62 protein-coding genes, 5 pseudogenes and 1 riboswitch (1 of these 68 running past the window's edge) are annotated in these 57671 nt (G+C 27.2%); of the genes and pseudogenes, 13 read left to right on the forward strand and 54 right to left on the reverse strand.

The window, feature by feature from the left end; all coding sequences use genetic code 11:
• The 3 genes from EJL03_RS03780 to EJL03_RS03790 form a co-directional block, all read right to left on the reverse strand.
• A protein-coding gene (locus tag EJL03_RS03780) for a sensor histidine kinase (protein WP_125152642.1) crosses the window boundary here: on the reverse strand, positions 1 to 636 show its 5' end (the start). Its footprint begins 804 nt before the window's first position; 636 of the gene's 1440 nt are visible here — the first part of the coding sequence; it begins with the start codon at positions 634 to 636; its stop codon lies beyond the left edge, outside the window.
• A 5-nt stretch (positions 637 to 641) separates the two neighbouring features.
• Positions 642 to 1325: a response regulator transcription factor gene (locus EJL03_RS03785; RefSeq protein ID WP_125152643.1), complete on the reverse strand. Its 684-nt coding sequence runs from the start codon at positions 1323 to 1325 to the stop codon at positions 642 to 644.
• 67 nt (positions 1326 to 1392) lie between these two features.
• Complete coding sequence (locus tag EJL03_RS03790) at positions 1393 to 2412, reverse strand: tetratricopeptide repeat protein (protein ID WP_125152644.1); 1020 nt, start codon at positions 2410 to 2412, stop codon at positions 1393 to 1395.
• Positions 2413 to 2739: 327 nt separating this feature from the next.
• Here EJL03_RS03790 and EJL03_RS03795 point away from each other — a divergent pair, with 327 nt between their 5' ends.
• Complete coding sequence (locus EJL03_RS03795) at positions 2740 to 3039, forward strand: H-type lectin domain-containing protein (protein ID WP_125152645.1); 300 nt, start codon at positions 2740 to 2742, stop codon at positions 3037 to 3039.
• A 358-nt stretch (positions 3040 to 3397) separates the two neighbouring features.
• Here EJL03_RS03795 and EJL03_RS16770 read toward each other — a convergent pair whose 3' ends face one another.
• From EJL03_RS16770 to EJL03_RS03805, 4 genes and pseudogenes are all read right to left on the reverse strand, one after another.
• On the reverse strand, positions 3398 to 3568 hold the full coding sequence (locus EJL03_RS16770; protein WP_243108636.1) for a hypothetical protein: 171 nt from the start codon (positions 3566 to 3568) through the stop codon (positions 3398 to 3400).
• Positions 3552 to 3671: an ATP-binding cassette domain-containing protein gene (locus EJL03_RS16775; RefSeq protein WP_243108637.1), complete on the reverse strand. Its 120-nt coding sequence runs from the start codon at positions 3669 to 3671 to the stop codon at positions 3552 to 3554. The genes EJL03_RS16770 and EJL03_RS16775 overlap by 17 nt, the downstream gene beginning before the upstream one ends.
• Before the next feature lie 38 nt (positions 3672 to 3709).
• Positions 3710 to 3949: pseudogene (locus EJL03_RS16780) on the reverse strand (ABC transporter ATP-binding protein); the annotation flags it as partial.
• A gap of 576 nt (positions 3950 to 4525) precedes the next feature.
• Positions 4526 to 5503, reverse strand: coding sequence for a helix-turn-helix domain-containing protein (locus EJL03_RS03805; protein WP_423243333.1), 978 nt, complete (start codon positions 5501 to 5503; stop codon positions 4526 to 4528).
• A gap of 260 nt (positions 5504 to 5763) precedes the next feature.
• Here EJL03_RS03805 and EJL03_RS16785 point away from each other — a divergent pair, with 260 nt between their 5' ends.
• Complete coding sequence (locus tag EJL03_RS16785; protein WP_423243336.1) at positions 5764 to 5895, forward strand: helix-turn-helix transcriptional regulator; 132 nt, start codon at positions 5764 to 5766, stop codon at positions 5893 to 5895.
• Complete coding sequence (locus EJL03_RS03810; RefSeq protein WP_125152647.1) at positions 5873 to 6307, forward strand: DUF2178 domain-containing protein; 435 nt, start codon at positions 5873 to 5875, stop codon at positions 6305 to 6307. The genes EJL03_RS16785 and EJL03_RS03810 overlap by 23 nt, the downstream gene beginning before the upstream one ends.
• An 80-nt stretch (positions 6308 to 6387) precedes the next feature.
• Here EJL03_RS03810 and EJL03_RS03815 read toward each other — a convergent pair whose 3' ends face one another.
• From EJL03_RS03815 to EJL03_RS03825, 3 genes and pseudogenes are all read right to left on the reverse strand, one after another.
• Positions 6388 to 7356, reverse strand: a complete 969-nt coding sequence (locus tag EJL03_RS03815) for a carbohydrate kinase family protein (RefSeq protein WP_125152648.1) — start codon at positions 7354 to 7356, stop codon at positions 6388 to 6390.
• A 22-nt stretch (positions 7357 to 7378) separates the two neighbouring features.
• Complete coding sequence (locus tag EJL03_RS03820) at positions 7379 to 7927, reverse strand: TetR/AcrR family transcriptional regulator (RefSeq protein WP_125152649.1); 549 nt, start codon at positions 7925 to 7927, stop codon at positions 7379 to 7381.
• A 39-nt stretch (positions 7928 to 7966) separates the two neighbouring features.
• Positions 7967 to 8152: pseudogene (locus tag EJL03_RS03825) on the reverse strand (MFS transporter); the annotation flags it as partial.
• A 176-nt stretch (positions 8153 to 8328) separates the two neighbouring features.
• Between EJL03_RS03825 and EJL03_RS03830 the strand changes: the two are divergent.
• On the forward strand, positions 8329 to 8721 hold the full coding sequence (locus EJL03_RS03830; protein ID WP_125152650.1) for a hypothetical protein: 393 nt from the start codon (positions 8329 to 8331) through the stop codon (positions 8719 to 8721).
• A gap of 62 nt (positions 8722 to 8783) precedes the next feature.
• On the opposite strand, the gene EJL03_RS03835 is transcribed toward EJL03_RS03830, so the two are convergent.
• The gene (locus tag EJL03_RS03835; protein WP_125152651.1) at positions 8784 to 10349 is read right to left on the reverse strand and encodes a MutS-related protein; all 1566 of its coding nucleotides are present in this window, start codon (positions 10347 to 10349) and stop codon (positions 8784 to 8786) included.
• Between the two features lie 233 nt (positions 10350 to 10582).
• Between EJL03_RS03835 and EJL03_RS15955 the strand changes: the two genes are divergently transcribed.
• A complete protein-coding gene (locus EJL03_RS15955; RefSeq protein WP_164508994.1) occupies positions 10583 to 10720 on the forward strand; it encodes a hypothetical protein in 138 nt (45 codons plus the stop codon).
• A gap of 254 nt (positions 10721 to 10974) precedes the next feature.
• On the forward strand, positions 10975 to 11322 hold the full coding sequence (locus tag EJL03_RS03840; protein ID WP_125152652.1) for a hypothetical protein: 348 nt from the start codon (positions 10975 to 10977) through the stop codon (positions 11320 to 11322).
• 75 nt (positions 11323 to 11397) lie between these two features.
• On the opposite strand, the gene EJL03_RS03845 is transcribed toward EJL03_RS03840, so the two are convergent.
• The 7 genes and pseudogenes from EJL03_RS03845 to EJL03_RS03875 all read right to left on the reverse strand — a co-directional run bounded on the left by EJL03_RS03845 (position 11398) and on the right by EJL03_RS03875 (position 18368).
• Positions 11398 to 11601, reverse strand: a complete 204-nt coding sequence (locus tag EJL03_RS03845; protein ID WP_243108638.1) for a hypothetical protein — start codon at positions 11599 to 11601, stop codon at positions 11398 to 11400.
• 97 nt (positions 11602 to 11698) lie between these two features.
• Positions 11699 to 12283, reverse strand: a complete 585-nt coding sequence (locus EJL03_RS03850; protein ID WP_125152917.1) for a protein kinase — start codon at positions 12281 to 12283, stop codon at positions 11699 to 11701.
• Between the two features lie 78 nt (positions 12284 to 12361).
• Positions 12362 to 13321 (reverse strand): aromatic acid exporter family protein, encoded by a 960-nt coding sequence (locus EJL03_RS03855; RefSeq protein WP_125152654.1) that lies wholly within the window; start codon positions 13319 to 13321, stop codon positions 12362 to 12364.
• 78 nt (positions 13322 to 13399) lie between these two features.
• A pseudogene (locus tag EJL03_RS03860) lies at positions 13400 to 14807 on the reverse strand (amino acid permease).
• Between the two features lie 149 nt (positions 14808 to 14956).
• A riboswitch (Lysine riboswitch) is annotated at positions 14957 to 15134 on the reverse strand.
• 48 nt (positions 15135 to 15182) lie between these two features.
• Positions 15183 to 15689 (reverse strand): lytic transglycosylase domain-containing protein, encoded by a 507-nt coding sequence (locus tag EJL03_RS03865; RefSeq protein WP_125152655.1) that lies wholly within the window; start codon positions 15687 to 15689, stop codon positions 15183 to 15185.
• Between the two features lie 11 nt (positions 15690 to 15700).
• Positions 15701 to 17617 (reverse strand): ABC transporter permease, encoded by a 1917-nt coding sequence (locus EJL03_RS03870; RefSeq protein ID WP_125152656.1) that lies wholly within the window; start codon positions 17615 to 17617, stop codon positions 15701 to 15703.
• On the reverse strand, positions 17604 to 18368 hold the full coding sequence (locus EJL03_RS03875; protein WP_125152657.1) for an ABC transporter ATP-binding protein: 765 nt from the start codon (positions 18366 to 18368) through the stop codon (positions 17604 to 17606). The genes EJL03_RS03870 and EJL03_RS03875 overlap by 14 nt, the downstream gene beginning before the upstream one ends.
• Before the next feature lie 253 nt (positions 18369 to 18621).
• Between EJL03_RS03875 and EJL03_RS03880 the strand changes: the two genes are divergently transcribed.
• The 5 genes from EJL03_RS03880 (at position 18622) to EJL03_RS03900 (ending at position 24253) form a co-directional block, all read left to right on the forward strand.
• Complete coding sequence (locus EJL03_RS03880) at positions 18622 to 20178, forward strand: ABC-F family ATP-binding cassette domain-containing protein (protein WP_125152658.1); 1557 nt, start codon at positions 18622 to 18624, stop codon at positions 20176 to 20178.
• A 154-nt stretch (positions 20179 to 20332) separates the two neighbouring features.
• Positions 20333 to 21004 (forward strand): response regulator transcription factor, encoded by a 672-nt coding sequence (locus EJL03_RS03885; RefSeq protein ID WP_125152659.1) that lies wholly within the window; start codon positions 20333 to 20335, stop codon positions 21002 to 21004.
• Complete coding sequence (locus EJL03_RS03890) at positions 20992 to 22080, forward strand: sensor histidine kinase (RefSeq protein WP_125152660.1); 1089 nt, start codon at positions 20992 to 20994, stop codon at positions 22078 to 22080. Before EJL03_RS03885 ends, EJL03_RS03890 begins: the two co-directional genes overlap by 13 nt.
• Before the next feature lie 95 nt (positions 22081 to 22175).
• Entirely contained in the window at positions 22176 to 23588 is a 1413-nt protein-coding gene (locus EJL03_RS03895) for an ABC transporter permease (protein WP_125152661.1), read from the forward strand.
• A 5-nt stretch (positions 23589 to 23593) separates the two neighbouring features.
• On the forward strand, positions 23594 to 24253 hold the full coding sequence (locus EJL03_RS03900) for an ABC transporter ATP-binding protein (RefSeq protein WP_125152662.1): 660 nt from the start codon (positions 23594 to 23596) through the stop codon (positions 24251 to 24253).
• Between the two features lie 77 nt (positions 24254 to 24330).
• Here the strand turns inward: EJL03_RS03900 and EJL03_RS03905 are convergent, their stop codons facing one another.
• Positions 24331 to 24759, reverse strand: a complete 429-nt coding sequence (locus EJL03_RS03905) for an ABC transporter permease (protein WP_125152663.1) — start codon at positions 24757 to 24759, stop codon at positions 24331 to 24333.
• Between the two features lie 82 nt (positions 24760 to 24841).
• On the opposite strand from EJL03_RS03905, the gene EJL03_RS16790 reads away from it, so the two are divergent.
• Positions 24842 to 25096, forward strand: coding sequence for a site-specific integrase (locus tag EJL03_RS16790; RefSeq protein ID WP_125152664.1), 255 nt, complete (start codon positions 24842 to 24844; stop codon positions 25094 to 25096).
• Between the two features lie 373 nt (positions 25097 to 25469).
• Here the strand turns inward: EJL03_RS16790 and wgkD are convergent, their stop codons facing one another.
• From wgkD to EJL03_RS03925, 3 genes are read right to left on the reverse strand one after another with little or no spacing between them, the layout of a single operon-like run.
• Positions 25470 to 26834: a tryglysin-associated MATE efflux transporter WgkD gene (gene wgkD / locus EJL03_RS03915; protein WP_125152665.1), complete on the reverse strand. Its 1365-nt coding sequence runs from the start codon at positions 26832 to 26834 to the stop codon at positions 25470 to 25472.
• On the reverse strand, positions 26818 to 27147 hold the full coding sequence (gene wgkC, locus EJL03_RS03920; RefSeq protein ID WP_125152666.1) for a PqqD family peptide maturation chaperone WgkC: 330 nt from the start codon (positions 27145 to 27147) through the stop codon (positions 26818 to 26820). The genes wgkD and wgkC overlap by 17 nt, the downstream gene beginning before the upstream one ends.
• Before the next feature lie 2 nt (positions 27148 to 27149).
• Entirely contained in the window at positions 27150 to 28253 is a 1104-nt protein-coding gene (locus tag EJL03_RS03925; protein ID WP_125152667.1) for a radical SAM/SPASM domain-containing protein, read from the reverse strand.
• Between the two features lie 566 nt (positions 28254 to 28819).
• Between EJL03_RS03925 and EJL03_RS03930 the strand changes: the two are divergent.
• Positions 28820 to 29389: pseudogene (locus EJL03_RS03930) on the forward strand (ABC transporter ATP-binding protein); the annotation flags it as partial.
• 75 nt (positions 29390 to 29464) lie between these two features.
• On the opposite strand, the gene EJL03_RS03935 reads toward EJL03_RS03930, so the two are convergent.
• The 32 genes and pseudogenes from EJL03_RS03935 to EJL03_RS04070 all read right to left on the reverse strand — a co-directional run bounded on the left by EJL03_RS03935 (position 29465) and on the right by EJL03_RS04070 (position 57611).
• Complete coding sequence (locus EJL03_RS03935) at positions 29465 to 30634, reverse strand: ABC transporter permease (protein ID WP_125152669.1); 1170 nt, start codon at positions 30632 to 30634, stop codon at positions 29465 to 29467.
• An 11-nt stretch (positions 30635 to 30645) separates the two neighbouring features.
• Positions 30646 to 31308: an ABC transporter ATP-binding protein gene (locus tag EJL03_RS03940; protein WP_125152670.1), complete on the reverse strand. Its 663-nt coding sequence runs from the start codon at positions 31306 to 31308 to the stop codon at positions 30646 to 30648.
• A 15-nt stretch (positions 31309 to 31323) separates the two neighbouring features.
• Positions 31324 to 32277, reverse strand: a complete 954-nt coding sequence (locus EJL03_RS03945; protein ID WP_125152671.1) for an efflux RND transporter periplasmic adaptor subunit — start codon at positions 32275 to 32277, stop codon at positions 31324 to 31326.
• An 86-nt stretch (positions 32278 to 32363) separates the two neighbouring features.
• Positions 32364 to 33593: a sensor histidine kinase gene (locus tag EJL03_RS03950; RefSeq protein ID WP_125152672.1), complete on the reverse strand. Its 1230-nt coding sequence runs from the start codon at positions 33591 to 33593 to the stop codon at positions 32364 to 32366.
• 1 nt (position 33594) lies between these two features.
• A complete protein-coding gene (locus EJL03_RS03955; RefSeq protein WP_125152673.1) occupies positions 33595 to 34272 on the reverse strand; it encodes a response regulator transcription factor in 678 nt (225 codons plus the stop codon).
• A 196-nt stretch (positions 34273 to 34468) separates the two neighbouring features.
• Complete coding sequence (locus EJL03_RS15960; RefSeq protein ID WP_164508987.1) at positions 34469 to 34615, reverse strand: hypothetical protein; 147 nt, start codon at positions 34613 to 34615, stop codon at positions 34469 to 34471.
• A gap of 17 nt (positions 34616 to 34632) precedes the next feature.
• Positions 34633 to 34770, reverse strand: a complete 138-nt coding sequence (locus EJL03_RS15965) for a CPC_1213 family protein (protein ID WP_164508995.1) — start codon at positions 34768 to 34770, stop codon at positions 34633 to 34635.
• Between the two features lie 75 nt (positions 34771 to 34845).
• Positions 34846 to 35136, reverse strand: a complete 291-nt coding sequence (locus EJL03_RS03960; RefSeq protein WP_125152674.1) for a hypothetical protein — start codon at positions 35134 to 35136, stop codon at positions 34846 to 34848.
• A 54-nt stretch (positions 35137 to 35190) separates the two neighbouring features.
• A complete protein-coding gene (locus EJL03_RS15970; RefSeq protein WP_164508996.1) occupies positions 35191 to 35343 on the reverse strand; it encodes a hypothetical protein in 153 nt (50 codons plus the stop codon).
• A gap of 330 nt (positions 35344 to 35673) precedes the next feature.
• Positions 35674 to 35946, reverse strand: a complete 273-nt coding sequence (locus EJL03_RS03965; protein WP_125152675.1) for a hypothetical protein — start codon at positions 35944 to 35946, stop codon at positions 35674 to 35676.
• 51 nt (positions 35947 to 35997) lie between these two features.
• A complete protein-coding gene (ndk, locus tag EJL03_RS03970; RefSeq protein WP_125152676.1) occupies positions 35998 to 36402 on the reverse strand; it encodes a nucleoside-diphosphate kinase in 405 nt (134 codons plus the stop codon).
• Between the two features lie 156 nt (positions 36403 to 36558).
• Entirely contained in the window at positions 36559 to 36753 is a 195-nt protein-coding gene (locus tag EJL03_RS03975) for a hypothetical protein (protein WP_125152677.1), read from the reverse strand.
• Positions 36754 to 37015: 262 nt separating this feature from the next.
• The gene (locus EJL03_RS03980; protein ID WP_125152678.1) at positions 37016 to 38956 is read right to left on the reverse strand and encodes a glycosyl hydrolase family 18 protein; all 1941 of its coding nucleotides are present in this window, start codon (positions 38954 to 38956) and stop codon (positions 37016 to 37018) included.
• 165 nt (positions 38957 to 39121) lie between these two features.
• A complete protein-coding gene (locus tag EJL03_RS03985; RefSeq protein WP_125152679.1) occupies positions 39122 to 39625 on the reverse strand; it encodes a M48 family metallopeptidase in 504 nt (167 codons plus the stop codon).
• A 123-nt stretch (positions 39626 to 39748) separates the two neighbouring features.
• Positions 39749 to 41542, reverse strand: a complete 1794-nt coding sequence (gene aspS, locus EJL03_RS03990) for an aspartate--tRNA ligase (RefSeq protein WP_125152680.1) — start codon at positions 41540 to 41542, stop codon at positions 39749 to 39751.
• A gap of 124 nt (positions 41543 to 41666) precedes the next feature.
• Positions 41667 to 43085 carry a coproporphyrinogen III oxidase gene (locus tag EJL03_RS03995; protein WP_125152681.1) on the reverse strand — a complete coding sequence of 473 codons (1419 nt, stop codon included), beginning with the start codon at positions 43083 to 43085 and terminating at the stop codon, positions 41667 to 41669.
• A 28-nt stretch (positions 43086 to 43113) separates the two neighbouring features.
• Entirely contained in the window at positions 43114 to 43719 is a 606-nt protein-coding gene (locus tag EJL03_RS04000; protein WP_125152682.1) for an MBL fold metallo-hydrolase, read from the reverse strand.
• Between the two features lie 24 nt (positions 43720 to 43743).
• Positions 43744 to 44193 (reverse strand): D-aminoacyl-tRNA deacylase, encoded by a 450-nt coding sequence (dtd, locus tag EJL03_RS04005; protein WP_125152683.1) that lies wholly within the window; start codon positions 44191 to 44193, stop codon positions 43744 to 43746.
• 10 nt (positions 44194 to 44203) lie between these two features.
• Positions 44204 to 46387: a RelA/SpoT family protein gene (locus EJL03_RS04010; RefSeq protein WP_125152684.1), complete on the reverse strand. Its 2184-nt coding sequence runs from the start codon at positions 46385 to 46387 to the stop codon at positions 44204 to 44206.
• Positions 46388 to 46487: 100 nt separating this feature from the next.
• Positions 46488 to 47006, reverse strand: a complete 519-nt coding sequence (locus tag EJL03_RS04015) for an adenine phosphoribosyltransferase (RefSeq protein WP_125152685.1) — start codon at positions 47004 to 47006, stop codon at positions 46488 to 46490.
• Between the two features lie 103 nt (positions 47007 to 47109).
• Complete coding sequence (locus tag EJL03_RS04020; RefSeq protein WP_125152686.1) at positions 47110 to 47982, reverse strand: DHH family phosphoesterase; 873 nt, start codon at positions 47980 to 47982, stop codon at positions 47110 to 47112.
• A gap of 129 nt (positions 47983 to 48111) precedes the next feature.
• Positions 48112 to 48981, reverse strand: coding sequence for a protein translocase subunit SecF (gene secF / locus EJL03_RS16700; protein ID WP_423243337.1), 870 nt, complete (start codon positions 48979 to 48981; stop codon positions 48112 to 48114).
• 24 nt (positions 48982 to 49005) lie between these two features.
• A pseudogene (gene secD / locus EJL03_RS16705) lies at positions 49006 to 50268 on the reverse strand (protein translocase subunit SecD); the annotation flags it as partial.
• A gap of 159 nt (positions 50269 to 50427) precedes the next feature.
• Positions 50428 to 51792 carry a thioether cross-link-forming SCIFF peptide maturase gene (gene scfB / locus EJL03_RS04030; RefSeq protein WP_125152688.1) on the reverse strand — a complete coding sequence of 455 codons (1365 nt, stop codon included), beginning with the start codon at positions 51790 to 51792 and terminating at the stop codon, positions 50428 to 50430.
• 58 nt (positions 51793 to 51850) lie between these two features.
• The gene (gene scfA, locus EJL03_RS04035) at positions 51851 to 51988 is read right to left on the reverse strand and encodes a six-cysteine ranthipeptide SCIFF (RefSeq protein WP_073004644.1); all 138 of its coding nucleotides are present in this window, start codon (positions 51986 to 51988) and stop codon (positions 51851 to 51853) included.
• Positions 51989 to 52057: 69 nt separating this feature from the next.
• A complete protein-coding gene (locus tag EJL03_RS04040) occupies positions 52058 to 52423 on the reverse strand; it encodes a TIGR04086 family membrane protein (RefSeq protein WP_125152689.1) in 366 nt (121 codons plus the stop codon).
• A 78-nt stretch (positions 52424 to 52501) separates the two neighbouring features.
• The gene (gene yajC / locus EJL03_RS04045; RefSeq protein WP_206427335.1) at positions 52502 to 52939 is read right to left on the reverse strand and encodes a preprotein translocase subunit YajC; all 438 of its coding nucleotides are present in this window, start codon (positions 52937 to 52939) and stop codon (positions 52502 to 52504) included.
• A 102-nt stretch (positions 52940 to 53041) separates the two neighbouring features.
• Positions 53042 to 54172, reverse strand: a complete 1131-nt coding sequence (gene tgt, locus EJL03_RS04050) for a tRNA guanosine(34) transglycosylase Tgt (RefSeq protein WP_125152690.1) — start codon at positions 54170 to 54172, stop codon at positions 53042 to 53044.
• 33 nt (positions 54173 to 54205) lie between these two features.
• On the reverse strand, positions 54206 to 55231 hold the full coding sequence (gene queA / locus EJL03_RS04055) for a tRNA preQ1(34) S-adenosylmethionine ribosyltransferase-isomerase QueA (protein WP_125152691.1): 1026 nt from the start codon (positions 55229 to 55231) through the stop codon (positions 54206 to 54208).
• Between the two features lie 39 nt (positions 55232 to 55270).
• Positions 55271 to 56308 (reverse strand): Holliday junction branch migration DNA helicase RuvB, encoded by a 1038-nt coding sequence (ruvB, locus tag EJL03_RS04060; protein ID WP_125152692.1) that lies wholly within the window; start codon positions 56306 to 56308, stop codon positions 55271 to 55273.
• Between the two features lie 15 nt (positions 56309 to 56323).
• Complete coding sequence (ruvA, locus tag EJL03_RS04065) at positions 56324 to 56917, reverse strand: Holliday junction branch migration protein RuvA (protein ID WP_125152693.1); 594 nt, start codon at positions 56915 to 56917, stop codon at positions 56324 to 56326.
• A gap of 91 nt (positions 56918 to 57008) precedes the next feature.
• Positions 57009 to 57611, reverse strand: a complete 603-nt coding sequence (locus EJL03_RS04070) for a hypothetical protein (RefSeq protein WP_243108640.1) — start codon at positions 57609 to 57611, stop codon at positions 57009 to 57011.
• Positions 57612 to 57671 lie beyond the last annotated feature (60 nt).

The raw sequence follows: 57671 nt of genomic DNA on the forward strand, positions 1-57671 counted from the left end.
GTATTCCCCATTTCCCAATCTTTTTATTGCGTCAGTTAATTTACTAATGGGTTCAGTAATTTTTGTTGTTCTTAAAAATAAGAATATAAATATAACTATAAATATTCCAATTTCTATAATATTTATTATATTAATAGTTCTTTTATAGGTAGCATACTCCCAGTCATATTCCTTTATTATATTTATAATTCCTATATATCTGTCTTCAATATATATAGGGTAAGTTAGAATAGCAGTTACTTCATCCCCTTTATATTTTAAATCTGCTACTGCTTTACCTTCCGTAGCCATTTCACTACTTTTTTTTGTAACGTTTCTATACTCTTTTTCAATGTTACCCTCTACTAATTTAAAATTCATATCCTTTATATCACATTTACACTTATAATTTAATGATATATATCTTATAATATAATTTCCTTCTTCCACTAATGATTCCCTTTTATCTTTAGAGCTATTAGTCAATAGCTTGTATCTTATATACTCATGGGTACTATTCATTACCTGTTTTAATGAATTATTTATAGTTTTTTCCATATTAGAATTTAAAACATTAGTTATTGTTACATTCATAACTACTACTGAAACTATTAATATAAAAGTCAATCCAAGTATTAATTTATATCTTATTTTCATAAAGTTTACCTCATTACATAGCCTATTCCAAAAACCGTATCTATAATAGATAATGCATTTTTTTTATTCAATTTGCTTCTTAATCTCCTAACATGAACATCTACAGTTCTTAAGTCTCCCTCATAATCTACACCCCAAACCTGATCTAATATCTGCTCACGGGAAAAAACCTTATTTCTATTTATTATAAAAAACTCCAGTAATTCATATTCCTGTGGTTTAAGTTTAATTTCTTCATTGTCTTTAAAGACCATTCTTGCCTCTAGATTAACTTTAATAAATTTATTTATTTCTATAAATGATTCCTCTGATTTGTCTTTGTATTTATTAACCCTTCTAATTGCAACCTTTACCCTGGTTAATACCTCCTTTATATTAAAAGGTTTAGTAATGTAATCATCAGCACCTAACTCAAGTCCCAAAACTTTATCAACTATATCATTACGTGCAGTTAACATAATTATTGGTATAGTAAATTTACTATTTATATACTTGCATAAATCAAAACCACTTTCATCTGGTAAATTTATATCTAATAATATTAAGTGAGGATTGAAAGTATCTAATACATTTTTTGCATCCTTTCCAGAAAATACTCCTTTTACTATATATCCATCAGCCCTTAATGCAGACACTAAAATATCATTTATAGATAATTCATCCTCTACAACTAAAACCTTAAATTCCATTAAAAAATCTCCTTATTCATAATATTACTTATAATTTATATTTTGTCCAAATAATATTATACATCTATTAAGGAATAAATTGCTGTTCTATTTTAACTACAACATCATTTTCTAAATATATGTGGCATAAAAATCCTTTATATCTTGGTCTATCTCCCATATCCATAGTTTTAAATTTTTCATAGCTTACCTTTTGTTGATCTATAGTATCCATATTAACAAAAAATCCACAAACAGATAACTGTGCGTTTTTAGATATTTCATAAGTTTTCAAGCTTTTATCCTTATTTCTAATATAATATCCATTAGGTATTCTCCCATTAGAATCTTTATTTTCAAAAATAGATAGATCTACGCCATCTTTTATAGCTTCTTTTTCTGCAATTCTATCATTAGCATCCTTATTTAAGAAAAATTCTATTTCATCAAATTTTAAATATCTTTTACCATTCTCTTCAAATACCCTGCTAATACCACCAATTTTCTTTACTTTTTCAATGTTTAAAACTAATAAATTTAATTGGACAGCTCTATCATATTTATCTATTTTACCTTCATACTTTATATTTCCTAACTTACTTGTATCTACTGTATTAATATTCCAAGTTACATTTACTTCTTTATCTTCATTATTTATTTTTGCTTTAATTTTATTTGGTAATTTATATTCATCATTTTGATATACAGAATCAGATAATTTAGTAACCTGAAATTTATATTTTATTTCTTTTAATAGCTTTGTCATATTATCACTATCTACACCATTACTTATAGCTAATTTTATTATGCTATATGCATCATCTACTCTTTGTTTTTCCATATATCTGTTTTTTATTTCTATATATGCCCCCTTATTTGATTTGTCCATAGAAATTGCTTTTTCAAAACTACTTTTAGCATCATCATATTTCCTATTCTCTAATAAGTTAATTCCATCAGTAATTAATTTTTTTGTCTCATTTTCTTGCATTGTCACTTCTTGTTTTACATTATCTGCTAAAATGCTGCTTTTCTGTTTATCACTACAACCCATAACATTTAACATAGTCATTATCCCTAATACTAAAATTACTTTTTTTTTCTGCATATTTTATCTCTCCTTATAATTAGTATATATAAATATTACCACTATGTTTTTGCCAAATTTAATAAACTTATTGCCAAATTATTAACATAAACAATTTAATTATAAAATTTTTATATTATAATTTTTAGTAGTGTCAATATAAATTCTGTTACCTAACCCTATTTTCTAACTACAGTTAATCTTCCCTTTTTAAATCTTTTCTGTTTTACCTTTCCATATTTAACTACACATAAAAAATCTATCACATAATTTACATTTAAACATATATTAATATTAGAAGTAAATCATTAGTATCTACTTCTAATATTGATATAGGGGAGAAGAATTTTGAAGATTAGAAATGGACAAGCTTATTATGATAAAACTATTGGTGGTTGGAATCTTTTGACTGGCGATGGCATTAGGGATTATTATACTACAATTAGCTTTAAGGAATCCTTCACAAAAATCCCAAATATAATGCTTGCACTAAGTGGCGTTGATATTATAAACAAGCATAATTCTCGTATTAAAGTATATGTTGATAATGTAACCACCCACGATTTCACAATTTGTATCCACACTTGGGGCGATACAGAAATCTATGGTGCCGGCGTTTGTTGGATAGCTTACTCTGACGAAAATTAATTTTAATGATAATAAAAGGAACAGAATTTATTTTCTGTTCCTTTTTATACTTATCCAATATACTATGCTTTTATAATCATCTGAATTTTTCATATACAACACTATCTTTCATAATTTACATTGAAAATTTTAATAATTAAGATATAATTCCTACTCTACTCATAGGACATTATTTATAGTATGCTAAAATTTTATAAATGTTAATATAAGTATTAAAATAGGAAATTGCCTTTCTATACCTATTAAGTCTAGTAATAATATTCACTGTAGTCTCTGCCACTGATGGGACTACTAAAAGCTGTACAAACATAATTAATATAGATCAACTCTTAGATTTTTCCATTTTATTATAGATATTTTAATATCTTTTTTTATTTAAAATAAGTTTTGCATGATTACCATATTCTTCTACAGCACCTTCATTTAAAATAATAATTTGCTCTGCATCTTTTATAGTGTTTAATCTATGTGCTATAACTATAACGGTTTTATCTAAAGTAAGTTTTTTAATATTAATTATCAGTGTCAAGTGATGCTGTAACCTCATCCAGTAATACAATAGGAGCATCTTTAAGTATTGCTCTAGCTATAGATATTCTTTGTTTTTCTCCTCCTGATAACGTTAATCCCACTTCACCTACTATAGTATAATATTTACTTTCTAACTTTTCTATAAACTCATGACAATTAGCAATTTTAGTTGCTTTACTACCTCTTCTCTAGTGGCATTATCTTTCCCAAATTTTATATTATTATATATAGTATCATTTAAAAGATATACATCTTCACATACCATACTTATATATTTTAACAATGAATCTGGTTTTAAATATTTTATATTTTCACCACCAACTTTTATAATTCCTTTATTTATATCCCAAAATCTAGCTATAAGGCTTATAACTGTTGTTTTCCCAAAACCTTAGGTCCTACCAATGCAGTCATTGTATCTTCTTTTGCCTTAAAGCTTAAATTATTAATAGCATTTTCTCCTTCTTCATATTAAAAACTTACATTTTCAAACTTAATATCATAATTTAAAAAATTTGCTTCTTCATACATATAACTCATTTCTGGTTGATTATAAGTATAAATTAATTTTTGTGATGCTATTTTAAATATCTAAATTGTCCATATTATGCACCAAAAACTCTTATTATATTAGTAATTACCATATTTATTATTATAAATGTTAAAAATCCTTTTTTATCTATACTTCCTAATCCGAATTTAGTTGTAGCTATAATTAATAATATAGAAAACTTATATCAACTATGATCTGAAATATTAGTACAAAAGGTACATAGGAATAAATAAAGCTTTCAAGTTTTTCTATTTCTACATTTATTGTTTTTTTATTCATATTTATCCCCCCTTAAATAATAAAATTATATTACTTAATTTACAGTGTACATGATAATAATTATCAAATTCAACTCCAAAAAAATAAAAATTAATCTTATTTTTATTTTTGAAGCATTTTATATTATCTCACTTTATATATCTTTCTATATTTAAATGGTGTTATTTTGTTATATTTTTTGAATGCACTTGCAAATTTACTTGGATTTTCGTACCCTATTTCATTTGCCACCTCTAAGATAGACATATTTGTACTTTCTAAAAAATATTTAGCTTTATCAGTCCTCATTTTTTTTATATATTCATATACTGTACATTTAGTTGCATTTTTAAACTCTTCTTGCAATTTATATATAGTTATATTTAACCTATCTGCCAATTCTTTAACGGAGGGAGGAGTTTTAAGATTACTATCAATAATTTCCATAGCCTTTAATGCAATATCATTTTCTTTTACTTGTGCATTTTCAAAAGATTTTTCCTGAAAAAAAGTTACCATAAATTCTATAGTTTTATACTTTAGCTTTATATAATCTAAAACAGTATCTAGACTTATACTTTCTATTTCCTCTACTACCTTCTTTATTGGTTGGCTAGCTTTCTCACTTATTAATATCTCTCCTTTAAAGATATAACTTGTATATTTTTCCCAATTAAGTAATATCTTATCTTCCCATATCGGATTTATAGCATTTTTAATTGCATCAAAATTCATATGAACAGATATAATCTTACAGTTATTATGTTTAAATTTAAAATACTCTACATCATTTAGTGTTCTATAAATAAAAATATCTCCTTTATTAAGAACAAAGACTTTATTATATGGTAATGCTGTTACTTTTGTACTACCCTTTAAACAATACCCCAACTCTAAAATATCATCATCATATGTTCTATTATCAAAACTCATTTCAGTATTATTAATATTAAGGGTTGAAACTTCTAATCCATCCTCTATCTTCATTCTAGAAAAATTTCCAACTCCAAATTGTTTCCCAATGATATATTTTTTACCTAATAATTCATCAAAGGTCTTACAATCCAATTTTTCCTCAATATCTTTATAATACATATCTATAATAAAGTTATTAATTTTCAAGATTCCATTCCCCTTTAATTTTCATATTATAACTATGTAATTGATTTTCATTATCAATATATTTATAGTATACTAACACTTCTAATTATTTTTGTCTATATTTATTTTAATATTATGAATAGTTATGAACATTTTTCAATTGAACCATTAACATTAATTAAAATACTATATAGGATTATCTAAAACTTAGTTCTTTTCTTGACTACAAATCTAATTTTAACTATAATACGAAGTATGCTTCATATTATAAAAGTAGGTGAATAATTGAAAAAGGCAAATATAATCCATCAATTATGTTAGCTTATAAAATTGCTTTTATCTTTAATACCACTATTGAAGATTTATATTGTTTGGAGGAGAATATAAAAATTGAAAAAAAAAATAAAAAATAAGAATGGTTTTTTAAGCGGTATAATATTTTTATCGCTAGCAATCGTATCTTTCATCCTTCTTATGGAGAATTACAGTAATATGGTATTTGTAAAAACTATAAAAAATAGTCTATTAAGTATTTTTTGCCTTATTTTAGGGGTAAGTGAGCTATATAAAAGTTTAGTTATTCTGCCTAGCGAGGATGAACAAATTAATGATGAACGAGAAAAAATGATTTCACTTAAAGCAAAAAATAGCGCTTTTAAAATCACCTTAGGATTTTGCATAACTGTATGCATAGTGCTAGCAATTGCTATAAAAATTACAAATTACACAGACTTTATAGGCGTCTTTATTGGTATATTTATTGTTAGCACTATTATGTTTTTATCAGTAATAGGTGCCTACTTTTATCATGATAAACACAATTGAAGGTATATTTTAAAATAAACCTTTAATTGTGTTTATTACATTATATTTACCTTAAAATAATTGGATTTAATTAAAACTTTTTATGAACTTTTAGTTTTGTATATAAAATCTTTAACTTCATTTAAAGAAGGCAAGGAAGGTATTGCTCCCTTTTTTGTGGTGGTTAAAGCTCCTACTGTATTTGCAAAATATATAATATTTTCTAACTGCTCTTTTGACATATTTTTAATGCACTCTAAATTCTTGTTTCTTAATTTATAATGTATAGCTCCTAAAAAAGCATCCCCTGCCCCAGTTGTATCTACTGTATTAACAGCACATCCCGGAACACTACCATATAAATCTCCTCTACGATAAAAAGCACCTTCATCACCTAATGTAACCAAAACTAAAGCAGCACCGTCTTTTGATAGTAACTTCGAACCCTTTACTAAATCTATTTCTCCTGTTAGGAAAATCATTTCTTCTTTTGACACTTTTATAATGTCAGCGATTCTAATCCCTTTTTTTATTTGTTCCATTGCCTCACTTTCATTACTCCATAAAAGATCTCTATAATTTGGGTCATAACTTATAATTTTACCATTTTCCTTTGCAAATGATACAGTATTAAAAACAGCTAATCTTGCAGGTTCTCTCGTTAAAGACACAGATCCAAAATGAAATATATTACAACTATTTACTAAGTCTTTATTTATCTCATTTATCTTAAGCATAACATCTGCTGAAAACTTACGATAAAAGCTAAAAAGCCTCTCACCTTCTTCATTAAGCTGAACAAATGCTAAAGTTGTATTTTCATCTTCTGAGATAACTACACCTTTTGTACAAATTCCAATATTGTCTAAAGTATTTTTAAGAAATTCTCCAAAAATATCTTTACCTACTTTACCAATAAAAGCAGTTTTCCCTCCAAGTATACTATTTGCTGCTACTACATTGGCTGGTGCCCCTCCTGCATTCCTAGAGAATAATTGTTCCCCATACTCATTTACACCATTACAAGTAAAATCAATAAGTAATTCTCCAATAGCTACCACATCAAACACAAACTTTTCCCCCTTACATTAATTATTTTAAAATTCCATATAAAATTACACTAATCACTTGTTTCATAGACTCTTTTATTGTAATATTATTATGATTTTTAAAATTAAAATCCAAAAATAAGTCACTTGATTTTTCTAATATTTTACTTACAATATTAATATTTATATTGTTTTTTATGATGCCTTTTTCCATTCCATATTGCAACATTTTATTACCCCTATCTATTTTGAATCTTTTTAGTTGTTGAACTTTTTCCCATTGGTCAGGATAAAACTTATATACTTCATCCAATACTTTTATAGGAAGTTTATACTTATGGTAAGAGTAAATTATATTATATAATTTTTCTTCTAGACTTCCTTCATTATTTATAATACATAAAGTACTTTCTTTATCACCATCTATTACTTCTTTAAAGTATTCATTAATTATATCGTCTTTACTATTAAAATATTTATAAATAGTCTTTTTACTAATTTTAAGATCTATTGCAATACTATCTACAGTAAACTTTCTTAATCCATAAAGTTGTATATTTTTAGAAGCTGACTCTACTATTTTACTTTTCAATTTTCTCTCTCCTAGTTAAACACTTCTTTAATGTAAAAATTTTAAAATAGCCTGCATTAATCCAAATATACCCAAAGATAAGCCTATCAAAACTGGTGTATTATATTTTAAAGTTTCACCGTATATGGACATAAAAGGTATAACCATAGTCATCTGTCTTATTCCTAATGCACTACCTAGTACGCAAATAAAAAACAATTCTTTTCTAGAGAACAAATCTTTCATATTAGTACTCCTCTCCAATTACCAATGGAAACTATTTTAGTTTATATGGTTTATTTTTTAGTATAATAATACTTTTTATGTATTTTATCAATTTATAAAATTTCATAATAGATTTACATTACTACTTCAATAATATATTATTAAACTATAATATCTAACAAATGTGAGGAATGTATATGGGAAACTATTATAAAAATGGAGTTACATATTATAAGACTATTAATGAATATATTATTGATATAAATGAAGTAATTGATAATATAATATATAATAACAAAAAAATATCTTTTGCTTTAGTAGCACAAAATGCTAATATTACCCCTTTAGTTATAAAACAATATCCTGAACTTAGAAGTTATATATTAAAAAAAATAGATTATTACAAAAATATAAAAAATATTAATATTAAAATAGATAATGCAGTTGAAAGGCTATGTAAGTCTAATAAAAAATTAACCTTCATGGCTATTGTAAAAAGCTGTAGATTTCCCTTAGATTCTATATACAAAAATAAGTATATAAAAGGTAGAATTCTAAGTGTAATGCTAGAAAATATAAAAAAAAAATAGGATTGTAACCAAACAAACTACAATCCAATTTTTGCCTAATTATATATTAAAATTTATGTTACTTAAATAAATCCTTTAATAGTTTCTGCTCTATCATAAGCCTTTTTTGTTATTTCTTTAGGATAACCAATATACTCTAAAAGCCTTATAGCGTTTCTTGTTTGGGATACCCCTATCTTTAACTTATAATCAAAACTTAATCCATTCTTACTATCAACATCTTCACTAAAGTAATAGAATTCATAACTATCTTTTAAAATATCTACTAGTTCTCTATCGTGAGTAGCTACAATAGATATAGTTTTCCTATTATTTAAATAAGATAATATTTCCGCGGACATAGCTATCCTCTCTGTAGGATTTGTTCCCCTAAATATCTCATCTATTGGACAAAATACAGGTAGCTCTTTTTGTAAAGCCTTTACTATTCTAAGAATCCCTTCGGCTTCTGCCATATAGTAACTTTTACCTTTTGATAAATCATCATTAGGACTAATAGATGAAACTATATTAAAAAATGAACCCTCATACCCTTTAGATAACACAAAATAAAAAGTTTGTGCAAGTAGTATATTTATTCCTAGCATTCTAAGAAAGGTTGATTTCCCTGACATATTTGTTCCAGTTAAAACAATACCTTTATCCTTTATAAAAATAGTATTTGCTACTGGCTCTTCTAAAAGTGGATGTACACCATCTTGAATTTTTAGCATTACTTCTCTAGTAAACTTAGGATATGTATAATTCTGATTTAAACTATTTTGATATCCTGAAATAGATAAAATGGCCTCTATTTCTCCTAAAGAATAAAATATATTCATTATGTATTTTTTCTTTCCTTTTAACACTCCAGATATTTTATAATAAGAACATTCTTCTACTAAAAACAGTAATGATACCGCCTCAAAAAATCCTTGCCACATATTTACAAAACCTATTAAAAATGTACTTCTATCAATATCTTTTACATACTGAAGATTCTCCTTTATATTATTTACATGTTCTAAAAGCTCCTTATTTTTTATATTAGATACTTTTTTAGAAACTTTTATAATTTCCCTTAAATATATTATTCCACGAGATTTAATATTATCTCTTTCCAAATAATTTACCGTCATATTTAATGCCGCAGATGCTAATATAAGTGATACATAACCATTATCTACAAATATTGTTAATATTACAGCTAAAATTGGAAATATTTTACCCAATACTGTATAGATATAATATTTTATTTTATTTACTATTAATTCACTTTCTATCATATCTAAAAAAGTATTTTTTCTATCATTTCCTAATCCCAAAAATATACATAAAAGTTTTTCCCTTAAATCTATATCTTTTTTAAATAATTGAATTAATCTATTCCTATGTTTAAGCTTATTTTCATCACTCAAAGGATTTCTTAACATATAATATAAAACCGACTCCCCTAAAGTACTGGAAGTTCTATCTAACTTTTCATATACTCTATCCATATCCATATCAGACCAAGTCTCATCATCAATGGTATATTCTTCTTTAGGTTGCATATCAAAATATCTTCTTATATTAGGTAATTTTCTTTTCTTATCTTCATCTCCCTTATACTGTCTTCGTACAACACTTAATATCATCTGTTTATTCAATTGTGTTCCCCTTTCAACTTTAAAATTTTATTACCAGATAATATTTTACCATGTATTTTACTTATCTATCTTAATAGTTTCTTAAAATTATTAAATTCATATATTAGTCCAATCGTACAAAAATGTAATCTTATAATGTAAAAATGTAATCTTAATAAATGGTTAAGTTTTTACTTATATTTTATAATTTAAATACAAAATTAATTTAAAAAACTTTTAGGGAGGAAAAAACCATGAAAAATTTAAAAAATTTATTTAAAAAAATTTCCCTTAAAAATTTAAAAGTTTCTAAAACAAGTATAGGTAATTTAAAAAACTGTACTAAAGAAACTATTGAATTAAGCTCTATGTTAAAAGGACTAATGTTTTAATAATTACAAACTTAAACTACTATGGAGGATATTAAATGACCTTAGAAGAAACTTATTTATTGAAACCATACTTTTAAATTCCATATATACTATTACAAATAAAGTATATATGGAATTTTTTATTTTATAAATTTATATTTTATTTAGAATATTGAATTAATTTCTTTGTAATTTATGTTAATATTTGGTAATATAGTTATATGAGATATTCTCTTTAAATTTTTATATTTTAGCTTTTAAAGGGAGGTTATTAAATGAATATTTTGTATTCGTATAATACTAAAAGTATTAAAAAACATTCCAAATTAGCAATTGCATCCTTAATTTTGTCTTTTATTACTATTTTAATTACAGTGTGGAGTATTTCTCCTAATTACACTGAAGTATTAGGTAGTAGTCTTGTAAGCATATTCTCTGCATCATTTTGGTGGTTAAAAACTCAAAAAACTTTATTTGATATAGTCGGCCTGTTACAATTGTTATCGATGTTTACAGCCATTGTAATATCTATAAACGAACTTTATAAGGTAAATACAAAAAAAATTATACCCATTATCTCATTAACATTAATGTCACTACTAATTTTATTGTCAACAAAATAAACATATTTTATCCTTTATACTTAAAAAGTGAGGAGATGAATATCCTCTACCCATCCCCTTGCTTTTTTCCTTTATCTAATATTCTCTTTGATCTCCTTTTAATAAATTTTCTATTTGAGTACCCAATTCATGACCTTTTTTATAAGATGAAAAATGTTGAAATGGTACTTCATCTTTATGTTCATCTTTTCCTAAAAGACTATCTATTAATCCTTTTTTAGCTGCAGGCAAATCACCTACATGAATATCCTTTATATCATTTAAATTAAACTGGTCCACTGTTTTATCCTCCTTAAAAACTTTTTTCATTTATAGGATATCCATATATATATTAAATAATGTATTTAGTGTTACTTTATAAGATTACAACTATAAACTACTTAATACCACTTTCTAAGTATTGTTTCATCCGTCCGCTCCACAACTCATACACTTCATTGTATTCTTCATAAACTACCTCTAAGAATTCATTTAGTACTCCTAAATTATTTAAACCTTTCATTAAATGCCTGGGATAAATCACATTTTTTGAATAATTATTTTTGGGATCTATTACCATAATTTTAAAATTACTATCTATATATAGATCCTTACATCTAATATCTATTTTCTTAAATTTAAGTCTTTTAAATTCCTTCATAAGTTTAATTATACTAACTCCTATTTCTTTTCTAAATCCCCTCCTCTTTATATAATGATCTAATCTTTCTCCACCAACATAATCTCTTACAATATAGTAATCCCCTTGTTCATAGGTTTTAGGGAAATACTTACTTTTCCCTGTTTTTTTTAATATACTATACTCTTTATCACACACCTGTTTTTCTTTAAAAATTTTAATTACCTTCTTATTAGGTAATGAATAAACTATTCCATTATGCCCACTACCTAATACTTCAGCTGTTTTTAACATTTTCTCACATCTTTTGTCTAGATCAATGTAATAATAATTATTATCCATACTCATAATTTTATATCACCTACAAGCTATACTATAATTATTGTATGATAATATATATAAAAAGTTTCTTTAATTAATTTATTCTATATAATAATTTTGTCTAAACTTCTTTTTTATTTTTAAAAATTGTTCCATATCATTTAAAAATTGAAAAAGCAATGCTCTATTTTCAAATTCTTCTCTAGTCACAGGTAATGGCATTTTTCTAAATGTTTCTTTTAACATATATAAATCTTCAATCAATTTTTCTGCTGTATTTTTCTCATATAAATGTTTTGCTACTTTTTCAGTAAAATTAGCTATCATTATGGTTTGATCATAGGTTATGAAAAAATATTTAAAATGCTCTTGCATTCTTTTAATAGTATCAAATTGTTGTATTCTCATCTCCATATATTCTACATAGTACTTTGAGTCTTCAAAATAATTATTAAAATTTGTATAGGCACGCTTTTTACCCTTAATTAATTTTCTATCTAATTTATTAATTAAGTCATCTTTCTCTATTAAAGATTTTTGGTTTTTCATTTCCTCTGACATTTTAATTAAAACTCTCTTCATAGTATCTTCAATATAAATTTGGTCTTCTTTTATCTGCTCTTCTATACTAGTCATATAAAGATTCAATACCAATGCTATACTTACTCCTACAACCATAAGTCCCAACTCGTTTAATATCCAAACTATATTTACTGATTTTTCACTTAACAAGTGAGATACAAGAACAGAACTTACTACTATCCCTTCCTCAACATTTAGTTTTACAGTTAATGGAATAAATATTATTAAAAAAATTCCAAACGCAACTTCATTAAATCCTAATATTTTAAATAACACACAGGCAAGTATTAATGCTACTATGCATGAAATAACTCTTTTAATGGCAATTTTAACTGATTGTTTTTTAGTACTTTGTACACTTAAGATAGCTATTATTCCCGCAGATACCGCATACTGTAATCCAATTTGTTTAGCTATTATTATTGCAAGTGATGCACCTATCCCTGTTTTTAATGTCCTATATCCTATAAGCTTCATATTGTACCTCCCTTGTATATATTATAACGTAATTTAAGGGCTATTATTTAAAATAGCCCCTTAATAAATTACTTAGTATCAACCTACATTTTCGCTTTGTACAATATCTAGTATTTCTTGATTAATTGTATTATATAAATCAACCTCCATAATATTCACTAATTTTGTATTATGCCTCCTTTTATGAATTATCCATAATAACAAAAATATTGGTAATCCTATATATGAAGAAATAACTCCACTCCAATCAATTTTATCCGCTTGAAAATAAGTTAAGCCCTGTCCTAAAATTACAATAGTACATAATATAAAAGCTATAATAGGTCCAAAATGAAATAATTTAGCCTTATATCTTAAATTTGTTAAGTCACGTCCCTGAGCTATATAAGCCTTACGAAAACGATAATGACATACTGCTATTCCAAGCCAAGAAACAAACCCTGCAAGACCCGAAACTGCTATAAGCCAAACATATACTGTGATCTCTGCATAAAGCCCTGTTAAAAAACATGCTGAAGCAACTATTGTAGTTAATATTAAAGCATTTATTGGTACTCCTCTTGAATTAACCTTTGCAAGAAATTTAGGAGCCTTTCCTTCTTTAGCCATAGCATATAACGTTCTGCTTGAAGCATACATTCCCGAATTTCCACAAGATAAAACTGAAGTTAATATAACAGCATTCATTAAAAAGGCCGCTGCTGCAATGCCTGCTTTTTCAAATACCATAGTAAAAGGACTAGTATTTACCCCTGCTTCCATATAAGGAATTATTGCACCTACTACAAATATAGTTCCTAAATAAAATACTATAATTCTCCAAAATATAGTATTAACTGCTTTGGGGATATTTTTCTCTGGGTCTTCACTTTCACCTGCCGCTATACCTACAAGTTCAGTTCCTTGAAATGAAAAACCCGCTATTAAAAACACCATAAAAATAGACTTAGCCCCCTACAAATGGTGCTTCATTAATAACAAAATTTTTAAATCCTATAGCCTCTCCTCCAAATATTCCAAGTATTGTAGCTATACCTATTATTAAAAATATTATTACTGTAATAACTTTAATTCCCGCAAAAATATATTCCGATTCCCCATATGCCTTTGCAGACAATAAATTAAGTCCAACTATTAAAAAAAGAAATAATACACTCCAAAGAATGCCTGGTACTTTAGGAAACCAAAACTCCATAATTAATGACCCTGCCACCATCTCTGTCGCAACGGTTATTGCCCAATTATATCAATAATTCCACCCAAGAGCAAAACCTAAAGACTCATCCACAAATTTTGATGCATAAGTCTCAAAAGATCCTGCTACTGGCATAAATGTTGCCATTTCCCCTAGGCTAGTTATTAAAAAATAAACCATAATTCCTATACAACCGTATGCAATTAATGCCCCTCCAGGTCCTGCTTGTCTAATAGTAGCTCCTAGTGCTAAAAAAATTCCTGTTCCAATAGCTCCACCCATAGCTATCATATTTAAATGCCTTGCTTTTTAACTTCTTTTTAACTCTTGGGAATTATGATTTTTCTTATCCATACTATTCCTCCTGAAAGTTTGAATTTTATAAAAAAAGTACTCTAAGCTTACACTCAGAGTACAAAATATCTATTATTAAAATAGCAATGAATGATAGTTCACCACAAATATACACTTGTGACAGTCTTACATATATTTTATGTAATCCCAACTATACAGTATTAAAGCATCTACTGTACGTTTCGGCAAAATTTCCTTTCTCCATTGCTTAATTGTGCTTACCTCCGCAATGTTACTCTTAAATTTTGCTCCTCTATCCATATTATTAAATTATTAATAAGTAAACAGGTTTATTTTGTAATTCACTATTTTTCATCTTAATTCCGGATGTACTATTTTATATATTTGTGCATTTCTCTTTATTTTATCTCCATAATATTGCTTTGCATAATTTTTTATTTTATCATCTTGACTACTATTCCTTTCTATCCAAGCTGCAGCTAATCCTTTATAATCATTGTCTTTAAAGTGCCTAGATATATACCATGCACCTATTTTTATATTTATATCTATGTCCTCTATATCCTCTTTTTTAAAATTTTTAATCCCCATTTCTTTAGCATATTGTTCAACCTTTGTATCCTTTAAATTGAAAGGACCAACTGCTTCACCTTTTTTATATTCATCATTTATATCAGTAAAATTATTCTCAAAATAAATTACTCCTGCTAAAATTGTTGGGTCTATATTATAATCTTTTGCGTATTTTTCTAACTTATCTTCATAATTCAATTTAAAGACAACATTTCTTGTAAAGAAAGTGCCTGCTATTATTATAAAAAAGAATACTGCTAATAAAGATACAACTACTTTTTTCATCTAAACTCCTCCTATTTTATAATGGTTTTATAATAATATTTTACAGTGAGTAAATAATATAATAAATAAATTATTGTATATGGAATAGCCGTTAATACTATAGGTGTAAAAACCCCTATTCCCATCCATTTACCAAACTTCGATAATGCTACTGTACCATGACATACCCCTACTACAAGTGGTATAAAAAACACAAATGCCATCTGTTTATATATAGATTTCTTAATTTCTGATTTTTTAATTCCTATATTTAATAATATTTTATATCTTGCTTTTTCCTCATTTGCTTCTGAAATCTGTTTGAAAAATATTATACTTGCAGTACAGATTAAAAATACTAATCCTACAAAACTACCTATAAAAAATAAAGTTCCTATTTGTGATACTTCTTCTTTATAAACATTATAATAATCTGCTTTTAATACTTTAAAATTTGGAATACCTTCATTATTTACTCCTTTACTTTCTATATAATCTGATATAATTTCAGTGAATTCTTTTGATAGTTGCCCACTTCTTCTATGATTATCTATCAAATATAGATTGTATATTCTCTCTTCCTTACTTTTTCTCAACTTATTAAATTGATTATCTTTAACAATAACTACATCATCTAAATTCCCTGAATTTATCAAATACATCATTTCCATTTTAACTACATTGTATTTATTATTACTTCCTCTTAATTGTACTTTATCTATATAATCTTTAGTATTAACAAATCTTTTTATAATAAAAACATCATTATTAGAAGATAGTTTCATATCCATATTTAAGTTTCTTGCTTTAAGAATTTTATTAAAATCACTTTCTGACATTATATTTTCACTTTCATACCTACCGTCTTTAGATTTTCCTTCATATACAAGAGGCTTGATTACAATTTTACTTCGTAATTTGTTTAGGTTATTACTAACTAATAAATCATCTATTTTATTAGTCAGTAATTTGTCCTTATTTTCTATAACATAGTCAAAAGGATTCTCCTTGTCTATATTTATAGCAAAATTAGTATAATAACTTATACTAAACCCTAAAGATGTCAATGTAGTAGCAATTAATATAGCTATAGTTGCTAAACTCATTGAATTTCCTTTAATTCTATACATTAGTTGAGAATTAGATATCATATTTAATCCATTATAATATTTTTTCTCATTTCTTTTTTTCTCTTTTAAATAAAATACTAAAAATGAACTAAAGAATAAATATGTTCCTGTTACCACTGTAATTAAAGTTATTAAGGAAACCTTTCCCAAAGAATTTTCAAATTCAAATATATATATTAAATAACCAGTTATTAATAATAGTACAGACAATACTGCTATAATAACAGATGACTTGGGCATCTCCTCTTTTTTACTTTCTGCTTTAAATAAATCTATTAATTCATATTTATATATAATAGTAGCACCATGAAAAGATATAAATAAGAATATTAATAAAAATGTTTTTATAGTTTCATAAACTGCAGTAGCAGTGAAAGTAGCTTTTATTATGCCTTCTGCATCTATACTTTTCATAAATAAATAAATAAAGCCTTTAGATAGGATAGCACTACAACATATTCCTATTAACATAGCTAATATTCCCATTACCATGGTTTCATAGAACATCATAACTCCTATACTCTTCTTTTTTACACCAAGAAGAGAATATATGCCTATCTCCCTTTTCCTTTTTCTTATAAAAAACGAATTTGAATACCAAATAAAAATAAATACAAATAAAGCTATTATATATGATGCTGCTTGAAATCCTTGTCCTACTTTTTTCATTTCCTTGGATACTGTAGTTATTTGTTCATTATATTCAATACTTTTAAATAAGGCGTATATAGTTACTGAAAAAACCATAGATGTAAAATATATAATGTAATTTTTATAACTATTTTTTACATTTTTTAAAGCAATGTTAAATAATTTCATTACCTTCACCACCTAATAATGATGTTGTGTCTAGTATTTCTTTTAAAAAAGTCTTTCTAGAATCTTTTTTATATACTTCTTTGTATAATCTACCATCTTTTATAAAAATTACTCTTTTACAATAAGATGCTGCTAAAGCATCATGAGTAACCATCATTATTGTGGCATTTTCCTTACTATTGCAATTTTCTAATGTTTCAAGTAATTCCATTGATGATTTAGAATCCAAAGCACCTGTAGGCTCATCTGCTAAAATTAATGATGGTTTATTAATTAATGCTCTTGAGGCTGCTACTCTTTGCTTTTGTCCTCCAGATATTTCATAAGGGTATTTATTAAGCAGACCATATATTCCTAATTTTTTTGTTATTTTCTTTACCTTTTCATTAATCTCTTTATAATTCATTTTTGATAAACTTAGAGGTAATGCTATATTTTCTTTTACTGTCAATGTATCTAAAAGATTAAAATCTTGAAATATAAAACCCAATTTTTCCCTTCTGAAATCTGATAGTTTATCTCCTTTCAATAATGTTATATTTTCCCCATCAATTACTATCTCTCCTTCTGTTGCTTTATCTATTGTAGATACCATATTAAGAAGAGTAGATTTCCCAGATCCTGAAGGACCCATAACTCCTATAAATTCCCCCTCATATACTGTCAACTCTATTTTATCTAATGCTCTATACTTATTCTTATTATCTCCGTAAATCTTAACTAACTCATTTACTTTTAATATTTCTTTCATTTGTATCTCCTCCTTACAAACTAAAGTATAAAATAATGAATTATTTTTAGATATCGATTTTTCTTTCACTATTATTACAAGCATGTAATACAATATAGTTGTCTAAAAAAATTTAATCTTAACACACTAAATTATTAAATATTTACCTATTTAAAAGAACTTAAAAGTCATATATAATATCTTTTATATATATACTAAGCAAACTATACTGTATATAAATAAAATTTAAATAGACTAAGGAAGGAATTATAATATGAGTATTTTAACTGTAAAAAATTTAAGCCATGGATTTGGTGATAGAGCTATCTTTAATGATGTTTCATTCAGGCTTTTAAAAGGAGAACATATTGGACTTATAGGAGCTAATGGAGAAGGTAAATCAACTTTCATGAATATAATAACAGGGAAATTAATGCCAGATGAAGGTTCTATTATATGGAGCAATAAGGTTAGAGTAGGATATATGGATCAACATTCTAAACTACAAAAAGGACAAACAATAAAAGATGTACTAAAAGAGGCCTTTAGATACCTTTTTGATATGGAAATAGAAATGAATAAACTCTACGAAGATATGGGTAATATGAATGAGGAAGAAATGAATAAAGCCCTTGAAAAAACAGCATTAATCCAAGATATTCTGGATAATAATGGTTTTTATATTATCGATGGTAAAATAGATGAAGTTGCTACAGGTCTTGGTATTAAAGATGTGGGTTTAAATAAAGATGTATCTGATCTAAGTGGAGGACAGAGAACTAAAGTTTTATTAGCAAAATTACTTCTTGAAAAACCAGATATTTTACTTTTAGATGAACCTACTAACCATTTAGATGAACAACATATTAATTGGTTACAGCGTTATCTTCAAGATTATGAAAATGCCTTTATATTAATATCACATGATATTTCATTTCTAAATAATGTTATAAATCTTATATATCATATGGAAAATCAGGAGTTTAATCGTTATGTTGGAAGTTATGATGATTTTATTAGAATTCACGAAGCAAAAAAACTACAATTAGAGGCTGCCTATAAAAAGCAGCAACAAGAAATAGAAGCTCTAGAAGACTTTATTGCAAGAAATAAGGCAAGAGTTTCTACAAGGAATATGGCAATGTCAAGACAAAAAAGACTTGATAAAATGGATATAATTGAACTTTCTAAAGAGAAACCTAAACCAGAATTTATTTTTAAAAAAGCTAGAACCTCTGGTAAGATTATATTTGAAACCCAAAACCTTGTTATTGGATATGACTATCCCCTTTCAAAACCACTAAACTTAGTTATGGAAAGAGGTCAAAAAATTGCTTTAGTTGGCGCTAATGGTCTTGGAAAATCAACATTACTTAAAAGTCTAATAGGGAAAATCAAACCAATAACTGGAGATATTAAATTAGGTGACTATCAAGAGGTAGGATATTTTGAGCAAGAGCTTCAAGGAGGAAACCATAATTCATGTATAGATGAAATTTGGGATGAATTTCCGTCCTATACTCAGTATGAAGTAAGGTCTGCACTTGCTAAATGTGGATTAACAACCAAGCATATAGAAAGTCAAGTATATGTATTAAGTGGTGGGGAACAAGCCAAAGTAAGATTGTGTAAACTTATAAATAGAGAAACAAATATTCTAATATTAGATGAACCTACAAATCACTTAGATATTGATGCTAAAGAAGAATTAAAAAAGGCTCTAAAAGACTATAGTGGTAGTATATTACTTGTATGCCATGAACCTGAATTTTATTTGGATATAGTTACAGATGTATGGCACTGTGAAGATTGGACAACTAAAATTCCATAAATATATTTATAACCCCTTAGGTATTTAACCAAAGGGGTTATTTAAATTATTAAATTTTGATTAAATTAAAAATTTAATTATTGACACGTAATACCTACTTTGCTAATATCCAATTAAAATAAATATATTATTATAAACTAAAGGATGGTGCTTTATGCGTTTACTTATTATAGAAGATAACATTGAACTTTCAAATTTCACAAAAATTGGATTAGAAAAAATGGGCTTTTATGTAGACGTATCTAATAATGGAATAGATGGGGAAGAAAAGGCTTATGTTAATAGATATGATGCTATATTATTGGATTTAAATCTTCCAGATAAAGACGGATTGGAAATTCTAAAATATTTACGAACTTCAAAAATTAATGTACCTATAATAATTATTACAGCAAGAGATGAAATTAGTGAAAGAGCATTAGGATTAGACTTAGGTGCCGATGACTATATTGTAAAACCCTTTCAATTAATAGAAATCCGATCAAGAATCCATGCCATAATTCGTCGTTTTCATGGAAGAACTAATCCTATTATAGTAATTGGATGTATAACACTAAATCCTCTTACTAGAGTAGTAAACGTAAAAGGGAAAACTTTATCTCTAACCACAAAAGAATTTGACATATTGCAACATTTAGCTGAACTTCATCCTGCTGTTGTATCTAGTGAAGAAATTGCTGAACATATTTACGATGAAAATTTTGACCCTTTTTCATCTGTTTTAAGAGTACACATTGCCAGATTAAAAAAGAAATTAAATGCTGCCTATGGTAAAGATATTTTATTAAACATTAGAGGAAAGGGGTATATATTGTGCGTAGAGTAAATATAAAAATAGGTTTGGTCATAATTATATATTCCATAATATTAACTTTAATATTAACTTTAGGAGTTTATGGATTTAAAAATTCCTATAATAAATCCGCTGAAAAAAAGATTATAGATAATACTATTCTTTACAAAATAGACACTAAAGATTACAAAAATATACTGTCCAGTAATTCACTTAATGTATCTATAAGTAATATTGCACCTGCAAAAGAAATTAGCAATTATTATGAAACTGTTGGCTTTAAAAATCTAACACCTTTTTTAATAAAGTTTTTTATCATTTTAATAATTTCCTCCTTTTTATTATGGGCTATATTAAATTCTATACACAATAAAGAAATAAAAATAATTACTAAAAATCTTAATACATTAGATAAAGACATGGGTTTAAATACGATAAATAATTCTATAACATTCGCTTATAATAACATTAAAAATAAATTTAATGAAAATCTTGATGATTACAAAAGATTAAATTCCTACCTATCTCACGAACAAAAAAATGCTATAGCTATTTTACGCACTAATTTAGAAATAGATGAAAATTATAAATACTTAAAATTTATTGATAATATTTCTCATAGTATCGATGATATTTTAACTTTAAGTGATTCAAAAATCCCAAAAGATATGACAGCTGTAGACGTTTCCTTAGTTTGTGCATCAATTTGTGATACTTACAGCAATATATATAAAAATATAAGTTTTGATTTTGATTATGAAAGTAATACAACTATTTTAGCTAAAGAAAGATGGATTTATCGTGCAATAAGTAATTTAGTAGATAATGCTATAAAATATGGTCAAGGAAATCCCATTGATGTGTATGTAAAAAATAAAAATAATAGTGTTATCATTACCGTTAAAGATAATGGTATAGGGATAGATAAAAAGTCTATAGAACAAATTTTCAATAATAAATATAGAATTAACAAACTAAATAAAGCAGGCTATGGAATAGGATTAAGTTTAGTTTCTCATGTATGTGATTTATGTGAAGGTTTTGTAATGGTTGACAGTGAATTAAATAAAGGCTCCTGCTTCTATTTATCTTTTCTAGAATACAAATAGTTTATTATTCATTAAAGGGAATGTAATTAACATTAAATAAACAATGTATTTGTTATACTAACTCCAAGTTAAAGTTTATATAAGGAGAGTGTAGTATGTATATTATAAAAAACTCATTGAAAAATATTATACGTAATAAGGGCCGTAATATTTTATTAGGTATAATAATGATAGCAATACTTTCTTGTGTGGCTATCTCCATTATTATTAACACAACTTCTGATGACATAATAAATAGTTACAAAAATAAATTTGGATCAGAAGTTTTTATTCAAGCAAATCGTGAAAAAATAGAAGAAAAAATCAATAGTGGAGATACAAAAGTACTTGATGAGGGAATTCCAAATGAAATTTTAGAGAAACTTTCCAAATCTAAATATATTAAAGAAACAGTATTTAGTTCTTCCTATAGGGGTTATAGTGATACCATTAAGGCACTAGATCAACAAAAAAATGAAAAATCAAACGGTTTCACAGAGATGAATATTGTAGATAAAAATAACAAAAAAAACAAAAACTCTAAAATAGCAAATTTAAATATTTTAGGAGGTCTTAATCCATCTGGAAGAGATGAATTTAAAAATGGTACAAGAAAAATTGTAGGTGGCAAAATGCCAATAAACGAAGGAGAATGTATAATTAGCGAAAATTTTGCCAAGCTAAATAATTTAAAAATTGGTGATAAATTCAAAGTTCAAAATCCTAATAATCCGGATAAATATGCTCCTTTAAAATTGACTGTTTCTGGACTATATTATGATGGATCTAAAAATGAAAATGTTGGTTTTAAGCATCCTATGGTTAACAGAAAAAATGAAATTATTACCACATATGACACATTGAAAAAATATAACAATGAGATAAAAGACTTTAATAATTTTATTATTGATGCTAAATATTTCTTGAAAAATCCAGATTTATTAGAGAATTTTAATAAGGAAGCACATGAAAAAGGACTAAACGATTTATATGAAATATCCACAGACAAAGAAAATTATAATAACATTGTTAAACCTATAGAAGGTTTAAAAAATGTATCAAATACATTTATGTTTGTAGTATTAGGCTTTGGGGGAAGCATATTAGTCCTAATTTCAATACTTGGAATACGAGAAAGGAAATACGAAATAGGAGTTCTTAGAGCAATGGGCATGAAAAAAGGGACCGTGGCTTTAGGACTAGTCTTTGAAACCACCTGCATGATAATAATTTCCTTAATTCTAGGATTATCTATTGGTAATTTATTATCCCAGCCTATTTCAAATACTCTACTTCAAGGTCAATTAGAAGCACAAAAACAAGCTTCATCATCTGTAATAGGTGGAGTAGTAAGTATAAATGCAACACCTACAACACCTCCAATAGAAAATTTAACAGTTTATCTAAATTGTGAAGCCATTATATTAATAATAGGTGTAGCCTTATTACTTGGAACAATATCTATAGGAATTGGAATTCTTTATATAATGAGATATGAACCTATGAAAATTTTATCAGAAAGGAATTAAGAAATATGAGTATATTAGAATTAAAAAATGTATGTTATAGATATGAAGATAGAAATAAAGATATACTAAAAAATATAAATATAGCCTTTGAAAAAGGTAAAATATATGGTGTTGTAGGAAAATCTGGAGCAGGAAAAAGCACTCTTTTATCTTTGATTTCTGGATTAGATACATGTAGTTCAGGGGAAATCCTATATAAAGATAAAGATATAAAATCTATAGATAGAGATTTATATAGAGCCAAAGATATTGGTGTAATATTTCAAGGCTATAATCTACTTACCAATGCAACTGCTTTAGAAAATATAATTTTATCTATGAATATAAGTGGAATTAAAAATAAAGAAGAAGATGCTTATGATTTATTAAATAAAGTTGGAATCAATAGCGAAAAAGCTAAAAGAAAAATATTAAAACTATCTGGCGGGGAACAGCAACGAATCGGTATAGCAAGAGCACTTTCACATGACCCAGACATTATAATTGCAGATGAACCCACGGGAAATTTAGATGAAGATGCCGAAAAAAAAATAATGAATATTTTAGTCTCATTAGCACATAAAGAAAATAAATGTGTTATTATCGTAACCCATTCAAAAAATGTTTGTACCTATTTTGATGAAATCTGGGGCATTAATTCAGGTAAATTAGTATTTGTTAAATAACTTTAATTATAATTTAAAAGTCTAATCTATTAAATATTTTTGATAGATTAGACTAAATTTATTATTATGGTAAAACTTTATTCATATCTAAGAGCATCTATAGGTTTTAGTTTAGCTGCTTTATAAGCAGGAAATATTCCAAATATAATTCCTACCAACATAGAAAATGAAAATGCAATACATATAATCTTCATAGAAAAAACTAAGTTAATTCCAAATTTTAAAATTATACCCCCTATTGCTAATCCTGTAATAACACCTATTAAACCACCTATAGAACTTAATACTAAAGCTTCTATTAAAAATTGACTCATTATGTCTCTTCTTTGACCACCTAAGGCTTTTCTTATTCCTATTTCTTTTGTCCTCTCAGTTACTGATACAAGCATTACATTCATTACTCCAATACCTCCAACTATAAGAGAAATGCTTGCAATACCTCCAAGTAATACACTTAAAGTCTTTGTTACAGATCCCATAGTCTCTAGTAATTGCTTTTGACTCATAATAGTGTAATTTTTTTTATTACTTCCATTTGAGTTAATCTTATTTGTAAAATATATTTTTAAACTATTTAATAGTTTTGATATGGAAGATTATTTGTTTCCTAGTAGAAAAAGTGTTCATTTAACTATTAAATCACTACATAAAATCATAAAATCTATTAAAAGAGAATTGAATATAAAAGGGAATTACGGAACCCATACCATTAGAAAGACATTTGCATACCATAAATCCAACTACATTACACACCCTACAGAAAATTTTAAACCATTCGACACCAGCAATGACATAGAACTTGAAAAAGAGCTGCTAAGCAAAAGGCTGAAGATCTCAATATGACCATATCAGATTGTATAAAATGCTGTTGCTTAATCAAACCATCACAACAAAAGTGTGAACTTGAAGTTGATTATAAAATAAAAAATAGTAAGGTAGATGGAGTTAATGAGTAAATATATACTTAAATTAACCGGGATTGATTTAAGTAATGATAGTAGTGATGATATTTTTAAAATTATATTTAAAATGCTATGAGTTATGATTTTTATAGTTGGATATATGATCTATATGTTAATTAGAGAGTTTTCACCTGTATTTATATAAATATTTGATTTAATTTTATAAAAAGTTTTTATTTATAAGAGATGTATTAATAAAAATCACAATTACAATAGTAAATTAGTAATTGTGATTTTTTAGAGTGAAAGTTAAATCAATTTAATTTTATGTTTTGTAGGTTATTATCATACTCTGTGCTAATTATTTTATTATATTTATAATAAAATAATATGGAAAGTACTAGATAATTTATACCTATACCTATATAAATCCCTGAAAGGTTTATTTTAGCAACAAAAACTAAACAAATAATAATTATCATACTAATAATATTTATTATCAAACTTACAATAAACACCCATTGTTCTTTATTAATACCTTGTAAACTATATTTATAAACAGAATGCGGTAAATTAAATATTTGTGCAAATATTGCAAGTATAATATAAGAAGCCGAAAAATCTATTACTGTTATATCGTTAGTAATAAATCCTAAGATTTTTGTTTTAAAAATTATATATATTATCGAAATCACCAAATAAAATAAAAAAGTGAGTAATAAACATAGTAAGGGTATAGTTCTCATTTCTTTTCGCATATTTTTAGTAGAAAATTCTCCTACCAAATTCAATGAAGTTGAAGAGTATGCGTGCATTGGCATTAACAATATATTTATTACAGTAAATAATAAAGTATAAGTAGCAGTTTCTATAACTCCTATTCTCGAAACAATACCAATAATAACGATATTAAAAAGAGTACCTTCTAAAAATTCTTGTCCCATTAGAGGAAGAGATGTTTTTATTAATTGGTTTATATAATATTTTATGTTTTTTATATTAGTTTTTAATTGAAACACATTTGTATCTCTCAATATGTAAATATATATAATGACATTTATAAATAATGAAATAATTGAAGCTATTGCAGCTCCAGTTACCCCCATTTCAGGAAAACCCATTTTACCAAATATAAAAATATAATCTAATACTAAATTACTTAAACTAGCAATTAATGAGCCATAAAAAATATATTTTGTTTTTTTAATTATTTTAAATAATGAGGAAAATACAAATAAGATCATTGTTAATCCTATAGACATTCCATATATAGCTAAATAGTATGAAGCTTCTTCTAATATTTTACCATCAAAGCTGAAAAAGATTTTTAGGATAGGAACTCTAAAAACTAAAATTAAAATGTAAAATATTATGCCAATGAACCCACTTAAAGCTATTGTTATTGTAAATTTATTAAATAATTCTGTATTATTATCATCACTTAATACTTTAATTTTAGAACCTAAAATGTTAAAGGCTATTGCAATCATTCCAAGGATTCCACTTATACTATAAAGTGTTAATGAAACTGTTCCTACAGCTGCATAAGCAAAAACAGAAATTCTTCCTACCATTGCTTGATCTACTAGCCCAATTAATAGATTAGTAATCATATTTATTACTAAAGGTAATGCTATGTTATTAATGTTTTTTATATGTTCTTTAAATTTTGACGTCATTAGGTATCACCTCAGTTGGAAAGCTTAAATTTATTAATATATCATAAATTATATTTAAGCATCTATAACTCTTTAAAAAGTTTATAAGATCATTATAAATACTCTTTTCTGGAATGTTATATTTATTAGTAAAATGATTAATTATTTTATCAAATTTATATTTTTGGGAAATTAAATACAACATTTCTGAACCAATCATATTAATTTTTACAAATTCTAAATCAATAGGGTCAAAACTTATAAAAAATTTACCCTCCTTTCTAAAAATCAATGTTTTTTCTCCTTCTATATAAAATGCAGTTATTTCGTCCATACTTATTCCTCCTCTGATTCATAATAACAACTTTCATCTGAACCATAAATACTACCATATAGATTATATGCGGCAGATCTACAACCTGCACCACACCAGCTTTTATTGCACTTTTTACATTTACCTTGCAAATCATCAAAATTTATATTACGAAGTTTTTTAAACACTTCAGATTTTATCCAAATTTCTCCAAATGAGTTTTCTTTTATATTTCCGGCTTTAAACTCATCTATACCAATCATTAAATCACAACCATAAACATCACCATTTTGTATTATAGAACATGCATTTATACCGGATTGACATGAAATATCTCTCTTGGATGAATTATTAATTATATTATTTTGTCCCCATACAGGTAATAGATCTAATCTATTGTAATATTCTAAAGGAAAGTAATATAACCAAAAAACTTCACTTTCATTTGGAGGAACAATTTTGAAATGAAGTTTTATCTCTTTATTAAACATCATTTTTGATAACTGTAAAAATACTGGATACCACTGTTCTTTAGTAACTAATATATCTCCATCAGAAGCTCGTCCAGTAGGACAGACTACCATTACTTTCATATATGTTATCCCTAACTGTTCATTAAATTTTATACATTCAATTAAATTGTCAACATTATTTTTATTAAGAGTAAATAATGTTGATACAGGCAATTTATATTGTTGTAAATTTTTAATTCCATTTATAGTTTTCTCAAAAGTGTTTTTTCCTCTTATTTTTTCATGAGTTTGTTTATTACTACCATCTAAACTTACACAAATTCTATCAAATTTGTAATTAGATAATTTTTTAGCTATATCATTATCTATTAGTGTAGCATTTGTATTTATAATTTTTGCAAATCTGTATTTTTGAGTTGCTTCTAAAATTTCAAAAAAATCTTTTCTAATAAATGGTTCTCCACCACTTAGAGAAATTCTATGTACATTTAATTTTTCTAACTCATCAAACAAGCGCTTAAAATCATCTAACGTTAGTTCTTGATTACTTATAGCTTCAGGGCCAGAAGATGCATAACAATAATCACACTTAAGATTACATCTATTAGTAATACTTATGTCAACTAATCCTGGTGCTGAAAAAAAATCTCTCATATTCTATTCACTCCTTAAAATCTATAATTAATTTAAAAATAAGCTTTATGTTTTACATAAAGCTTATTTTTAAATTAGTTTTTTTAACTTTAGCTTAGCATTTACCCCATGCAACAAAAGTTTCAACTATTGGCTGTTCGTATTTCATCTACATTCACTCCCCTCTAATAATGATACATATTATATATATATATATTGATATATATCATATCATAAAAATACAAAAAAAAACAAAAAAAGTTTTTTTTGTATAAATAATACTTAAATAACAAAAATATATTGTAGGTATTCACTTACCTATACAACAATTATAAAAGATGCAACTTTTATAATATTTAGGTTCATTACTTTTCTTAAGCTTTATTTTTTAGTAGGCGGAAAGAACCTTCCAGGTATTCTTTGAGGTTCTATCCAACTTCCCTAAACAATCAGGTTCTCAAAATAGTATAAATTCGAAAACAATTGTTTAGCAAAATTGGAAGAGGAATTAATCTTAAATTGAGCTATACATATTAAATTTTGTCCTTGTACCTGCCCTAGGCTAGTACAAAAAGCAGCTACAAAAAGGTAAAATATATGGTGTTGTAGGAAAATCTGGAGCAGGAAAAAGCACTCTTTTATCTTTGATTTCTGGATTAGATACATGTAGTTCAGGGGAAATCCTATATAAAGATAAAGATATAAAATCTATAGATAGAGATTTATATAGAGCCAAAAATATCGGAGTAATATTTCAAAGTTATAATTTACTTACCAATGCAACAGCTTTAGAAAATATAATTTTATCCATGAACATAAGTGGAGTTAAACATAAAGAAAGTGATGCTTATAATATATTAGATAAAGTTTTCATTGATAAAGAAAAGGCTAGACGAAAAATATTGAAACTATCTGGAGGAGAACAGCAACGTATAGGTATTGCTAGAGCACTTTCACATGACCCTGACATTATAATTGCAGATGAACCCACGGGAAATTTAGATGAAGATGCCGAAAAAAAAATAATGAATATTTTAGTCTCATTAGCACATAAAGAAAATAAATGTGTTATTATCGTAACCCATTCAAAAAATGTTTGTACCTATTTTGATGAAATCTGGGGCATTAATTCAGGTAAATTAGTTTTTCTTAAATAGATTTAATCCTAACTCAAAGTCTAATCTATTAATTATTTTTAATAGATTAGACTAAATTATTTATTCAGTAAAGCATCATTCATACCTAAGAGCATCAATTGGTTTTAGTTTTGCTGCTTTATAAGCGGGGAAAATACCAAATACTATCCCCACTACCATAGAAAAAGAAAATGCTATTAATGTAACTTTCATAGAAAAAGCTACGTTAATTCCAAACTTTGATACAATACTTCCTATTCCTAATCCCGTAGTAACACCTACTAAGCCTCCCATAGAACTTAAAACTAAAGCCTCTATTAAAAATTGAGACATTATATCTCCTCTTTGTCCACCTAATGCTTTTCTGATTCCTATTTCCTTTGTTCTCTCAGTTACAGAAACAAGCATTACATTCATCACTCCAATACCTCCAACTATAAGAGAAATGCTTGCAATACCTCCAAGTAATACACTTAAAGTCTTTGTTACAGATCCCATAGTCTCTAGTAATTGTTTTTGGCTGGTAATAGTATAAGTCTTTTTATTACTTCTATTAGAATTGAATTTATTTGTAAAATACATTTCTAAATTATTTGTAACTAAATCCACCATTTTTTCACTTTCAGTCTCTATATATAAACTAGTAATATTGGTAGTTTGGGCTAGTGTTACAGTTGTACTTAATGGTGCAATTAGCATTTCATCAATATTTCCACTCATTGAACTCCCTTGTGATTCTAATACCCCTATAACTTTATAGGATTCACCATTGACCTTTACACTCTGTCCCACAGGATTTAAAAATTGAAATAAATCTGATGCAACATCTGAACCAATGACTAATACCTTACTTCTATTTTCATCATCCACATCAGAAATAAATCTTCCAGAGGCAACATTTAATTGCCTTATGTCAGAAAACTCCCCTCTTACTCCTGTAACATTATATGATTCCGATATCTCATCAAAACTTAATGTGGCATTGATAGATAAAGATGGCGCCAAATTTTTTACTCCTTGTATCTTATTAATTTTACTCAAATCTTCTGTAGTAATTTTGTTATTATTCATCACACTAACATAAATCAAATTGGTACCTAAGGATTGTATTTGTCCCATTATATTCTTTGAAGAGCCATTCCCTATTGCTACCATAACTATTACAGATGAAATTCCTATAATTATTCCTATCATTGTAAGTATAGATCTCATTTTATTACTTATAATATTTTTTATTGATAACTTTAAAGTTTGAAGAAAATTCACCTAAATCACCTCTATTCGTATAACCTTCCATCTATTATTTTTATGACTCTTTCAGCTTCCTTAGCAACTTCATTATCGTGTGTAATTAGTATTATAGTCTGCCCTTCTTTATGTAAATTTTTAATCAACTTAATAATCTCTTTTGATGTCTTCGTATCTAAAGCCCCTGTAGGTTCATCTGCTAGTATTATATCTGGATTTCCAGCCAATGCTCTAGCTATAGCAACTCTTTGCTGTTGTCCACCTGATAGTTCATTAGGTTTATGATTTTCTCTCCCCTTAAGTCCAACACGATTTATATAATCTAACGCAATTGTTCTGCACTCTTTTGCTGCTATACCTCTATAAAAAAGTGGAACTTCTACATTTTCTACTGCCGTTAATTTCCATAATAAATTAAAATTTTGAAATACAAATCCCACTTTCTTATTTCTTATATTAGCTAATTGTACTTCATTAGCTTTTTCTATATTTATACCATCAAAAATAAAAGTACCATAATCTACTGTATCTAGACATCCAATAATATTCATAAGTGTTGACTTTCCTGAGCCAGAAGGGCCCACTATGGATACAAATTCACTTTTATTTACAGAGAAACTAATATCATCCAACACCTTTACTAAATCATCTCCCAAAGTATAATACTTGGATATATTTTTTAATTCTAACATAATTATTTCTCCTCTTTATCTATTTTTTGATACACTTGACCTTTCTTGCTGCATATTTTCATCTTGCTTAACCCTACCATTGTCATTAATTTTACCAAATCCTCCTTGCATTCCACCTTTTGATTCAATTTTATTATTACTATTGGTATTATTTTTTATCATTATCTCATCATCCTCAGAAAGTCCACTGGTTATTTCTACATATGTGTCATTAGATATACCTGTCTCAACCTTTTTAGTTTTTGTTACTCCTTCTTCACTATATATTAAAACATGCTTTGATCCATTAGAAGTTTTTACTGCATTAATTGGAATAAGTAATGTATTTTTTTTAGATTCTACTGTAATTTTAGTTTCTACAGACATACCTATTTTTAAATTTTTTACATCGTCTATAGTTATAGTAACCTGAAAAGTTGTTACACCATTTGAGTATTCTCCTTGCTCACTTATATCTGATACTTTTCCTGAAAACTTTTCTCTATTATAGGCATTAGATACTATACTAACTACCTGACCGTTTTTAATTGATGATAGATCTTTTTCATCTACTTGAATCTTAATAACTAGATTTTTATTATCCTTTATAGTTAAAACCTCTTGCCCTGAATTAACATTACTTTCTGCCTTTACATTTACTGTAGATATAATTCCATCATAGGGAGCTGTTATTACATTTCCCCTTTCAAAAGTAATTAATATATCCCCTTTTTTAACTACACTATTTTCTTTTACTAAAACTTCCTTTACAGTATCTTTATAATCATATTTTATTGCATCAATTCTTGACGTTTGTATACTTCCAGAACCTGAAATTGATTTTTCTATATCTCCCTTGATTGATTTTACTTTAGTATATTCATTAACTTTTTGCTCAACTCTTCTATTATTACAAATATAATTATACGAGATTATACCTCCGCTTATAAGAGTTACTGTAACTATTGCACCTATTACTTCCTTCTTCATTTCTACACTATCCTTCCCTGATATAATTTCATGACTTTATCTTAATTTATTAACCTTAAAATAAACTTAAAGAAAAAAAGTACAGATTAACTGTACTCTTTTTTTATCCTTAATTTAATTATTACTCTGGTACCTTTGGGAATATTAGTTTGAATTTCAATACTTCCATTGTGTTTTTCAACTATCCATTTTGCTATAGATAATCCTAATCCTGAACCACCACTTTCTCTTGTTCTAGCTTTATCTTCCCTATAAAATCTTTCAAATATTTTTTCTTTATTCTCTTGTTTTATTCCTATACCTTCATCCTCAACATAAATTAAACATTTATTATCTTTGTTAAAAACTCTTATATTTATTACTTCTCCATTATCTGTATACTTTAATGCATTATCTAATAAAATAATAAATAGTTGCTGAATCCTTCCCTCATCACAATATAAAGAAACATTTTCTATATCTATATTTACTTTTTTACCTTCCATTTCTCCTAGTTCTTTATAAGGCTGTATAACCTTATCTAATAATTCTTTTAAGTTAACTTCTTTTTTTTCTAATTCTATAGTGTTTGAATCTGATCTGGCTAATGTTAAAAGATCTGAAACCATTTTTGAAACTCTTTTTGTTTCCATTAAAGCCGGTTCTATATCATCATATTTATCAATTATTTTAGCATTAGGTTCCCTAAGAATAATTTCTAGTCTTGAATGTATTATTGCAAGAGGTGTTCTAAGCTCATGGGATGCATTTTCCACAAATAATTTCTGTTTTTTCCAAGATTCAATTATAGACTCCATACTTTTACCTGCTAAATACCAACTTGCACCCATTGATACAAATAAAATTATTATCCCTCCAATAATCAATATATTTAAAAGATTATCCATCATTTGTTCAATAGAATTTACATTTGTTAAAATTTGTACAGTAATTTGTCTACCAGAAAAATTTACTAAAAAAGCCAATGTTCTAAATGAATCACTATGTACTGTTATATTATATATTTCATCCAGCCTATTAGGCCTTAGTTCTCTTTCATTAATTTTATAATATTCCATCATTGGCCCTTTATTTAGAATATCTCCATTATTATTTCTAAAGATTACAGTTATTCGCGGATTAGATTTAATCATAAATGGTTCTATACTTTTAGAAATTTTTTTTAGATTCTTCCTATTTTCCAATAACTCAAAATCTATATTACGATATTGGGTAGATTGTATTGTTTTATAAGTTACAATAGAAAAGATTGAAAATATAGCTACAAATATAGAAATATTAATAATAATTAATTTTATTTTTTTTTTATCTTTCATCCTAATTACCCTCTTCTTCAATCATATAACCTAACCCTCTTATAGTTTTTATGTATTTATCATAATTATATTGTTTTAAAATTTTTCTTAAGTTACTAGCATATACCTCTATAACATTGATGGTAGTATCAGAATCAAACCCCCATATTCTATCAAAAATTTGAGATTTAGTTACTATAGTCCCTCTATTATTTATAAGATATTCTAAGATATCATATTGCTTACCTTTTAAATTAACTTCCTCACCTTTTATATATACTTTCTTATTTTTTACATTTAGCTTCATTTCTTTAAATTTAAGAATATCATTATCCACAAATACTCCTATTCTTCTTACCAATGCAAGTAATCTCATAAGCAATTCTTCTCTATAAAAAGGCTTTACCAAATAATCATCAGCCCCAATTTTAAATCCTTTAATTTTATCTTCTATAGAATCTTTAGCCGTAAGAAATAGTACAGGAGTAAACACTTTTTTTTCTCTTAATTCATTTAAAACCTCATATCCACTTTTATTTGGCAGCATTATATCTAATATAATTACATCATAAATGTTTTGTTCTGCCATATATAAACCATCTTCACCGTCCGTAGCATATTCACACACAAAATAGTCCTTTATAGATTTGATAATTGTTTCAGATAATAGGTAATCATCTTCTATTACTAAAGCTTTCATTTTTATTCACTTCTTTCTATATCTTGTATAAAATATTATTTACCAAAAATATTTTCTTAATATAAGACATTTTACTTTTATCATAAATTCTTTAAGTATACAAGCTTATATTGTACAATTAAAAATATATTAATTTTTATAAAAAAAGCTATTACAAAATAACTTTTTATTTTATAATAGCTTTTTATTAATATGTCTAAAATTTAGATATTATTTCTTTTTGAATTTTTTTTACATCTTTTTCTCTAAGGTTAGTTTTTTTTCTTATTTCTTCATTAGTTTTACCATCTATAATCATTTGCCTTGCCATTTTTTTTAAATCATCCATATTTTCTTCTAACATATATAAATCCCACCTTATTAATCTAATTTTTCATCTTTTAAGTCTCCAAAAATTACTCTTGAACTTTCTTCTTGAGAGTTATGCTTAATCTTCTTTTTTCTGAATTTTCCATCATGTTTTTTATTATTTTTTGTCTTTTTTATAGTATTGTCCATAAAAACAACTCCTTTCATCTTTAGTTTTTCTAAAGAAAGGAGTTTTATTCTAAGCATATAATCTGTGATTAAATTTTATATTGTTAATTTTTTAACAGGTTTAAATATATAAAAACTTTTCCCTGTTACTTTATTATCTACAACTTCAGGATTATCTAAATCATAAAACCTTTCAATAGCATCTATTAGTGAAAGCATCTCCTCTTTACTTATCTCTTTTAATTCATATTTAGATAAACTCTCTACTGCAAGAGTTAGTATTAGGTTTCTCCTATCATATTCACACTTAGTAAACTCTTTGTTATCTAAAACTATATTGTCTATTTGGTTTACCAATTTTTCTAGTGTCAAAGTTTCATTTTCCATATACTCAAAACACCTCCATAACTTTATAAGTATATTAATATACAAGTAATTTCCCTAATTTAAATTTATATTTTTTATGTCTGGTAACGTTATAATCTCACCTTTCTCCACTCTGTGCATAAACTTCAACAATATATTAATTATAATGCCATCTTCCCTTTTACAAATAACATACTCATCTTCAAATCCTTTTACTACTGCCTTCATTATTATTTCCCCTTTTATATTACTTATAACTAAGATTATTATAATCCTACTTTTTCCATATTACAAGAAAGAATTACACTATATATTTAATATTTTGTAAAATTTATCTATATTTTACTTCATTTTAATCGTCTTATTTAACATTTACTAACTTTGTTAAATTTTTATCTCTTACTAAAATATTATACACATAAAAACTATAATATATACATAACTTATGATAACTTCATAAATTATGTTACTAAAAAAGGCATATATTATTAAATATATTTAAATAATATATGCTATTATCTTTACTTTAATCACAAAAATTCTATATATGTATAATAGTTAATTTAAATAATCATCTATATGTATGCTTTTATTTCTAAACTTTTTTGTAAAATCTTTATAATAGTCTTCAAAATTATCATAAGAACAAGTATATTCCTCGTAAATGTTGTCATAATTTTCAATAAAATCTTGATATAAGTCATTTAAGTACTCATCAACTAACTCACCTACTTCTTCCGGAGACATCTGCTCTATATTATATCCATTTATTTGAAGCAAACATAATATTTCCTCTGCTATCTTGATTACTTCATCCTTTTTTAACATCATAATAATCCCCCCTATTGAGTTTTGAATTTTATAAAAGTCCTCATATTAATATTATATTCCAGGGAACCATATATCTATTTCTCTTTTTGCATTTTCTTTACTATCTGATGCATGAACTAAATTTCTTTGTTTACTATAAGCATATTTTCCTCTAATACTTCCACTATCCGCTTGTAGTGGATCAGTTGCTCCATTTATTTTTCTTACAATTCCTATGGCATTTTCTCCTTCTAATAAAATAGTCACTATTTCACCTTCCGTTATATAATCAATGAGAGACTGATAATACTCTCTACCTTTGTGTTCAATATAATGGCTTTCTGCAGTTTCTCTATCTGCTTTTATCAATTTGAAATCAACTATTTTTAAATTCTTCCTCTCATAGTAACTTATTATTTCCCCTACAAGCTTTCTTTTTACTCCATCAGGTTTTATTAACACTAAAGTTCTCTCCATAAGCAATCCCCTCTTTTCTGTAATATTTTAATGTATTAATATAATTATACCTTATATTTACTATATAATAAATAATTACTAATTAAAAAAAATAAGAAAGCACTTAATTACTTCCTTATTTTCTATATTTTTCTAATGAATACTCTTGAAATTAAATTAATTTTCTTCGTAGCTAGTTAATACCTGTTGAAGCTTACGTGCTTGCATAGCTGATTCTTCTGCAAATTCTTTAAACAATACCGCTAGCTCTGGATTATCATCAATTCTTTTTGAATAACACTGGTAGTCTCTAACACTCTCTTGTGCATCTAACAGCTTCTTTTTTATAATGTCCTTTGTCTCTAGTTCCACATATACTCCTCCTTACATACTGTGTTTTATAATACGTTATATTTATATGAACATTACTCTTTACATCCATATATAGGACGAAAAGCTTAATGTATCACACCATTTAATCTTCTTTAGTGATATTTTATACTTTTTTCCAAATTCTATGCATTAATTCCAATTAAAATTTATAAAAAAACCTAACTATATATATAAACTATAGTTAGGTCTCTTTTAAGCTTAATTTAATATAATCATATTTTTACTATCCAGATTATAATCCTTAATAGTCACTATTAGTTACATTTATAACTAAATCATCACTTTTACTACTACCACATTCATTTATAAGCTCTGCACTATACACATACTTGCCATTTTTCCTTCCATATATTTCCAAGCTATACTTTTGAGCTTGTGGCGAATTAGAGGTTAAATTAGCCTCATGAATCAAAAAATTGTTTTCATATATTTTGATTTTATTACCATTTATTCCCCACCACATGTTCATTGTTATATTATAATTTCCATCAAGTGATGAACCATTATCGTAGGTTAAAATAGGCTTCCCTGGTTTTTCCTTATCCGGTGAACTAGGATAATCTGTTACATCCACTTCAAGGGTATTACTTTTAGCTACACCATATTTATTAATTATATCCACTGTATAAATATATTTCCCTTTTTCCTTTTCTTTAAAATTTTTAATTATACTCTTGGGAGATACATTGTTTATATTTTCTTCCAATATTAATTTATTATTTTCATATAATTTAACTCTATCCCCTCTACTATTAGATGGAATATTAATAAGAATATCATAGTTACCATAATTATCATTATTCTTTATAGACAATATTGGTTTTAAAGGTAACTTATCATCTGAGGGTTTTTCACCATTTTGAAAAAATCCCTTATAAATAACATCCGTTAAATCGCTTCCTTTTAATGGTGAATCTCCTGCCAATTCCCAAAAAATTATTCCACCATAATCATTCTTATTTACATAATTAACCTTTTCTTGTAATGATACTTCATCTTCATAAGTATACATTTCTCCCTTAGATTCACTGTACAAATAAGGCACCTTTGAATAAGGATCTCTATACTTTTTAAAAGATGAATCTTTTTCTAAAGTACCTTTAATATAATGATAAGGGTTGCATCCTGCTGCACGTCCACCATCCCATATACCTTTTGCTCCACCTTCTGCAGTAGCAAATAATCCTGGTAATTCCTTTATAGGTCCATCATTTTTTACTCCCATCCAACCACGAGAATAATAAGGTGATCCTACTACAAGTTTGTCCTTTGGTATACCGAAAGATTCAAATATTTTCATTGCTTCATCTACATTATAAAAATTCTTTACTATATCTTCATGATTATCATAAGGGTTTTTATATAAAGGTGATTGGTGTCCTGTTATCTTTTCCCATGCACCATTCATATCATAGGTCATTATGTTGATAAAATCTAAATATTGTGAATATTTTTGTGGCTCTGTTTTTTCTATTTTATCCTTACCGCTTCCAACTGCAGCTGTAAGCTCATAGTATTTATTATCCTCTTTACCTGCATTATTTAAAGCTTCTCTCAAATCTTTTAAAAGAAGTGTAAAAGTATATTTTTCATCTTCATCCGCCCAAGGGGTACCTTGATCATTAGGATTATCTACTTTATCTCCTTCTCTCTTAAATGTAGGGTATTCCCAATCTATATCAGCACCATCTAAATCCCATTGGCGAATAAACTCTACAACGCTATCTGAAAAAACTTTTCTGTTTTGTGAAGTTTTAGCTACACTATTAAACCCAGCTGATTGACTCCATCCCCCTATAGATATTAATACTTTTACATCTGGGTATTTTTTTTTGTATTTTTTTATTTGTCCGAGATTACCATTATATGGTGAATCCCAAGCATCACCAAAATTAATGCCCGTGGCAGCCCATTCATCAAATAGAGCTATTTTATTATTTTTTATAGTTGCAAATGCGTAATTTATATGAGTAACTTTATCCCATGGCACGTCAGATATTTTATAATTATCATGTCCACCATAAACACTCCATTCTGTAAAATAGGCTACAATTCTCTTATTACTTCCTTTTTCTTTTGATTTAACGCTACTTCCTCCAAATGGAATCAAGCTAAAAAACATAAACAGAGATAGAAATATTCCTATCCTCCTTTTTAGCTTCTTCTTTTTACAGTTTGTCATATAAATTTCCTCCCTTATAAATATTTTTTCCTCTAACTTTGGGGAAATATTGGAAAAGAAAGAGGCTTTTACAAAATTTAATTAAAACTAGTGTAAAATACATTCATATAGTCTAGTTTTAACTAATTTTATACTATTCATATATTTACCATTATGCCACAACTATCATAAAAATTCTATATATAATGTATTTATATTGTTTTTTATCCAAAATATTGCTTCATTATATTCAGACATATATTTTTCTACTTCCTTCCAAAACAACTTAGAATGATTCATCTGCTTTATATGACATAATTCATGAATTATAATATAATCCATTATCCACTCAGGTGCTAAAATAATTCTCCAATTAAAATTCAAATTTTTTTTACTTGAACAACTTCCCAAACGTGTTTTTTGTTCCTTAATTCTATAATTATTATACTTAACTCCTACAATTTCACTATATAATTTTAGCTTTTCTCCTATTAACTCTCTCGCTAACTTCCTATACCATATGTAAATGTTATCTATAACAATTTTGTTATATTGTATATTTCCACACCACTTTTTAGGCATATATATTTCTATTTTTTTACCTCTAATAAAAATCTTTACTTTTGTTTCTACATAAAAAAGGATTTCTACTGAGTAATAAATACCTAAAAATAAAATTTTGCTAATCACTTCTCCTCCCCCCCAAATTACATAAACTTAATTACTATTATATAAAACCTAAAAACAATATACTATATATACTTAATTAAAAAATAAGGTAAACGTCTCAAAGTACATTTACCTTATTTAAAACTATTTATCTTCTTCTTTTTTTGTGGTAGCTATTCCTAATTCATTTATTTGCACTTCATCCACTACATTAGGTGCCTCTGTTAATGGACAGAACGCATTTTGATTCTTAGGGAAAGCTATTACATCTTTTATATTTTCAGTTCCTGCTAAAAACATTATCATTCTATCAAAACCATAAGCTAATCCTCCATGTGGTGGTGGTCCAAATTTAAATGCTTCAAGTAAGAATCCAAATCTTTCCCATGCTCTCTCTTTAGTAAATCCTAATACTTCAAACATCTTTTGCTGAAGATTAGTATCATGAATTCTTATACTTCCTCCACCTAACTCTTCTCCATTTAGTACGATATCATAAGCTTTAGCTCTAACTCTACCTGGATCAGTATCTAGATAAGGTATATCCTCATCCATTGGCATTGTAAATGGATGATGTTCCGCTTCCCATCTATCTTCTTCATCATTATATGAAACCAATGGGAATTCAGTAACCCATACAAATCTAAACTCTTTATTATCCTTTAATAACTCTAGCTCTTTAGCTAAATGTAGTCTTAACTGCCCAAGACTTTGGAATACAACTTTATCTTTAGCATCAGATACTATTAATATTAAGTCTCCCACTTTAGCATTCATTTTTTTAACTATGTTATTCATTTCATCTTCTGATAAAAATTTAGCTATAGGTGATTTAATTTCATCTTCCTTGCATGCAATCCATGCTAATCCTTTGGCTTTAAATCCTTTTACAAAATCAGCTAATTTATCTATCTGCTTTCTTCCCATATTAGCACAATTCTCAGCTTTTATAGCACGTACAGAACCTCCATTATTTAATGAATCCTTAAATACCTTAAATTCAGAATTTTGTACAACCTCACTTATATTTTCTATTTCCATTCCAAATCTTAGATCCGGCTTATCACTTCCATACTTCTCCATAGCAATTTTATAAGGCATTCTTTCTATAGGAAGCTTTACATCTACATCTATTATATTTTTAAATACATACTTAATTAATTTTTCATTTAAATCTATTACGTCATCTGTTTCTACAAAAGACATTTCTAAATCTATCTGTGTAAACTCTGGTTGTCTATTGGCTCTTAAATCCTCATCTCTAAAACATTTTACTATTTGGAAATATCTGTCAAAACCTGATACCATAAGTAATTGTTTAAATAATTGTGGGGACTGTGGTAATGCATAAAACATTCCCGGATAATTTCTACTTGGCACAAGATAGTCTCTTGCTCCCTCAGGTGTACTTTTAGTAAGCATTGGAGTTTCAACTTCTAAAAATCCATTTAAATCCATAAAGTCTCTAACAGCTTTTGCAGCCTTATGTCTAACCATTAAAATTCTTTGCATATCTGGTCTTCTTAAATCTAAATACCTATGCTTTAATCTTATATTTTCAGCTGCATCTAAATTCTCTTTTATGTATATAGGCGGTGTCTCTGATTCTGATAATATTTTTATATTTTCGCCCTTTAATTCCACCATACCTGTTGGTATATTTTCATTTGGAGATTGTCTTTTTATAATACTTCCTGTAACTGCAATGCAGTATTCAGATTTAACTGTATCGGCCCTATGAAAAGCTTCTTTATCTATTTCTTCCCCAAATACTACTTGAAGAATTCCAGTTCTATCTCTTAAATCTACAAATATTAATCCCCCTAGATTTCTTTTTCTCTGAACCCATCCCATTACAGTAACTTTGTTGCCTACATGGGATTCCCTAAGTTCACCACACATTATGGTTCTCTTTAGTCCTTTTAATGCTTCTCCCATTTCATTTCCTCCTCTTATCAACTCTAATTGAAAGCCGATAGTAATTTATATAGTAGTGCCTCTATTAAGACACATATATTTACATTGCCAAAAATTATTTGTAAACACTAAAAGCTTATATAAATTAATTATATAACTCTTCTAATGCTTCAATTTTTCTTTTTATCATTTCATCAACTCTTTTATTATACTCTATTACATCTTTAACATTAGGTACTCTTTCCAGCCTATTCTCATCTAAAAATACTACTTTAGAAACAGCATCAGCTCCCATAGCTATGATGGTCTGTTTTTCCTCTATCATTTGAATATTATATATACAATGTTTGTTTTTATGAGAATAACCTATATTTTCCATGTTGCCTTTCATATTTTTTTGTCTATACATATAATATGGCTCCATTAATAAATCTTCAGCAAGCTTCACTGTTTCTTTATACATCTCCATTAGTTCATTGTGATTAGTATGGGTTAGCTCTAGTTTCTTATAAAGATCAGATCCTCTTTTAATTGACATTCCATGAACAGTAATGCTATCTGGATTTAATTTTAGAATTTCTCTACATGTATTTTTAACATGGGTTAATCCTTCCTTTGGAAGCCCCACTATTATATCCATATTTATATTATTAAACCCAAGTTTCCTTGCCATATTATACTTTTCTATAACATCTTTTACTGTATGATTTCTACCAACAAGTTTTAATGTATCATCATTCATTGTTTGTGGATTTATGCTGATTCTATCTACCTTATATCTTTTCATAACTTTAAACTTTTTATAACTTAAACTATCTGGTCTTCCACATTCTACTGTAAATTCCTCTATATTATTGCCATATATAAATTTATTATATATTTTTTTCATAATATATTCAAATTCTTCATCATTTACAGATGTTGGAGTACCTCCACCAAAATATACAGTTTGTACTTTTAACCCCTTTTTCTCTATATATTTAGATATTCCTTCAAATTCTTCTACTAATGATCTTAAGTATGGTTGAACCATTTTCTTGCATTTAGTTATGGGATTTGAAGCAAAAGAACAATATAAACATCTTGTGGGACAAAATGGCATTCCAATATACAAACTTATCTTATTTTTATCCTTATTTACCATTTTAATTTCCATCTTTGCAATTCTTATACAAAGTTTTGCTTTCTCTTTATCAGTAAAATAATTTCTGGTAAAATAATCCACTATTTCTTCTTCACTCTTTCCTTTAATTAGCATTGAAAGAGCTATCTTACTAGGTCTTATACCTACTAAAGTGCCCCATGGAAATATTTTACCAGTTTTTTTATTTAAAAAACTATAAATAGATTTCTTTAAATTTCCCTTTTCATTAATATTTTTATCATTTATATATTCCTCTTTTAAAAATTCATCCTCTATAATTATACCGTTTTTTTCTAAAGATATCTTATAATTATAATTTACATTATTAAAATTTATTTCACTTAATGGATAAAACAAATTAAACATTTGGTAAATTTCATATCTGTAATTAATATTTTTTAACTTTATATTAATTGTCATAGTATCTCCTTTGTGTAGTAACTAAGAATCATAAAAATGGATTATACATTTTTTCATACTTTATAGAAGTTTCTGGACCATGTCCCGGTAAAACTATGGTTCCCTCTGGTAATACCAAAAGCTTTTCTTTTATACTTTTTATAATCATATCAAAGTCTCCACCTTCAAAATCTGTTCTACCTATAGAGCTTTGAAATAAAGTATCTCCCGTAAACAAAACATTATCAATAAGAAAACACATTCCTCCTAGAGTATGTCCTGGAGTCTCTATACATTCTAATTTAAGTGAACCCACCTTAAAATTGTCTCCATCTTTTAATTTAATATCAGCTGTTCCACAATTTTCTAAAGTACCAAACATAGAAGCCCTATTTATTATCATATTCTCATCTTTTTCATTTATATAAACCTTAGCACCTAAAATATTTTTCAAATCCAACACTGCTCCTGTATGATCCATATGTCCATGAGTTATAAATATATGCTTTACCTTTACACCTAAAGTATCTACTTCTTTTTTTAAAATTCTACTCTCATCACCTGGATCTATAATTAAACCCTCACTAGTATTTTCATCAAAAACTATATAACAATTGGCAGCATAAACTCCCACAGGGATTCTTTTTATTTTCATGCAATCAACTCCCATAAAAATATTTTAAAAAGTTTTTTTACTATCTAATAATATAGTAACAGGTCCATCATTTTCTATACTAACTTTCATATCAGCACCAAACTCCCCTGTTTCTACTTTACCTAAAACTTCTTTGCATCTTTTTACAAATTCCTTATATAATACTTTAGCCTCTTTACCACCTAAAGCTTCTATAAAACTTGGTCTTTTTCCTTTTCTGCAGTCTCCATACAATGTAAATTGAGAAATCACTATAAGTTCTCCTCCTACATCTAATAATGACCTATTCATTTTTCCCTGGTCATCTTCAAAAATTCTAAGATTTAGTATCTTATCCTTTAGATAATCTACATCTTTTTCACTATCCTCTTTAGATATACCAAGTAAAACATTTAAACCACTATTTATACTTCCTACAGTTTTCCCATCTACTTCTACCTTTGATGATTTTACTCTTTGAACTACCGCTCTCATACTATCACCTCTAATTCTTAGTTCTATATACCTCAGTTACACCTTTTAATCTCCTAATTTTTTTCATTAATTCTTTAAGGTGTTCTACATTAGATATTTTTAACTTTACATTAATTAAAACATTTTTCCCTGTCTTAGCATTTATAGCATATAAATGAGTTTTAGTCTGAGTTATAATATCCATTATTTCTGCTAATAACCCATCCCTGTTTTCCGCTTTTATTTCAATTTCTGCAATATATGCTCCAGATTTAGCAGTGCTCCAGCTTACTTCAACAATTTTATTATCCGAATCCTTTTTTAATATATCTACATTTTTACAATCACTTCTGTGTATGGAGACTCCTCTTCCCTTAGTAATATATCCTACTATATCATCACCTGGTACTGGATTACAACATTTAGAAAATCTAACTAATAAATTACTAACACCCTTTACTATAACTCCTGTGTCATTAACCCTTTTATTATTCTTCTTTTCATTATTTTTATTATTTTTAATAATTGTAGTGTTAATAATATCCTGTGTTGAAATTAAAGAAATTTTATTACCTCTTTCATACAATTCTTTTATTTTACTAACAATATTTGAGGACATTATATCCCCTACTCCAACAGCAGCATAAATATCATCTAAAGTATTGAAATTATATCTTCTTAAAATACCTGAAAGTATCTCACCTTTAGCAATCTCACCAAAATTATAACCCTGTTTTTTGGCTTCCTTTTCTAGTAACTCTTTTCCTTTACTAGTATTTTCTTCTCTTTTAGCTTTCTTAAACCAAGCCCTTATTTTACTTTTAGCCTGATTACTCTTAGTGATATTTAACCAAGATATATTTGGTCCTTTAGAATTTGGTGATGTTATAATTTCTACAATTTCACCAGTTTTTAAAAGATAGTCTAAAGGAACCATTTTACTGTTTACTTTTGCTCCAACACATTTATTACCAATATCCGTATGAATCTTGTATGCAAAGTCTATAGGAGTAGAATTATTAGGTAAATTTATAACTGCTCCCTTTGGTGTAAATACAAATACCTCATCGGAAAATAAATCTATTTTAAATCCTTCCATAAATTCTGTTGCATCTGAAGTCTCTCTTTGCCATTCTAATATTTCCCTAAGCCAACTCAGTTTTAATTCTAGATTATCCTCGGCTATTTTACCTTCTTTATATTTCCAATGAGCAGCTATTCCATATTCAGCTGTTCTATGCATTTCAAAAGTTCTTATCTGTATTTCAAAAGGCTTACCTTGAGGTCCTATTACCGTAGAATGTAATGATTGATACATATTAGGTTTAGGCATAGCAATATAGTCTTTAAACCTACCAGGAATAGGTTTATACATTGTGTGTACTATTCCAAGTGCAGCATAGCAATCTCTTACTGTATCTACTAATATCCTCACTGCAGTCAAATCAAATATTTGCTCTAAAGTTTTATTTTTATTAATCATCTTTCTATAAATACTATAAAAATGTTTAGGTCTACCTTCTATATCTGACTTTATACCAGCATTACCTAAACTTTCTTTAAGTTGCTTTACTATCGTTTCTATATAGGCTTCTCTTTCAGCTCTTTTTTCAACTATCTTTTTAACAAGATCATAATATTGATTAGTATTTATATATCTAAAAGCTGAATCTTCTAATTCCCATTTTATTTTAGATATACCAAGTCTATGAGCTAGAGGAGCATATATATCAAAAGTTTCTTTTGCTTTTTCTTTCTGCTTTTCAACCGGCATATATTTTAAAGTTCTCATATTATGAAGCCTATCTGCCAACTTTATTAATATAACCCTTACATCCTTTGCCATAGCTAAAAGCATTTTTCTTACATTATCTGCTTGCTGCTCTTCTTTTGTTTTATATTCAATTTTACCAAGTTTAGTTACTCCTTCTACTAAATTAGCTACTTCTTTATTAAACTCTTTAGCTATGTCATCATAGGTATATTCAGTATCTTCAATAACATCATGTAATAATCCTGCTACTATTGTATCTGTATCTAATCCCATTTCCGCTAAAATACACGCTACTTCTACTGGATGTATAATGTATGGCTCACCTGATTCCCTTTTTTGCCTATTATGAGCCTCAAAAGCAAATTGATAAGCTTTTTTAATTAGTTCCTTATCTACACTGCTGCAATTTTTATCAATCTTATTCATCAATTTTTCCAGCATACTTTACTCCCCTAAAATCAATGGCTGGTTAAATAAACCAGCCATTATTTTTTTACTAACATTATATAATATTTTGTAGAAACTTGCAATTTGTATTTTCTTATACTTCATACTGTACAAAAGACATTAAATCATACTTTTCTAATTTTTCTCTTCCTTTTAATTCAATCAATTCTATAAGGAAGTCTATAGATACAACTTCTCCTCCTACTTCTTCTACAAGCTTTGCAACAGACTTTATAGTTCCACCTGTAGCAAGCAAGTCATCTACAATTGCAACTCTCTGCCCTGGTTTTATTGCATCTTTATGAATTTCTAGTACATCAGTACCATACTCTAAATCATAACTCATACTTATAGTCTCATAAGGAAGCTTTCCTTTTTTTCTTACAGGTACAAATCCAACACCTAGTGCATAAGCTAATGGAGCCCCAAATAAAAATCCTCTTGCCTCCGGTCCTACTATAATATCTATATTTTTATCTTTTAGATATTCTGCCATTTTATCTATTGTGAATTTAAATGCTTCCTTATCCTTTAATAATGTAGTAACATCCTTAAAACTTATTCCTTCTTTTGGAAATCCATCGATTACTCGTATTTTTTCCCTTAAATCCATTACTATTTCCCCCTAAAACTTTTCTTTACAAACATTAAAATACTATATTATTAAACACCATATTATTATATATTAAATATAATAGTATATTCAATATTATTGACTATTTAACGCAAAACTTACTCATCATTATTTCATTTTTTAAATATTTAGCAATTTGCTGGGCTCTATCACTATTAGAAGTGGTAAATAATTCTACTGCTATTCTAGCATTATCCAGACTTCTTGATCTAGTCCTAGATGGTACAATACTCTTTGCTAATCTATATGCATTTTCCCTATTAACATGTCTTATATTATTTACTTTAATTAAAGCTTGAAGTCCATAATTATTAGTATAATTCATATGATATATTCCTTCATCTATCATTAATTTATTTTCCCCAATATATAAAACATCATTGGATACTGCCCCAAGCATAACTAAATCTAAATATTTACTTATACATTTCATTTGATAATAGGAGGATATGGCTTGTGCTAATTTATATACAACTCCCACACTAGATAATTTTTTAAATGGATAACCGCATCCTTTTTGATTAGGGTTTATTACTATTGTTTCAGGTATATACTTATTGCATCTGTGATAATCAGTTATTATTACATCTATACCCAATTGTTTACACAGTTCTACCTGTTGATAAGAGTTTATACCACAACCTACAGTTATCATTAAATTTGTTCCTAAAAATTTGACATGATTCCTCACTATCCCCTCATCAATATCAAATTTGCCATTTTTGCTATCTGATACATAATATTCCACATCAGCATTTAAATACTTTAACACCAAAAAAAGCACTGACACTGCAGTTATACCATCTAAATCATAACATCCATATACAATTATTTTTTCTCTTAAATTCACAGCCTTAACAATTCTTTTTAAAGCCTCATCCATATTTTTTAATAAAAATGGATTATATAATGTAGAAAGCTTTAACAATTGCGTATCTGTACCTTTTTTTTCCATAATTTTATCCTCCAAAAAATAAAAAAGCATATATATTATAATTTAAAATATGTATTTTGACAAATACTTTGCATATTTTTTTTGCAAATAAATAAACCAGAGCACTTATATACTCTGGTTTATGGAAATTTACTTAGCAAGTGCTTTTTTTTTCTTAGATTTTTTTAAAATTACCCATAGAGGACTTGCTATAAATATTGATGAGTATGCACCACACACTATTCCAACTGTAAGTGGAACTGTAAAGTCTCTTATAGAAGGTACAATTACACAAACAGATACAATAGTAAATAATGTTGTTAACACTGTATTTATAGATCTTGACATAGTCTGAGTTATACTTATATCAGCTAATTCAATTTCTCCCATTCTTCTATGTTTTTTAGAATTTTCTCTTATTCTATCAAAAACAACTATAGTATCATTAATAGAATAACCCACTATTGTAAGAATAGCTGCAATAAATGTTGAATTTACGGGTATTTGGAATATTGCATATATAGATATGGTAACTAATACGTCATGTACCAATGACAATATAGCTGATAATCCAAACTTAATCTCAAATCTAAATCCTATATAAACAAGCATGGCTAAATTAGCAATTATAAGTGCAATTACAGCTTTTCTTGTTAACTCTTTTCCTACCGATGGTCCTATTCTTTGTTGAGATACTAAATCCTTATCCTGCAATTTATATTTTTCTTTTATTTCTTTATACATTTTAGGAATCTGTTCATCTGTTAATGAATTACTTCTTATTTCTAATTGTATTTCATTTTTAGTATCTGTTGCCGTATTAGTGGAGTAGTCTTTAGTATATTTATTAATTATATTCTCCACATCTGCTTTATTGAAATCTTTCTTCATATTTATCTGTACTAAAGTTCCACCTTTAAAATCTATTCCATAATTTAATCCACTTTTGAACATAAATACTATGCCTAATAATATTATAACAAAAGATATTCCAAACCAAAGTTTTGTTTTTTCTATAATTTTTAATGTTCTTGGTTTACTTTCCTCAGAAGTTTTTCTTACTCCAAAAGATTTTAATCCTTTAAGTAACCCTATATCTACTGCTAGCTTTAACAAAAATCTCGTAACTACAATAGCAGTAAACATACTCAATACTATACCAACCATTAATGTAAGAGCAAAGCCTTTAACTGCTCCTGACCCTAAATTATAAAGCACTATACTTGCTATTATAGTTGTAATATTAGAATCCATTATGGAACTTAGTGCTCTATGAAATCCTGAATCTACTGCAGATTTTACTGACTTTCCTGATTTTAATTCTTCCTTAATTCTTTCAAAAATAAGTACGTTAGCATCTACAGCCATACCTATAGTAAGCAAGAATCCTGCTATTCCAGACAAAGTTAATATAGCTTTCATTGATACAAAGGTTAACAATACTAATACTATATAAAATACCAAAGCAATATCTGCAACTAATCCTGGAACTCTATAATATAAAAGCATGAATATAAAAATTAATCCTACACCTATTTTACCTGCTTTAATACTTAACGGAAGAGCATCTGATCCTAATGTAGCTCCAACTGTTTTTACTTCAACAGGTTTTACAACTACAGGTAAAGCTCCTGATTTAATAATATTGGCTTGTCTTTTTGCTTCTTCTAAAGTCTTACTTCCCTCAATCATACCCTTTCCATTAGGTATAACAGAGTTTACTACAGGGCTTGTTAATACCTCTTCATCCATATGTATTGATATAGGCTGCCCTATAAATTTTTTAGTTGCTTGTGCAAACTTTTTAGTACCCTCATCATTTAATTCAAAACTTATAATTGGTTGATTAGTTTCTTGATTTAATTGTGCTACAGCGTTTTTAACATCTTTTCCTGTAAGTATTACCTTTTTATCTGGACCTATAAACTTTAATTCTCCTGTTTTTCCTACACTATCTATAACTCCTTTTGCATCATATATTCCCGGAATCTCTATTCTTATTTTCTTTTGACCTTCTCTTGACACAACGGTTTCACTAACACCCATCTTATTAACTCTCATAGATAACAGTTCCATAGTTCTTTCTATGGTGGCATTATCTACATTATCTGATTGAATCTCTTCTACCAATGAAACTCCACCTTGAAGATCCAATCCTTTCTTTATTGTTTGCCCAAAAGATTTTACATTGTATCCACTTTTAAATATATTATGCACTCCGAAAGCTCCAGCATAAGCTAAAAAGCCTATTACAAGAATAGCTAGTGTAAATAACACAGCACTTTTACTGGAATTCTTTTTTTTCATTTTTATCCCCCTTTGCCTATTAAGTATATCATTTTAGTTTCTAAAAGTTTCAAAAAAATCTCATTAATACTTACAATATACAGAAATTATATTACTCTTGTAAAAAATAGTCAATATAAGCAAGCATATGCTTACCTATATTGACTTTAAATTTTATAATTATCTTTCAATCATTTTAGATTTTAAAGCCACAGCACACTCTATTCTTTTCTTCTGCATTTTGCATCCTATTTCATAAGGAATATGAATATCACCATTAAAATTAAAATTATTAGCTTGACATCCACCACTACAGTAAAATCTAGCCCAACACTCTTTACATATAGGTTTAAAATAAATATTTCCTTCTTTAAATTGTTTTTCTATACCTTCATCTAGGCCTTCTTTAAATAGGTTCCCCATTTTAAAATCTTCATTTCCTACAAATTGATGGCATGGATATATATCTCCAGAAGGGGTTATAGCTACATACTCATGACCTGCTCCACAACCTGATATCCTTTTATATACACAAGGACCTCCTTGGAGATCTATATTAAAGTGATAAAATTTAAACATATTTCCTTCTTTATATCTTTTAACCATTTCTTTATAAAGTTTATCATACTGTTCAAATATTTTTGGTAAATCCTCTTCTCTTAATGATAATGGATGGTCCTCTTTAAGTACTACAGGCTCTATTGATATTTCATCAAACCCTTCATTAGCTAAATGCATGATATCTTCATAAAAATCAGTATTATTTCTAGTAAATGTTCCTCTTGCATAGTATTGTTTTTCCTTATCCCTTGCCTTTACCATTTTCTTAATTTTAGGAAGTATAGAGTCATAAGATCCACTTCCATCCACTCTAATTCTTACATCATCATTTATTCTCTTTCTTCCATCTATACTTAAGACTATATTACCCATATTTTTGTCTAAATAGTCCATTATTTCATCTGTAAGCAGGGTAGCGTTAGTAGTCATTGTAAATCTTAAAGTTTTATTATGTACTTTTTCCTGTTGTTTCGCATATTCTACAATTTCTTTTACTACATCAAAAGCTATTAAAGGCTCTCCACCAAAAAGATCAATTTCTATATGTTTTCTCGGTCCTGAATGCTCTATAACAAAATCTATAGCCTTTTTTCCAACTTCTGCAGACATTATTTGCCTTTTACCTTTGTACTCACCTTCATCAGCAAAACAATATTTGCATCTTAAATTACAATCATGTGCTATATTTAAACATAAAGCCTTTATATAAGATGAACCTTCACCTGCATTTAATCCTATATTTTCATACAAATCCTTTGAATATAAAATCTCATCTTTTATTAGATCCTCTAATTCTTCATAAGCTTCTAATATGTCTTCCTTACTGTATTTTTCTTTATATTTTCCTATCAATTCTTCTTTATTTCTTAATCCATTTTCATCTACTATATTATATACTAATTCATCAACAACATGTACTGATCCTGAATTCACATCAATTATATAGTAATCTCCATCTTGGACAAACTTATGAATATCTGCCACCTTTTTTTTCCTCCCAACTAAACTTAAAGCAGTAACTTAAAGTTACTGCTTCTCTATATTAATTTTCGCAAGCTAAATTTGCAACTGTACAAGAAGTTTTACAAGCTGATTGACATGAATTTGCACATTCCTTGCATCCAGGCTTCTTTAAGCTATTCTTTATATTTGATTTGTTTATAGTTCTTATATGTTTCATTTGAATTCCTCCAATCAAATCTATTTCCGTTTGATTATATCATAAAGCTACAATAAAATAAAGTAATTATCAAAGATTTACCCCTATCATACCCGATAGTAAACCTACTGCTAAAGCAAGTAAAAACCTCGTTATTTGTGTGCTTTCTATAGCCGCAGAATTTCCAGCAATAATAGATACAATATAGATTATTACCATATATATTGCTGCTACAATTACTCCTACTAACCATCCCTTTTTATTAATCCTTTTAACAGCATAGATACTCCCATACATTATGCTTATTATTGATGTAACTAAGTAAAAAATTGAGTTTGTCCTTTCAGTTAAATCAATAAAACTCATAATAACTGCATATATAATCATTAATACCACAGTTATTATAGTACTTCTTAGGACGCCATCTCCTATATCCAAAAAACTACTTTTCTCCATTTATAAAACACCTCCCATCTAATATTATCTATGTAGACAAAAGGTGTTTTATGATGAAATGAATTTATTTTTTTAAAATTAGTTCTCTTTAAATTTAACTTCTTCTTTAACTTCTTCTTTAACTTCTTCTTTAACTTTTTCTTTAACTTCTTCTTTTTTTACTTCTTTACTAGAATCTTTAATCTCTTCTTTTTGGGTTTCAACAGTACTTAGAACTGATAAAATTCCATTCTTATCTAATTTAATTCTAGCTCTACTTGGACCACTTTCTAAAATTATAAATGTATCTTGAATATTTATAATTTTACCTAATATACCACCTTTAGTTATTATCTCATCATTAACCTGCAATGATTCTAACATTCCTTTATACTTTTTCTTTCTTTTATTTTCAGGTATGTATACTATTATATAAAAGAATCCTAGCATTAATATCATAGGAATCAATAATCCTCCTAAGATTGATCCCTTTGGTTGAGCAGCTGTAGCTAAAACTATACCATTTAAATTCAACATTTCCTCACCTCCCTTCGTACTATTAAGTTTATAGTCTTCCACTTAAAGTGTAAAGTAATATTTTTCCTATAAATTGTTAACTTTCTTTGAATTAAGGTTTGTCTAAGCTCTATTTCCCCATTCCTTTAGTTTTGTAACTTTGTATTCCTTAAAATAATCTCCATCTATTGCCTCTCTAATTTCTTGCATTAGATTATTATAAAAATACAAATTATGTAGAACACAAAGTCTCATTGCAAGCATTTCCTTGGCCTTAAATAAATGTCTTATATAAGCCCTTGAATAATTCTTACAAGTTGGACATTGGCATCCCTCATCTATAGGTTTAGAATCCAATTCAAACTTAGCATTCATTAAATTTATTTTACCATCTTTAGTAAACACATGCCCATGTCTTCCATTCCTTGCTGGTAAAACACAATCAAAAAAATCCACGCCTCTATCTACTGCTTCTAATATATTACTAGGAAGTCCCACCCCCATAAGATATATTGGCTTTTCTTGAGGCAAATAAGGTACAACTGCGTCTATTATTCTATACATTTCATCATGAGTTTCTCCTACAGCCAATCCCCCAATTGCATATCCATCCAAATCCATTTTAGCTATAACTTTAGCATGTTCTATTCTTATATCCTCATAAGTTCCGCCCTGGTTTATACCAAATAGCATCTGTTTATTATTTATAGTATCTGGAAGTGAATTCAATCTATTTAGTTCTATTTTGCACCTTTTTAACCATCTTGTAGTTCTTGATACAGAATTTTCCACATACTCCCTTGTGGAAGGATTGGGAATACATTCATCAAATGCCATAGCTATAGTAGATCCTATATTACTTTGTATCTGCATACTTTCTTCTGGTCCCATAAATATCTTCTTCCCATCTATATGTGAATTAAAATATACTCCTTCCTCCTTAATTTTTCTTATACCTGAAAGTGAGAATACCTGAAATCCACCTGAATCTGTTAAAATTGGTCTATCCCAATTCATGAATTTATGAAGTCCTCCCATTTTTTTAATTACATTATCCCCTGGTCTTAAATGTAAATGATATGTATTAGATAACTCTACTTGACATCCTATTTCTTTTAAATCCATAGAAGAAACTGCTCCTTTAATCGCAGCTAATGTTCCAACATTCATAAATACAGGAGTTTGAATAGTTCCATGTGGAGTAACAAATTCTCCTCTTCTTGTTTTACCGCATCTTTTCTTTAATTTATACATAGATACACTCCTTTATCTGTAAGTTTAAAATAGTTATTTAATAAACATAGCATCTCCAAAACTGAAAAATCTATATTTTTCTTCTACTGCTACATTATATGACTTTATTACTTTTTCTCTATCACTTAGTGCACTTACTAGCATTACTAATGTTGATTGAGGTAAATGAAAATTTGTAATTAAAGCATCTACAATTTTAAATTTATACCCAGGATAAATAAAAATATTAGTCCATCCTGACTGCTCTCTTACTCTACTTTTATCATCACCAATTGTTTCAAGAGTTCTACATGATGTTGTGCCAACTGCAATAACTCTTTTACCTGCCTCTTTTGTATCATTTATAATTCTTGCTGTGTCCTCTGTAATTTTATAAAACTCAGAATGCATAGTATGTTCTTCTATCTCCTCTGCTTTAACCGGTCTAAAAGTACCCAAACCTACATGTAAAGTTAAAAATGCTAATTTTACACCTTTATTTTTTATTTTTTCTAATAGTTCTTCAGTGAAATGTAGCCCTGCTGTAGGTGCCGCCGCAGAACCTTGTTCTTTTGAATATACCGTTTGATATTGTTCTTTGTCCTCCAATTTTTCTTTTATATAAGGTGGTAGAGGCATTTGTCCTAATTTATCTAATACCTGCTCAAATATACCCACATATTCAAATTTAACTATTCTACTTCCTTCTTCTCCTAATCCTATTACCTCTGCTTTTAATTCACCATTCCCAAATGAAAACCTTGTGCCTATTTTGGCCCTTTTACCAGGTTTAACTAAAGTTTCCCAAGTATCTTTATCTATTCTTTTTAAAAGCAAAAACTCCATTTTACCATGAGTATCTTCTTTTTCACCTATAAGTCTAGCTGGTAATACCCTAGTATCATTAAGCACCAAACAATCACCATGTTGTAAATACTCTACTATATCCTTAAATATTTTATGCTCTAACTCTCCAGTATTTTTGTTTAAGACCATAAGTCTTGCCTCATCTCTATTTTCCAATGGATGTTGTGCTATAAGTTCTTCTGGTAAATAATAGTCAAAATCTTTTACTTTCATTATTCCAACTCCTTCTCTTATGTGAAAAATAACCAAAAATCAGTTATGAATATTTATTGTGCATTGATTTAATTCTTTATGCTCTTCTTTAAGCCTTTTAAAATGTTTGTAGACTTTGTCTGTTGCAACTCTTCCTCTAGGTGTTCTAAGTATAAAACCTTTTTGCAATAAATATGGTTCGTACACATCCTGAATTGTATCTAACTCTTCTCCTATAAAATAAGCAAGAGTTTCAATTCCAACGGGTCCTCCATTAAAATTATCTATAATCGCTGTTAATATTTTATTGTCTATACTATCAAAGCCCTCATCATCAATTTCTAAGAGTTTCATAGCATTTTTAGAAGTTTTTAAATCTATTATACCATTACCCTTAACTTCTGAATAATCTCTAACTCTTTTCAAAATTCTGTTTGCAATTCTTGGTGTTCCTCTAGATCTCATAGAAAGTTCATAGGCAGCATCTTCAGTTATTGATACCCCTAATATACCAGCTGATCTTATTATTATCTCCTTTAATTCATCCTCTTCATAAAACTCCATAGGACAAAGTACCCCAAATCTGTCCCTAAGTGGAGAAGTTAAAAGTCCTACTCTAGTAGTAGCCCCTATTAAAGTAAATTTGGCTAAATCTAACCTTATAGATTTAGCAGAAGCACCCTTCCCTATAACTATATCTAATGCGCCATCTTCCATAGCTGGATATAAAATCTCTTCAACAGACCTATTAAGTCTATGTATTTCATCTATAAATAATACATCAAAGTCATTTAAACTAGTTAGTATTGCCGCCAAATCTCCTGCTCTTTCTATTGCAGGTCCAGATGTCACTTTAAGATTCCCTGTCATTTCCTCGGCAATTATATTAGCTAAAGTGGTTTTACCAAGTCCCGGTGGCCCATATAACAGCACATGATCTAAAGCTTCCCCCCTATTTTTTGCTGCTCTAATAAAAATATCTAACTTTTCCTTTACCTTTTCTTGACCTATGTACTCTTTTAATCTTTTAGGCCTTAAACTATATTCTATATCACAATCTTCTTTTATATTTAAAGGGGTAACAAACCTATCTTCCATTGTATATTACTCCTTTCAATTCATTAAATTCTTTAAGCATTCTTTTATTATATTTTCAACATTTTCATTTTTATCTACAGATTTAAGAGCTTTCTTTCCTTCCTTTTCCGTATACCCAAGAGAAATTAAAGCCGCTAAAACCTCTACTGTATTATCCTTTATGATACTTTCCTGTCCATTTTTTGAGAAATTTTCTAATATGTCTCCTGAATCCAGTTTGTCCTTTAATTCTAAAATAATCCTTTGCGCAGTCTTTTTTCCAATTCCTGGGGCCCTTGTTAATGTTTTTTCATCTGAAGTTAATATAGCATACTTTAAATTAGATACATTACTTATAGATAAAAGTGATAGTGCTGCCTTTGCTCCAACTCCACTTATTGTAAGCAAAAGATTAAACATCTCCCTTTCTTCCACAGTCATAAATCCATATAAACCATTAAAATCATCTCTAACTATTTGTTGTATATACAACTTAATTTTTTCATCCATTTTAGGAATATTTGTTATAGTGCTTCCTGATGTATATATTTTATATGCAATATCACTATTTTCAACTATTATATAATCTTTACGTATACCTTTAAAAACACCTATAATATACTCGTACACAAAACTCAGCCCCTCATATATATAATAAAATTATCATATATACTTTACCATTTTAACTATTTTAATTCAACCAAAAAAGCCTCAAGGATTATTAATCATAATCCTCAAGGCGTGCTAAGGCTTCCTCTTTAGTATCACATTGAAAATACTTATCTCCATTAGTTAAAAGGCTTATATCTTGTTCTTTTAAATTGCTTATTTTTTTATCTGTTATATCTGTTTTTTCATTTTCTATATACATGTTCCCTTTATAATCAGTCTTATAAATAGCTATCCTATCATCCTTTATACCTAACACATATTTATTAGGGGCATATTTATTCTCTTCTCTTACAAGTATAATATTGCCAGTAGATGCCTTCTCAATTTTATATCCATCTTTTTTAAATTTATGTTCTAACTTATTTTTTGTGTCCACCTTTAAATTAGATGCTTTATCTTCTTTCTCCACAACTAAATCTCCACTTTTTTTATATCTAATTTTAAAAATTATAGATGTATTATTATTAAGTTTTAAATCCCCTTCTCCTTGTACGGTTATTTCATCATTATTATTTACTTGTACCTTTCCAGAATTGTTATTATCTCGCAAATCAAATTTTTCCATAGCTATATAATAACTTAAACTAAACATAGCTACTCCTATAGTAATTATTAAAATTATATATAATTTTTTTCTACTAATAACGTTCATAGTATCCCTCCTATGAACATTATTGTCAAATTTTTGTAAAATTATACACACTTTAATAAT

Source organism: Clostridium rectalis, assembly GCF_900626095.1.
In the GTDB taxonomy this organism is placed as follows: Bacteria; Bacillota; Clostridia; order Clostridiales; family Clostridiaceae; genus Clostridium_AS; species Clostridium_AS rectalis.

Bases quoted from the DNA above. Each gene is read 5' to 3' on its own strand.
- EJL03_RS03995 (WP_125152681.1), bottom strand. From the start codon at position 43,085: ATGACAATTAATATAAAGTTAAAAAATATTAATTACAGATATGAAATT.
- wgkC (WP_125152666.1), bottom strand. From the start codon at position 27,147: ATGGACGAAATAACTGCATTTTATATAGAAGGAGAAAAAACATTGATT.
- EJL03_RS04010 (WP_125152684.1), bottom strand. From the start codon at position 46,387: ATGCTGGAAAAATTGATGAATAAGATTGATAAAAATTGCAGCAGTGTA.
- EJL03_RS03885 (WP_125152659.1), top strand. From the start codon at position 20,333: ATGCGTTTACTTATTATAGAAGATAACATTGAACTTTCAAATTTCACA.
- EJL03_RS03840 (WP_125152652.1), top strand. From the start codon at position 10,975: ATGAATATTTTGTATTCGTATAATACTAAAAGTATTAAAAAACATTCC.
- EJL03_RS03965 (WP_125152675.1), bottom strand. From the start codon at position 35,946: ATGATGTTAAAAAAGGATGAAGTAATCAAGATAGCAGAGGAAATATTA.
- EJL03_RS03785 (WP_125152643.1), bottom strand. From the start codon at position 1,325: ATGGAATTTAAGGTTTTAGTTGTAGAGGATGAATTATCTATAAATGAT.
- EJL03_RS04015 (WP_125152685.1), bottom strand. From the start codon at position 47,006: ATGGATTTAAGGGAAAAAATACGAGTAATCGATGGATTTCCAAAAGAA.
- EJL03_RS15955 (WP_164508994.1), top strand. From the start codon at position 10,583: ATGAAAAATTTAAAAAATTTATTTAAAAAAATTTCCCTTAAAAATTTA.
- aspS (WP_125152680.1), bottom strand. From the start codon at position 41,542: ATGGGAGAAGCATTAAAAGGACTAAAGAGAACCATAATGTGTGGTGAA.
- EJL03_RS03870 (WP_125152656.1), bottom strand. From the start codon at position 17,617: ATGAAATTATTTAACATTGCTTTAAAAAATGTAAAAAATAGTTATAAA.
- EJL03_RS04070 (WP_243108640.1), bottom strand. From the start codon at position 57,611: ATGAACGTTATTAGTAGAAAAAAATTATATATAATTTTAATAATTACT.
- scfA (WP_073004644.1), bottom strand. From the start codon at position 51,988: ATGAAACATATAAGAACTATAAACAAATCAAATATAAAGAATAGCTTA.
- EJL03_RS03880 (WP_125152658.1), top strand. From the start codon at position 18,622: ATGAGTATTTTAACTGTAAAAAATTTAAGCCATGGATTTGGTGATAGA.
- queA (WP_125152691.1), bottom strand. From the start codon at position 55,231: ATGAAAGTAAAAGATTTTGACTATTATTTACCAGAAGAACTTATAGCA.
- EJL03_RS03850 (WP_125152917.1), bottom strand. From the start codon at position 12,283: ATGGATAATAATTATTATTACATTGATCTAGACAAAAGATGTGAGAAA.
- EJL03_RS03830 (WP_125152650.1), top strand. From the start codon at position 8,329: ATGGGAAACTATTATAAAAATGGAGTTACATATTATAAGACTATTAAT.
- EJL03_RS16790 (WP_125152664.1), top strand. From the start codon at position 24,842: ATGGAAGATTATTTGTTTCCTAGTAGAAAAAGTGTTCATTTAACTATT.
- yajC (WP_206427335.1), bottom strand. From the start codon at position 52,939: ATGTTGAATTTAAATGGTATAGTTTTAGCTACAGCTGCTCAACCAAAG.
- EJL03_RS15960 (WP_164508987.1), bottom strand. From the start codon at position 34,615: ATGTTAGAAGAAAATATGGATGATTTAAAAAAAATGGCAAGGCAAATG.
- ruvB (WP_125152692.1), bottom strand. From the start codon at position 56,308: ATGGAAGATAGGTTTGTTACCCCTTTAAATATAAAAGAAGATTGTGAT.
- EJL03_RS03900 (WP_125152662.1), top strand. From the start codon at position 23,594: ATGAGTATATTAGAATTAAAAAATGTATGTTATAGATATGAAGATAGA.
- EJL03_RS03790 (WP_125152644.1), bottom strand. From the start codon at position 2,412: ATGCAGAAAAAAAAAGTAATTTTAGTATTAGGGATAATGACTATGTTA.
- EJL03_RS03875 (WP_125152657.1), bottom strand. From the start codon at position 18,368: ATGAAAGAAATATTAAAAGTAAATGAGTTAGTTAAGATTTACGGAGAT.
- EJL03_RS03925 (WP_125152667.1), bottom strand. From the start codon at position 28,253: ATGAGAGATTTTTTTTCAGCACCAGGATTAGTTGACATAAGTATTACT.
- EJL03_RS03895 (WP_125152661.1), top strand. From the start codon at position 22,176: ATGTATATTATAAAAAACTCATTGAAAAATATTATACGTAATAAGGGC.
- EJL03_RS04000 (WP_125152682.1), bottom strand. From the start codon at position 43,719: ATGAAAATAAAAAGAATCCCTGTGGGAGTTTATGCTGCCAATTGTTAT.
- EJL03_RS04040 (WP_125152689.1), bottom strand. From the start codon at position 52,423: ATGGAGAAAAGTAGTTTTTTGGATATAGGAGATGGCGTCCTAAGAAGT.
- EJL03_RS04020 (WP_125152686.1), bottom strand. From the start codon at position 47,982: ATGGAAAAAAAAGGTACAGATACGCAATTGTTAAAGCTTTCTACATTA.
- EJL03_RS03980 (WP_125152678.1), bottom strand. From the start codon at position 38,956: ATGACAAACTGTAAAAAGAAGAAGCTAAAAAGGAGGATAGGAATATTT.
- EJL03_RS03960 (WP_125152674.1), bottom strand. From the start codon at position 35,136: ATGGAAAATGAAACTTTGACACTAGAAAAATTGGTAAACCAAATAGAC.
- EJL03_RS03905 (WP_125152663.1), bottom strand. From the start codon at position 24,759: ATGAGTCAAAAGCAATTACTAGAGACTATGGGATCTGTAACAAAGACT.
- dtd (WP_125152683.1), bottom strand. From the start codon at position 44,193: ATGAGAGCGGTAGTTCAAAGAGTAAAATCATCAAAGGTAGAAGTAGAT.
- EJL03_RS03945 (WP_125152671.1), bottom strand. From the start codon at position 32,277: ATGAAGAAGGAAGTAATAGGTGCAATAGTTACAGTAACTCTTATAAGC.
- EJL03_RS03865 (WP_125152655.1), bottom strand. From the start codon at position 15,689: ATGAAAAAAGTAGTTGTATCTTTATTAGCAGTATTCTTTTTTATAATA.
- EJL03_RS15965 (WP_164508995.1), bottom strand. From the start codon at position 34,770: ATGGACAATACTATAAAAAAGACAAAAAATAATAAAAAACATGATGGA.
- tgt (WP_125152690.1), bottom strand. From the start codon at position 54,172: ATGTATAAATTAAAGAAAAGATGCGGTAAAACAAGAAGAGGAGAATTT.
- ndk (WP_125152676.1), bottom strand. From the start codon at position 36,402: ATGGAGAGAACTTTAGTGTTAATAAAACCTGATGGAGTAAAAAGAAAG.
- wgkD (WP_125152665.1), bottom strand. From the start codon at position 26,834: ATGACGTCAAAATTTAAAGAACATATAAAAAACATTAATAACATAGCA.
- EJL03_RS03855 (WP_125152654.1), bottom strand. From the start codon at position 13,321: ATGAAGCTTATAGGATATAGGACATTAAAAACAGGGATAGGTGCATCA.
- EJL03_RS03950 (WP_125152672.1), bottom strand. From the start codon at position 33,593: ATGAAAGATAAAAAAAAAATAAAATTAATTATTATTAATATTTCTATA.
- EJL03_RS03940 (WP_125152670.1), bottom strand. From the start codon at position 31,308: ATGTTAGAATTAAAAAATATATCCAAGTATTATACTTTGGGAGATGAT.
- EJL03_RS03955 (WP_125152673.1), bottom strand. From the start codon at position 34,272: ATGAAAGCTTTAGTAATAGAAGATGATTACCTATTATCTGAAACAATT.
- EJL03_RS15970 (WP_164508996.1), bottom strand. From the start codon at position 35,343: ATGAAGGCAGTAGTAAAAGGATTTGAAGATGAGTATGTTATTTGTAAA.